General features: G+C 48.6%; 55 protein-coding genes and 1 tRNA gene. 25 read left to right on the forward strand and 31 right to left on the reverse strand.

Going from position 1 to position 57,671, the window contains the following annotated elements; translation table 11 throughout:
- The first annotated feature begins 256 nt into the window (after positions 1-256).
- Positions 257-745, forward strand: coding sequence for an RNA recognition motif domain-containing protein (locus ACYVIC_RS13705; protein WP_460860809.1), 489 nt, complete (start codon positions 257-259; stop codon positions 743-745).
- A 132-nt stretch (positions 746-877) separates the two neighbouring features.
- A complete protein-coding gene (trmA, locus tag ACYVIC_RS13710; protein WP_460860810.1) occupies positions 878-1,972 on the forward strand; it encodes a tRNA (uridine(54)-C5)-methyltransferase TrmA in 1,095 nt (364 codons plus the stop codon).
- Positions 1,973-1,978: 6 nt separating this feature from the next.
- Here trmA and fabR read toward each other — a convergent pair whose 3' ends face one another.
- Positions 1,979-2,587 carry an HTH-type transcriptional repressor FabR gene (fabR, locus tag ACYVIC_RS13715; RefSeq protein ID WP_460860812.1) on the reverse strand — a complete coding sequence of 203 codons (609 nt, stop codon included), beginning with the start codon at positions 2,585-2,587 and terminating at the stop codon, positions 1,979-1,981.
- A 98-nt stretch (positions 2,588-2,685) separates the two neighbouring features.
- Between fabR and ACYVIC_RS13720 the strand changes: the two genes are divergently transcribed.
- The 3 genes from ACYVIC_RS13720 (at position 2,686) to ACYVIC_RS13730 (ending at position 6,797) form a co-directional block, all read left to right on the forward strand.
- The gene (locus ACYVIC_RS13720) at positions 2,686-3,804 is read left to right on the forward strand and encodes an acyl-CoA desaturase (protein WP_460860814.1); all 1,119 of its coding nucleotides are present in this window, start codon (positions 2,686-2,688) and stop codon (positions 3,802-3,804) included.
- Positions 3,805-3,888: 84 nt separating this feature from the next.
- The gene (sthA, locus tag ACYVIC_RS13725) at positions 3,889-5,310 is read left to right on the forward strand and encodes a Si-specific NAD(P)(+) transhydrogenase (RefSeq protein WP_460860815.1); all 1,422 of its coding nucleotides are present in this window, start codon (positions 3,889-3,891) and stop codon (positions 5,308-5,310) included.
- A gap of 128 nt (positions 5,311-5,438) precedes the next feature.
- Positions 5,439-6,797 carry an energy transducer TonB gene (locus ACYVIC_RS13730; RefSeq protein WP_460860817.1) on the forward strand — a complete coding sequence of 453 codons (1,359 nt, stop codon included), beginning with the start codon at positions 5,439-5,441 and terminating at the stop codon, positions 6,795-6,797.
- 57 nt (positions 6,798-6,854) lie between these two features.
- On the opposite strand, the gene hemE is transcribed toward ACYVIC_RS13730, so the two are convergent.
- Both hemE and nudC read right to left on the reverse strand, forming a co-directional pair.
- Positions 6,855-7,937, reverse strand: coding sequence for a uroporphyrinogen decarboxylase (gene hemE, locus ACYVIC_RS13735; RefSeq protein ID WP_460861297.1), 1,083 nt, complete (start codon positions 7,935-7,937; stop codon positions 6,855-6,857).
- 217 nt (positions 7,938-8,154) lie between these two features.
- Positions 8,155-8,949: an NAD(+) diphosphatase gene (gene nudC, locus ACYVIC_RS13740; protein ID WP_460860819.1), complete on the reverse strand. Its 795-nt coding sequence runs from the start codon at positions 8,947-8,949 to the stop codon at positions 8,155-8,157.
- A gap of 146 nt (positions 8,950-9,095) precedes the next feature.
- On the opposite strand from nudC, the gene rsd reads away from it, so the two are divergent.
- Positions 9,096-9,581 carry a sigma D regulator gene (rsd, locus tag ACYVIC_RS13745; RefSeq protein ID WP_460860821.1) on the forward strand — a complete coding sequence of 162 codons (486 nt, stop codon included), beginning with the start codon at positions 9,096-9,098 and terminating at the stop codon, positions 9,579-9,581.
- A gap of 57 nt (positions 9,582-9,638) precedes the next feature.
- Here the strand turns inward: rsd and fkpA are convergent, their stop codons facing one another.
- Complete coding sequence (fkpA, locus tag ACYVIC_RS13750) at positions 9,639-10,379, reverse strand: FKBP-type peptidyl-prolyl cis-trans isomerase (RefSeq protein WP_460860822.1); 741 nt, start codon at positions 10,377-10,379, stop codon at positions 9,639-9,641.
- Positions 10,380-10,466: 87 nt separating this feature from the next.
- Here fkpA and ACYVIC_RS13755 point away from each other — a divergent pair, with 87 nt between their 5' ends.
- Both ACYVIC_RS13755 and ACYVIC_RS13760 read left to right on the forward strand, forming a co-directional pair.
- Positions 10,467-11,465 carry a WD40 repeat domain-containing protein gene (locus tag ACYVIC_RS13755; RefSeq protein ID WP_460860824.1) on the forward strand — a complete coding sequence of 333 codons (999 nt, stop codon included), beginning with the start codon at positions 10,467-10,469 and terminating at the stop codon, positions 11,463-11,465.
- Positions 11,452-11,679 carry a SlyX family protein gene (locus tag ACYVIC_RS13760; protein ID WP_460860826.1) on the forward strand — a complete coding sequence of 76 codons (228 nt, stop codon included), beginning with the start codon at positions 11,452-11,454 and terminating at the stop codon, positions 11,677-11,679. The genes ACYVIC_RS13755 and ACYVIC_RS13760 overlap by 14 nt, the downstream gene beginning before the upstream one ends.
- A gap of 2 nt (positions 11,680-11,681) precedes the next feature.
- Here the strand turns inward: ACYVIC_RS13760 and ACYVIC_RS13765 are convergent, their stop codons facing one another.
- Positions 11,682-11,888 (reverse strand): YheV family putative zinc ribbon protein, encoded by a 207-nt coding sequence (locus ACYVIC_RS13765; RefSeq protein ID WP_460860827.1) that lies wholly within the window; start codon positions 11,886-11,888, stop codon positions 11,682-11,684.
- A 104-nt stretch (positions 11,889-11,992) separates the two neighbouring features.
- On the opposite strand from ACYVIC_RS13765, the gene ACYVIC_RS13770 reads away from it, so the two are divergent.
- From ACYVIC_RS13770 to ACYVIC_RS13780, 3 genes are read left to right on the forward strand one after another with little or no spacing between them, the layout of a single operon-like run.
- Positions 11,993-13,900 carry an ATP-binding cassette domain-containing protein gene (locus ACYVIC_RS13770; protein ID WP_460860829.1) on the forward strand — a complete coding sequence of 636 codons (1,908 nt, stop codon included), beginning with the start codon at positions 11,993-11,995 and terminating at the stop codon, positions 13,898-13,900.
- Positions 13,893-14,402, forward strand: a complete 510-nt coding sequence (locus tag ACYVIC_RS13775) for a TIGR02444 family protein (protein ID WP_460860831.1) — start codon at positions 13,893-13,895, stop codon at positions 14,400-14,402. Before ACYVIC_RS13770 ends, ACYVIC_RS13775 begins: the two co-directional genes overlap by 8 nt.
- A 28-nt stretch (positions 14,403-14,430) precedes the next feature.
- The gene (locus ACYVIC_RS13780) at positions 14,431-14,619 is read left to right on the forward strand and encodes a DUF3149 domain-containing protein (protein ID WP_460860833.1); all 189 of its coding nucleotides are present in this window, start codon (positions 14,431-14,433) and stop codon (positions 14,617-14,619) included.
- An 8-nt stretch (positions 14,620-14,627) separates the two neighbouring features.
- Here ACYVIC_RS13780 and fdxA read toward each other — a convergent pair whose 3' ends face one another.
- Positions 14,628-14,954, reverse strand: a complete 327-nt coding sequence (fdxA, locus tag ACYVIC_RS13785; protein ID WP_460860835.1) for a ferredoxin FdxA — start codon at positions 14,952-14,954, stop codon at positions 14,628-14,630.
- Positions 14,955-15,128: 174 nt separating this feature from the next.
- Here fdxA and ACYVIC_RS13790 point away from each other — a divergent pair, with 174 nt between their 5' ends.
- The gene (locus ACYVIC_RS13790) at positions 15,129-16,664 is read left to right on the forward strand and encodes a leucyl aminopeptidase family protein (RefSeq protein WP_460860836.1); all 1,536 of its coding nucleotides are present in this window, start codon (positions 15,129-15,131) and stop codon (positions 16,662-16,664) included.
- A gap of 122 nt (positions 16,665-16,786) precedes the next feature.
- A complete protein-coding gene (locus tag ACYVIC_RS13795) occupies positions 16,787-18,409 on the forward strand; it encodes an NAD(P)/FAD-dependent oxidoreductase (RefSeq protein ID WP_460860838.1) in 1,623 nt (540 codons plus the stop codon).
- Here ACYVIC_RS13795 and ACYVIC_RS13800 read toward each other — a convergent pair.
- From ACYVIC_RS13800 to ACYVIC_RS13810, 3 genes are all read right to left on the reverse strand, one after another.
- Complete coding sequence (locus ACYVIC_RS13800; protein WP_460860840.1) at positions 18,406-19,785, reverse strand: sensor domain-containing protein; 1,380 nt, start codon at positions 19,783-19,785, stop codon at positions 18,406-18,408. The two genes, ACYVIC_RS13795 and ACYVIC_RS13800, sit on opposite strands and share 4 nt — an antisense overlap.
- A gap of 150 nt (positions 19,786-19,935) precedes the next feature.
- Complete coding sequence (locus ACYVIC_RS13805; protein ID WP_460860842.1) at positions 19,936-21,489, reverse strand: GMC family oxidoreductase N-terminal domain-containing protein; 1,554 nt, start codon at positions 21,487-21,489, stop codon at positions 19,936-19,938.
- 157 nt (positions 21,490-21,646) lie between these two features.
- Positions 21,647-22,150, reverse strand: coding sequence for a hypothetical protein (locus tag ACYVIC_RS13810; protein WP_460860843.1), 504 nt, complete (start codon positions 22,148-22,150; stop codon positions 21,647-21,649).
- Positions 22,151-22,202: 52 nt separating this feature from the next.
- On the opposite strand from ACYVIC_RS13810, the gene ACYVIC_RS13815 reads away from it, so the two are divergent.
- The 4 genes from ACYVIC_RS13815 (at position 22,203) to ACYVIC_RS13830 (ending at position 26,504) form a co-directional block, all read left to right on the forward strand.
- The gene (locus ACYVIC_RS13815) at positions 22,203-23,204 is read left to right on the forward strand and encodes a hydrolase (protein ID WP_460860845.1); all 1,002 of its coding nucleotides are present in this window, start codon (positions 22,203-22,205) and stop codon (positions 23,202-23,204) included.
- A complete protein-coding gene (locus ACYVIC_RS13820) occupies positions 23,201-23,446 on the forward strand; it encodes a YheU family protein (protein WP_460860846.1) in 246 nt (81 codons plus the stop codon). The genes ACYVIC_RS13815 and ACYVIC_RS13820 overlap by 4 nt, the downstream gene beginning before the upstream one ends.
- Before the next feature lie 84 nt (positions 23,447-23,530).
- Positions 23,531-25,381, forward strand: a complete 1,851-nt coding sequence (locus ACYVIC_RS13825) for a choice-of-anchor I family protein (protein ID WP_460860849.1) — start codon at positions 23,531-23,533, stop codon at positions 25,379-25,381.
- A 100-nt stretch (positions 25,382-25,481) separates the two neighbouring features.
- A complete protein-coding gene (locus ACYVIC_RS13830) occupies positions 25,482-26,504 on the forward strand; it encodes a CNNM domain-containing protein (RefSeq protein WP_460860850.1) in 1,023 nt (340 codons plus the stop codon).
- 68 nt (positions 26,505-26,572) lie between these two features.
- Here the strand turns inward: ACYVIC_RS13830 and ACYVIC_RS13835 are convergent, their stop codons facing one another.
- The 4 genes from ACYVIC_RS13835 to nudE form a co-directional block, all read right to left on the reverse strand.
- On the reverse strand, positions 26,573-28,192 hold the full coding sequence (locus ACYVIC_RS13835) for a methyl-accepting chemotaxis protein (RefSeq protein WP_460860852.1): 1,620 nt from the start codon (positions 28,190-28,192) through the stop codon (positions 26,573-26,575).
- A 203-nt stretch (positions 28,193-28,395) separates the two neighbouring features.
- On the reverse strand, positions 28,396-29,994 hold the full coding sequence (pckA, locus tag ACYVIC_RS13840; RefSeq protein WP_460860854.1) for a phosphoenolpyruvate carboxykinase (ATP): 1,599 nt from the start codon (positions 29,992-29,994) through the stop codon (positions 28,396-28,398).
- 230 nt (positions 29,995-30,224) lie between these two features.
- Positions 30,225-31,055 (reverse strand): 3'(2'),5'-bisphosphate nucleotidase CysQ, encoded by an 831-nt coding sequence (cysQ, locus tag ACYVIC_RS13845; protein WP_460860856.1) that lies wholly within the window; start codon positions 31,053-31,055, stop codon positions 30,225-30,227.
- Entirely contained in the window at positions 31,033-31,632 is a 600-nt protein-coding gene (nudE, locus tag ACYVIC_RS13850) for an ADP compounds hydrolase NudE (protein WP_460860858.1), read from the reverse strand. The genes cysQ and nudE overlap by 23 nt, the downstream gene beginning before the upstream one ends.
- Before the next feature lie 58 nt (positions 31,633-31,690).
- Between nudE and yrfG the strand changes: the two genes are divergently transcribed.
- Positions 31,691-32,362, forward strand: coding sequence for a GMP/IMP nucleotidase (gene yrfG / locus ACYVIC_RS13855; RefSeq protein WP_460860860.1), 672 nt, complete (start codon positions 31,691-31,693; stop codon positions 32,360-32,362).
- 17 nt (positions 32,363-32,379) lie between these two features.
- On the opposite strand, the gene ACYVIC_RS13860 is transcribed toward yrfG, so the two are convergent.
- The 12 genes from ACYVIC_RS13860 to gspC are packed head-to-tail and all read right to left on the reverse strand — an operon-like array spanning position 32,380 to position 43,636.
- Positions 32,380-33,123 (reverse strand): type II secretion system protein N, encoded by a 744-nt coding sequence (locus tag ACYVIC_RS13860; RefSeq protein WP_460860862.1) that lies wholly within the window; start codon positions 33,121-33,123, stop codon positions 32,380-32,382.
- A 9-nt stretch (positions 33,124-33,132) separates the two neighbouring features.
- Positions 33,133-33,609, reverse strand: coding sequence for a type II secretion system protein GspM (gene gspM / locus ACYVIC_RS13865; protein ID WP_460860864.1), 477 nt, complete (start codon positions 33,607-33,609; stop codon positions 33,133-33,135).
- Complete coding sequence (gspL, locus tag ACYVIC_RS13870; protein WP_460860865.1) at positions 33,606-34,790, reverse strand: type II secretion system protein GspL; 1,185 nt, start codon at positions 34,788-34,790, stop codon at positions 33,606-33,608. The genes gspM and gspL overlap by 4 nt, the downstream gene beginning before the upstream one ends.
- Positions 34,787-35,776, reverse strand: a complete 990-nt coding sequence (gene gspK, locus ACYVIC_RS13875) for a type II secretion system minor pseudopilin GspK (RefSeq protein ID WP_460860867.1) — start codon at positions 35,774-35,776, stop codon at positions 34,787-34,789. The genes gspL and gspK overlap by 4 nt, the downstream gene beginning before the upstream one ends.
- Positions 35,776-36,423: a type II secretion system minor pseudopilin GspJ gene (gspJ, locus tag ACYVIC_RS13880; protein ID WP_460860869.1), complete on the reverse strand. Its 648-nt coding sequence runs from the start codon at positions 36,421-36,423 to the stop codon at positions 35,776-35,778. The genes gspK and gspJ overlap by 1 nt, the downstream gene beginning before the upstream one ends.
- Positions 36,416-36,784, reverse strand: a complete 369-nt coding sequence (gspI, locus tag ACYVIC_RS13885; protein ID WP_460860870.1) for a type II secretion system minor pseudopilin GspI — start codon at positions 36,782-36,784, stop codon at positions 36,416-36,418. Before gspI ends, gspJ begins: the two co-directional genes overlap by 8 nt.
- A complete protein-coding gene (gene gspH, locus ACYVIC_RS13890; RefSeq protein WP_460860872.1) occupies positions 36,781-37,374 on the reverse strand; it encodes a type II secretion system minor pseudopilin GspH in 594 nt (197 codons plus the stop codon). Before gspH ends, gspI begins: the two co-directional genes overlap by 4 nt.
- A gap of 5 nt (positions 37,375-37,379) precedes the next feature.
- Positions 37,380-37,811, reverse strand: a complete 432-nt coding sequence (gene gspG, locus ACYVIC_RS13895; protein WP_460860874.1) for a type II secretion system major pseudopilin GspG — start codon at positions 37,809-37,811, stop codon at positions 37,380-37,382.
- Between the two features lies 1 nt (position 37,812).
- Positions 37,813-39,033, reverse strand: coding sequence for a type II secretion system inner membrane protein GspF (gene gspF / locus ACYVIC_RS13900; protein WP_460860876.1), 1,221 nt, complete (start codon positions 39,031-39,033; stop codon positions 37,813-37,815).
- Positions 39,033-40,541 carry a type II secretion system ATPase GspE gene (gene gspE / locus ACYVIC_RS13905; RefSeq protein WP_460860878.1) on the reverse strand — a complete coding sequence of 503 codons (1,509 nt, stop codon included), beginning with the start codon at positions 40,539-40,541 and terminating at the stop codon, positions 39,033-39,035. Before gspE ends, gspF begins: the two co-directional genes overlap by 1 nt.
- On the reverse strand, positions 40,541-42,661 hold the full coding sequence (gspD, locus tag ACYVIC_RS13910; RefSeq protein WP_460860880.1) for a type II secretion system secretin GspD: 2,121 nt from the start codon (positions 42,659-42,661) through the stop codon (positions 40,541-40,543). Before gspD ends, gspE begins: the two co-directional genes overlap by 1 nt.
- A gap of 27 nt (positions 42,662-42,688) precedes the next feature.
- Complete coding sequence (gene gspC / locus ACYVIC_RS13915; protein ID WP_460860882.1) at positions 42,689-43,636, reverse strand: type II secretion system protein GspC; 948 nt, start codon at positions 43,634-43,636, stop codon at positions 42,689-42,691.
- A 167-nt stretch (positions 43,637-43,803) separates the two neighbouring features.
- Between gspC and hslR the strand changes: the two genes are divergently transcribed.
- From hslR to sbcC, 4 genes are all read left to right on the forward strand, one after another.
- Complete coding sequence (gene hslR / locus ACYVIC_RS13920) at positions 43,804-44,217, forward strand: ribosome-associated heat shock protein Hsp15 (protein WP_460860883.1); 414 nt, start codon at positions 43,804-43,806, stop codon at positions 44,215-44,217.
- Positions 44,218-44,229: 12 nt separating this feature from the next.
- A complete protein-coding gene (gene hslO / locus ACYVIC_RS13925) occupies positions 44,230-45,078 on the forward strand; it encodes an Hsp33 family molecular chaperone HslO (protein WP_460860885.1) in 849 nt (282 codons plus the stop codon).
- Positions 45,079-45,173: 95 nt separating this feature from the next.
- On the forward strand, positions 45,174-46,391 hold the full coding sequence (gene sbcD, locus ACYVIC_RS13930; protein WP_460860888.1) for an exonuclease subunit SbcD: 1,218 nt from the start codon (positions 45,174-45,176) through the stop codon (positions 46,389-46,391).
- A complete protein-coding gene (sbcC, locus tag ACYVIC_RS13935) occupies positions 46,388-49,372 on the forward strand; it encodes an exonuclease subunit SbcC (RefSeq protein WP_460860890.1) in 2,985 nt (994 codons plus the stop codon). The genes sbcD and sbcC overlap by 4 nt, the downstream gene beginning before the upstream one ends.
- On the opposite strand, the gene ACYVIC_RS13940 is transcribed toward sbcC, so the two are convergent.
- From ACYVIC_RS13940 to ACYVIC_RS13950, 3 genes are all read right to left on the reverse strand, one after another.
- Entirely contained in the window at positions 49,369-51,669 is a 2,301-nt protein-coding gene (locus ACYVIC_RS13940; protein ID WP_460860892.1) for a putative bifunctional diguanylate cyclase/phosphodiesterase, read from the reverse strand. The two genes, sbcC and ACYVIC_RS13940, sit on opposite strands and share 4 nt — an antisense overlap.
- Before the next feature lie 123 nt (positions 51,670-51,792).
- Complete coding sequence (locus tag ACYVIC_RS13945; RefSeq protein ID WP_460860894.1) at positions 51,793-52,539, reverse strand: DUF481 domain-containing protein; 747 nt, start codon at positions 52,537-52,539, stop codon at positions 51,793-51,795.
- A 2-nt stretch (positions 52,540-52,541) separates the two neighbouring features.
- Positions 52,542-53,366 (reverse strand): mechanosensitive ion channel family protein, encoded by an 825-nt coding sequence (locus tag ACYVIC_RS13950; protein WP_460860896.1) that lies wholly within the window; start codon positions 53,364-53,366, stop codon positions 52,542-52,544.
- Positions 53,367-53,518: 152 nt separating this feature from the next.
- On the opposite strand from ACYVIC_RS13950, the gene ACYVIC_RS13955 reads away from it, so the two are divergent.
- From ACYVIC_RS13955 to ACYVIC_RS13965, 3 genes are all read left to right on the forward strand, one after another.
- A tRNA-His gene (locus tag ACYVIC_RS13955) sits at positions 53,519-53,594 on the forward strand.
- A 65-nt stretch (positions 53,595-53,659) separates the two neighbouring features.
- Positions 53,660-54,199 (forward strand): DUF1285 domain-containing protein, encoded by a 540-nt coding sequence (locus ACYVIC_RS13960; RefSeq protein WP_460860899.1) that lies wholly within the window; start codon positions 53,660-53,662, stop codon positions 54,197-54,199.
- 101 nt (positions 54,200-54,300) lie between these two features.
- On the forward strand, positions 54,301-55,584 hold the full coding sequence (locus tag ACYVIC_RS13965) for a metal-dependent hydrolase family protein (protein WP_460860901.1): 1,284 nt from the start codon (positions 54,301-54,303) through the stop codon (positions 55,582-55,584).
- 30 nt (positions 55,585-55,614) lie between these two features.
- Here the strand turns inward: ACYVIC_RS13965 and ACYVIC_RS13970 are convergent, their stop codons facing one another.
- From ACYVIC_RS13970 to ACYVIC_RS13980, 3 genes are read right to left on the reverse strand one after another with little or no spacing between them, the layout of a single operon-like run.
- Positions 55,615-56,091: a DUF2489 domain-containing protein gene (locus tag ACYVIC_RS13970; RefSeq protein ID WP_460860903.1), complete on the reverse strand. Its 477-nt coding sequence runs from the start codon at positions 56,089-56,091 to the stop codon at positions 55,615-55,617.
- A gap of 15 nt (positions 56,092-56,106) precedes the next feature.
- Positions 56,107-56,658: a Der GTPase-activating protein YihI gene (gene yihI, locus ACYVIC_RS13975; RefSeq protein ID WP_460860905.1), complete on the reverse strand. Its 552-nt coding sequence runs from the start codon at positions 56,656-56,658 to the stop codon at positions 56,107-56,109.
- Between the two features lie 53 nt (positions 56,659-56,711).
- Complete coding sequence (locus tag ACYVIC_RS13980) at positions 56,712-57,359, reverse strand: class I SAM-dependent methyltransferase (protein WP_460860907.1); 648 nt, start codon at positions 57,357-57,359, stop codon at positions 56,712-56,714.
- Positions 57,360-57,671: the final 312 nt, after the last annotated feature.

Here is a 57,671-nt window from a genome sequence, read left to right on the forward strand (position 1 = left end):
GCCTGCGAACCGCAGCACCCCGTGGCATGGCGCGCATTATAGGGCGTTTTTAAACTGGCGCAAGCGTTAAAGTGATAAAAAACGCTTTTAGCGTGTTGTTTGCTTACTAATTCAGCTTTTTGCATGTTTTAACAGCAAACACGGGTAAAACAGGCTACGTTTTATGGTTGCGGTTTATTATCCAACCGCTAAGATAAGGCTGCTTTATGTTGTTAAAGCATTCCGATAAATAGAATTAAGTGCTTAGGATATTATTATGTTACCCACTTTACGTGCTTCTTTGCCGTATACACTGGCGCTGGCAGTGTTGGCTTATCTTGGTTTTACCTTCCTGCCTGTTTTGGGATTTGCTCAGGAAGTTTTCGTGCTAATAGGCATATTATTATCAGGTATTCTGGTTCCTGTACTGATGGACGTTAAGGGCAGTGCTGCAGAAACAATTATCACAGCAACAGCAGCAACTGACTATAAAGGTGAAACTACTACTCTATATGTTGGTAATTTGCCTTACCGTGCTAATGAAGATGCCGTGAAAGAGTTATTCCAGCGTTTTGGGGTGGTTGTTAACGTGAGACTGATGAAAGATCGCCAAACTGGCCGTCGCCGCGGTTTCGGTTTCGTTGAGGTAGCAGCCAAAGATGGCAGTAAAATGATTCAGAAATTGAATGACTTTAATTTTCAGGAGCGCACATTAAAAGTACGCGAAGCTAAAGAGCGTCAGGATAGCGACGATACTGAAGAGTAAGCACTTAGTTTCCGGCGTTCTCAGGGAAGCAATAGCTTCCCTTTTTTGTCTTAGCTTTAGCTACCGATATTCAAGGTTGGCTCAATACGTACTCTGGCTTAAAATAGTCGTTTTGATAAAGTAGAGATAATAATGAGTGTAGGCCAGGTTTTCCCCGAACAGTATGACGCGCAACTTACCGCAAAAGTGGCCGCCGTTCAGCAACTACTGACAGATTTTAATCCACCGTCAGTTGAGGTGTTTAGATCTCCCCCAACACATTACCGTTTACGTGCCGAGTTTCGTATCTGGCACAACGGCGATGATATTTACCACGCGATGTTTGATTCAGAAACCCGTGATAAGGTTCGCATCGATCATTTTCCTGTTGCCTGTCACGGCATCGCAGATTTTATGCCTGTTTTGCTTAAACATATCCAGTTTAACCACGAACTCCGTTATAAGTTGTATCAGGTTGATTATCTGGCCACGCTGTCGGGCGAACTATTGGTTTCTCTTATTTATAAGCGTCCATTGACCAACGGCTGGCTGGAACAAGCTAAACAACTGACAGATACGTTAGCTGGACAATATAAGGTGAAGTTTATTGGCCGCTCCCGCAAGCAAAAACTGCTGCTGAGTACTGACTATGTAACCGAAAAATTTGAGCTGGATGGTCGCACTTTACAATATCAGCAGGTAGAAGGCAGCTTCACCCAACCTAATGGTGCAGTAAACCTCCATATGCTGGGCTGGGCGAAGCAGATTGCACAGCAACTGTCCGGGGATTTATTGGAGCTGTACTGTGGTAACGGGAATTTTTCAGTGGCACTATCGCCCTGCTTTAATAGAGTGGTCGCAACGGAAATTTCCCGAACGTCGATCAAATCAGCACAATATAACATTGCACTGAACAAGCTCGACAACCTAGAGGTGTTGCAAATGTCTGCTGAAGATGTCGCAGCGGCTTTGCAACAAGGCACCACACTTAAACAACTGGATTTGGCCGGTATGCAGCTGAATACGGTGTTAGTTGATCCGCCGCGTGCAGGACTGGACAACGACACAGAGCAATTGGTCAGCCGCTTTAATGATATTATATATATATCCTGCAACCCACAAACACTCGCACAAAACTTACAGACGTTGAGCCAAACGCACGATGTTGTGCAGTTAGCTGTCTTTGATCAGTTCCCATACACTCATCATATTGAAAGCGGCATTTGGTTACGTAAACGTGCAAGCTAAAGCGGTTTATTCTTTAGGTTTGCGGCCATAACTGGCCGCGCCATGCGCCAACCAACGTAACTGAGTTATAGTGCGACTGGTTAAATAGCCATATTGCTCTGGTGGCGCGTCCAAAGCATCTGCGCCGGTGTGAAAAACCAGTATTACCATCGCTTCGGCCTGAGCTCGGGCAAGTTCATCCGGGCAGGTAGTTTCTTTACGCAGATACTCAGCCAGTTCAGCCACAAAATGCTGGATCTCCCGTGCAACTGCACTTCTGAAAGCAGCTGAAGTGCCTGAGCGTTCCCGTAGCAACAGCCTGAAAATGTTGCTATTGCCGGTGACAAACTCCATAAACGTTTCGATAGAGGTGCGAATTACACTACCGTTCTTCTCAATCCGTTGTCTGGCCTGGCGCATCAACTGGCGCAGCATCAAGCCAGCTTCATCTACCAGTGTCAGACCCAGCTCATCCATATCAGAAAAATGGCGGTAAAATGAGGTTGGAGCAATACCCGCCTCACGAGCAACTTCTCGCAAGCTCAAGCTGGCAAAACTTTTATCTGCACTCAACTGCGAAAAAGCGGCATTAATAATAGCGCGTCGGGTGCGCTCTTTTTGTTCTGCTCTGGACACAGATAATCCTATTTTCACCGAAAAACGCTATTCTATACCTTGACCACCGGCTTGTGACCAGTAGAATGAGCGAACAGTTGTAAGCTAAATGGCACTTTATGAAACAAGCCCCACTGATTTGGACTAACGTCCTGCTGTTCTCTATCACGACATTAGTAGCCGCTGTCGGCGTGCCGTGGTACGCGCTAACCGTTGGCTTTGGCTGGACAGAAATTATCGCCACTATTATCTGTTTAGGCTACTGTGGCATGTCTATTACTGCAGGCTACCATAGACTCTGGGCGCATAAAACTTATGATGCTCATCCGATATTGCAATGGCTATATGCTATCGGTGGTGCTTTTGCTTTGCAAAACAGTGCGCTACATTGGTCGGCTGACCACCGGGTACATCATCGTCACGTCGATAACAACGATAAAGACCCCTATTCTGCCGGCCGGGGCTTCTGGTATAGCCATATAGGCTGGATGCTGCGTGATTATCCCGGCGTAGAAAAGCCAGACTATAATAATTGCCGCGATTTGCAAAAAAACCGCATTGTTATGTGGCAACACCGTAACTACCTTTGGCTAACTATCGCAACTAACATTGGAATCCCTCTGGTATTGGGGCTATTCAGCGGCAATATTCTCGGCATGCTATTGTCAGCTGGTGTGCTACGCTTGGTACTAAGCCATCACTTTACGTTTTTTATTAACTCTTTGGCGCATATCTGGGGCAGCCAACCTTACACTGAGCAAAATTCTGCCCGTGATAATGGTATTTTGGCGTTTTTGACGTATGGCGAGGGCTATCATAACTTTCATCATATCTTTGAATCAGATTACCGTAACGGTATTAAATGGTATCAGTTCGACCCAACCAAGTGGTTTATAAAAACAGCTTCCTGGTTCGGTTTAACCTGCAACCTGCGCACAGTGCCTGAAGAGCGAATAGAGCAGGCCAAAGCAAAAATGCAGCTACAGCGCGCTATAGCTAATGTAAAACAACGCCCTAATTCAGAGCAATTATTGCTATTACTCGAACAAGAGTATGAGTTGCTGATTGCTAGAATGCAGGACTACTATCAGATTAAAAAACAGCTACTACTTCAGCATAGACAGCAGCTGGTAGCGCAATATCAAGCAGTAGATTTCAAACATCGTTATCATGAATTCAAACACCACCTGCAACTACAGCAGCAACATTGGCAACGGCTAGTTACCGCTTTTAGCTGATTAAAAAAGAGGCTCCGGTCTCTTTTTTTGTCTCCGATACCTGATATGCTCAATTAATTATTGTGATATCAGAGAGATTTACTTGTGAGTGCAAGAAAAAACACGACAAAACCAAAGTTTGATTTCGACGCAATAGTTATAGGTACCGGCCCAGGTGGTGAAGGCGCCGCCATGTATCTGGCGAAAAGTGGGTTAAAAGTAGCCGCGATAGAACGTTATCAATCAGTTGGCGGTGGTTGCACGCATTGGGGCACCATTCCATCTAAAGCATTGCGGCATTCTGTTAGCCGATTAATAGAATTTAACGAAAACCCTCTGTTTCAATTTGATGAGCAGCACACCAAACTGACTTTTTCGCAAATTTTAAAACATGCTGCCGGAGTGATCCGCAAGCAGGTCCGACTACGCTCTGGTTTTTATGACCGCAATCAAGTAAAAATATATCAAGGCGAAGCCCGTTTTATTGACCCGCATCGTTTAAGTATTCACAGCTCTGATGGCAGCAGTTTCGAGCTTAGCGCCAAAACATTTGTCATCGCTACAGGCTCAAGGCCATATCGCCCAGCCAACGTCGATTTTAACCACAGCAGGATCTATGATTCAGATACCATTTTATCGCTGCAACATGATCCAAAGCACATCATTATTTACGGTGCAGGTGTTATAGGCTGCGAGTATGCTTCAATCTTTCGTGGCCTGGGTGTGCGGGTAGATTTGGTCAATACCCGTGACCGCTTGCTTTCATTTATGGATGCTGAGATTTCTGACTCCCTTAGCTATCATTTCTGGAACTCAGGCATGACTATCCGTCATGGCGAAGAATTTGACTGCATAGAAGGTACGGCTGACGGTGTAGTCTTACATTTAAAATCTGGCAAAAGAATGAAAGCAGACTGCTTTTTGTTTGCAAATGGTCGCACCGGTAATACTGAAATGCTCGATTTGCAAGCTGTAGGGCTTGAAGCAGATGGTCGCGGCCTGCTAAAAGTAAATAAAAACTATCAAACCAGCTGTGAAAATGTATATGCCGTTGGCGATGTAATTGGGTACCCTAGCCTCGCCAGCGCAGCCTACGATCAGGGCCGCTTAGCCGGTGAAGCCATTGTAAAAGGCAATTTAGATGCGCATTTGATTACGGATATTCCCGTCGGCATTTATACAATCCCTGAAATGAGCTCTGTTGGTAAAACGGAGCAAGAGCTCACCGCTGCTAAAATCCCTTATGAGGTTGGCCGTGCTCAGTTTAAGCATCTGGCACGGGCACAAATAGCCAATACTAGCGTAGGCAGTTTAAAACTATTGTTTCATCGCGATACATTGGAAATTCTGGGTATTCATTGTTTCGGCGAACGGGCAGCTGAAATAGTACATATAGGACAGGCCATTATGATGCAAAAAAACGGCGGCAATACACTAGAGTATTTTGTACATACCACCTTTAATTATCCAACCATGGCGGAAGCATACCGCGTAGCGGCATTAAACGGACTGAATCGGCTGTTTTAGAATGCAAGCAATTGATATATATCACAATATTAAAAGCTGGAATCTGGCGGGATTTATTTTTGTTTTGGCTGATAATTCGTTGTAAACTCAATTACATAATAATTAAATAAACTGTTGTTGGAGCTATTATGGTAAAGCTAAAGTACGGGTTTGCGCTACTGATGCTTGCCCTGTCATTTAAGGCGTTGGCGGATTACCCTACCGCCCGAAGCCTGTTTGAAAAACAGGAATATGCATTAGCGAAACCGCAATTGGAAACATTGGCCGAGCTTGGCCATCTTGAAGCACAATTTTTATTATCACGGATGTATGCAGAAGGCTTGGGGGTGGATAAAGATATTAACCTAGCTTACGCCTGGACGTTAATAGCCAGAGAACGCAATCATCCACAAGCTGACCAACAATATCGTGGCCTTAGAAGTAAACTCTCATCCCGCTTACAGGGTAAAGAAGTCTACACAACATTAAGCAGCCAGTTTGGTAAACAAGCGCTGGAAAGTAATCTTTATCCTACAGCTAACCGTTATGCGTCTTCCGATGTCAGGGTAAAACCTTTGAGCCAACCAGAGCCAGAGTACCCCAGTTATTTTGCAAGATCAGGTATTGCTGCTTGGGCAATAGTCCACTATGACATTAATGAAGATGGCCGCACTGAAAAGCCTCATGTAGTTGCATCTTTTCCTGTCGACGCTATATCAGAATATGTGTTACCGGCAGTTGCCAACTGGCGGTTTGAACCGCCCAGAGATCTGTACGGTGATCCGATACGCCTTGAAATGCAGTCTTATACCTTTAAGGTTAAAACGCCAAGCAGTTCAAGAACACGAAAGTTTGAGCGTGAAAATCAGGAATATATGGACGCTATTCTGGCAGCAGCCAAAACTGAAGCCGCTAGATATCAGTATCTTTATGCATTACTGGCAGAGAACCGTATCGTGTCTAACGCAGATGCTATGAGCTGGTATTTGCAAGCTGCAATTAACGGTTACCCTGCAGCCCAATATCGTTTAGCGCAATGCCTGGTAACAGGTAACGGCTGCGACCGCGATCCAAGTAAGGCTGTCAATTGGTTAACTATTTCAGCAGATGGCGGCGACGCCAAAGCTGCTTATTTACTGGCGCAAGAATTGCTGGATAGCAACAATGTTAACTATGACCCTCATAAGGCTGCTTTTTATCTGGAGATTGCCGCTCTAACGGAGTATATGCCGGCAATTACAGAATATGCCGCTTTGTTGGCGATGTCGGACAATCCTACGCTGCGCGACCCGCAAAAAGCTATCAGGTTGGCAGAGCAAGGACGGACTATCGATGCAAACAATCCAAATTTGCTGTCAACTCTGGGTGTGGCTTTTATCGAACTTGGCCAACAAAGCCGGGGCGAATCCATGCTGCGTCAGGCACTCGCTGAAGCGAAAAAACGAAACTGGACAGTTCAGGGCTTCGAAGACTTAATTGCCGATTATCAGACTATAGCAACCAATTGAGTTAAATCTTAGCAGAGCAACCCGACAACGCCGGGTTGTCTCTTAGTAAGTTAATGGTTATTCAACGATCTCATTATTCATGTGATAAGTACGGCTAAATGCATGTACCGCATCGATAAACACGCTAACCCGCTCAGGATCAACATCAGGTGTGATGCCATGGCCCAGGTTAAATACGTGGCCGGGCCCCTGACCAAAACCATCCAGTATCATTTGAACTTCCTGTCGGATACGTTCCGGAGAACCAAGCAGAATGGACGGGTCCATATTGCCTTGCAATGCGACTTTATGGCCAACACGTTTTTTTGCATCGGCAATATTAATAGTCCAATCTAAGCCCAACGCATCACAGCCAGTATTAGCAATCGACTCCAGCCACATACCACCGTTTTTGGTAAACAGCGTCACCGGCACCTTACGGCCGTCGGCCTCGCGGGTTAGACCATTTACAATCTGTTGCATATAACCGAGTGAGAACTCCTGATAATCGCGTGGCGTTAGCACCCCACCCCAGGTATCGAAAATCATCACCGATTGCGCCCCGGCGGCAATTTGCGCATTTAAATACAGAATTACACTTTGTGCCAGTTTATCCAGTAACAGGTGTAGCGCTTCTGGTTCACTGAACATCATTTTCTTAATAGTACCAAAGGTCTTACTACTGCCACCCTCTACCATATAAGTTGCCAGTGTCCACGGACTACCAGAGAAACCAATTAAAGGTACGCTGCCACTTAGTTCGCGACGAATAGTACGCACAGCATCCATAACATAACGTAGCTCTTGCTCGGGATCTGGGGTGGGCAAGTTAACTATATCCATAAAGTCACGAACCGGCCGCTGAAACTTTGGCCCTTCTCCCTCACCAAAATACAGGCCAAGCCCCATCGCATCGGGGATAGTTAAGATATCGCTGAACAAAATAGCGGCATCTAAAGCATAGCGTCGCAATGGCTGCAATGTTACCTCACAAGCCAGTTCAGGGTTTTTACACAGCGACATAAAATCACCGGCCTGCGCGCGGGTAGCACGATATTCTGGTAAATAACGTCCTGCCTGACGCATCATCCATACAGGTGTACGGTCCACCGGTTGCTTTAACAAAGCTCTGAGGTAGCGATCATTTTTAAGCTGCATAATAAACCCATCATCAATCAAATTGACGTTATTTTAGCATCAAGCCTGCGCGGCGCCTATTGTTTCGCGGTAAAGCTTCTATTCAGGTTTTTTCTGTATAGCCCTTGTCATACTAAAATTGATCTGCTATAACATTGCTGCGCTAGTGAAGAATAACAAGTAAGAAGCTCGGTAAAACGAGACCTCGCAAAATTTAGTTAAGCCACATTATGTGGCTTTTTTATTTGCCTGCAATTTTCTGCAACTGCCGAATAATCTGTCCGGACAAGGTTTCTACTGGTGGCACCTCTGGCAAAGCGCTGAAATCAAACCAAGCCGCTTCTTCTATCTCTTTTGGCTGACAGACAATCTCGCCACCTGCGTAGTCAGCAACAAATCCAGTCATCAGTGAATGCGGAAATGGCCAAGGCTGGCTGCCGACGTAGCGCAAGTTGGTAATATCTACACCAACTTCTTCTTTTACTTCACGAATTGCAGCCTGCTCCAGCGTTTCAGCAGACTCAACAAAACCGGCCAAAATAGAAAAAAAACCTTGCCGGTGCCTACTGGAACGCGCTAGTAAAATTTTACCCTGATGAGCAACGCCAACTAACACACAAGGTGCTATCCGCGGATAACAGCGATGACCGCATTTATTGCATAACATCGCCAACTCCCAGTTCACCAACAGCATTGCTGTTCCACATTGGCCACAGAAACGATGCGTTTGTAAAAATAACGCCACCTGCACTGCGCGTGCAGCCAACTCAAACACAGCCTCACCATGGCTTAGTAGCTCCCGAGGCGATACCCAATGTTGCTCATGCTCTATGTGGTCATGATTAACAACCAGGTACGCATCCTGCCCCTCTATCTGCCCCAGCCAGCATATTTGTTCTGGCTCTGCCGACAGCGGTAACTCGGCGTAACGGCAAAGCGGTAACTGCTGCAGTGCATTCAACCAAAGCCGGCCACGGTTTAACACCAACCAAAGCCCTTGCTGAGATTGAATCGGGCTGATACTGTGTTTAATCATCTGATGTTCCTGCTACTGACGTGATACAGACAGTATCATAGGTGCTATTGACTGCCCCGACCAATAAAAAAACGGTTGATCTTTAGCGTAAAATTCATTTAATTAGAACTTACTGCAGCAAGGCTGCTGCACTTAAGGAGAAAGCAATGTACACCCGTGTGCAGAAAGCGCAACAAAAATGGGGGGGCTCTCTTGGCGCCATTGATACTTGGCTTGAAGAACGTCAGCAGCTAATTGTCAGTTACTGCAAACTGGCTGCCTTGCCGCCCTTTGACCACAAGAGAACCACTATGCCCTCACAGGATGTAGTGCAAGAGTTCTGTCAGTTGCTCGTTGACTATTTGTCCGCCGGACATTTTGAAGTATACGAGCGTATTGTCTCAGAATGCGCTGTAAATGGTACAGATAGCCGTAAACTAGCTGACAGCCTGTACCCGAAAATTTCAGTCTCTACCGATCTGGCCTTGAATTTTAATGACAACTACGCCGAGCATCTGAGCACACGCCACAGCGGAGCTTTTGATCGGGAGTTGTCAGAACTGGGGCAGGCACTGGAAGAGCGCTTTGAATATGAAGATGAACTTATAAATACTTTGCACGAAAAACATAGCGACAGCAGCATTTCTGCATAGCGCTACGCGCAGTACCACAAAAAAGCGGCATTAGCCGCTTTTTTGAGTTGTATATAGTTACTGAGCTGCAGATTCAGCTGCAATAATTTCCAACAGCTCTACTTCAAATACCAGTACGCTGTTTGGTTTAATCACGCCCATATCACGCTCACCGTAAGCCAGCTCTGACGGGATAGTAAACTTAAACTTAGAGCCAACATTCATCAGCTGCACGCCTTCGGTCCAGCCCGCAATTACGCGGTTTAACGGGAACTGAGCAGGTTCGCCACGGTCGACAGAACTGTCAAACTTAGTACCGTCTACCAAGGTGCCTGTATAATGCACTTTAACCGTATCGGTAGCGGCAGGTTTGGCCCCTTCTGAAGCCTGCAACACTTCATACTGCAGGCCAGATTCGGTAACGGTAACGCCTTCTTTTTTTGCATTTTCTTCAAGATAGGTCTTACCGACAGCAATCGCCTGGGCAGCTTCTGCTTCTGCAATAGCGCCTTGTTTTTCACGGAACTGCTCTTCCAGTGCTGTCATCATCGCTTGAACTTCTTCTTCTGACAATTGCGCTTTTTCAGCAATAGCATCTTGTACACCGCGTAAAATTAACGCGCTGTCCAGTGATAAACCCATTTTGCTGTATTCATCCAGCGTGCCATCCAGGTAACGGCCAACAGACACACCCAGGCTGTAAGATTGTTTGGCCGCATCAGTGTCCAGTACTACTGGTTTTTGTTCAGCTTCTTTCTGACAAGCCGTAAGGGAAAAAACAGCCACTGCAATCAGTGACATTTTGCTAACTAAGCGCATCCGGTTCTCCAATATTTACGCAGCCAGGCTGCAAAAGTATGTTTTAATAGTGTCCAATGAACTGACCTATACTAACGGTTTGCGAGGATGAGGTTAACACCCGAGATGAAATATCCGCTATTTTTTCTGCCGTTTCTGCTCAGTGGCTGTGAAAAAATGATCGCAGTAGCACCAATACAGCAGTTTTCGCATGTAGCGCAGGGCAGTTATGCCGCTGCAATATCGGCAGATGGTCGCTATGCTGCCGTATCGTCAATTCAAGATGGTGTAGCACTATGGGATCTGAACAACAATGCTTTAACCTATCAATGGCGGCATCAGGATGGCAGCGACAATCTGGTGTTTAGCCTGGCGATAAGTAGCAATAACAGCCATGTACTAACCGCAGATGCACATACCTATGCATTGTGGCGCATTAGCAATGGGGAGAATCAGGGTTACTGGCAGCTTGATACCGCGACAGTGCGGGACGTTGCAGTGTCAGACGATGGCAAACACTTACTTATTGGCAAGAGTGATGGCGGTGTTCAGCATATTACCTTACAAAGCGGGCGACGACTGGAGTTTTTGGGCCATACCGAACGGGTTAACAGTGTAGCTATGTCGCCGAACGGCCGTTACGCCTTGACAGGTGGTAACGATTACAAAGCCCATTTATGGGATACACAAAGTGCTCAAATTATCTATAGCTTCAGCCACCCCAGCCGCGTAACTAAAGTCGCATTGGACCTTCAGGGCCGCTACGCCTTTACCGCAGACAGCCAGGATTTAGCCCAAATCTGGGATATTCAAACCGGCCAGTTAGTTAGCAAATTGCAGTTTATTGCGCGCCAGCAGGTGTTCAGCGCGGTGCAGTTTAGTGCTGATGGTAAGTACCTCGCCACCGGCGCACCAACCCGCAAGCTGGCACTGTGGGATGTGGCTAGCGGCAAAGAGCTACAGCACTGGCAAGTATCAGTGCGGCCAGATAGCCGCCCGCCCAGCGCAGTAGTGCATGCAGTAGGTTTCTTAGGCGACAACAAAATAATCAGCGAAAGTTCCAGTGGCATAGCCGAAGTATGGGAGATAAAACATGACACCAAGTGAACAGGAATTACAGCTGCATATTGTCGAGCTGGAGAGCAAACTGGCATTTCAGGAAGATACTGTTAACAGCCTGAGCAATGAGCTGTTAGCACATCAGAAACGCATTGATAAGCTGACACAACAGGTAATGTTACTGGCCGAAAAACTGCGTAACCTACCCGATGATCAAGGTATATTGCGGCCGGAAGAAGAGCCACCACCGCCGCATTATTAATATTACTCGGGCTTAAACACCCCGATAACTTGTTCAGCAGCGCGGCTGGCTTTGGCTATCTGCGCTTGCGGCTGCACCATCTGGTGGCCACACTCTACGCATTCAACTTTTTCGACATTGTTTTCCAAAAACAACATCATGGTATCTACAGCCTTACACTTCGGACAGCTGGCACCGGCAATAAAACGTTTCTTTTTGCGTGTTGTCATCCTCTGCCTCATCTGGCTGGCATGGCAATTTTATCGGCCAAGCCTTGGTTTGTTGCGGTTATACGGGTAAATTAGCAGCCCAATTCAGTTACACAGGAAAAAACATGATCCAGCTGCAACAGGTTGAACTGCGACGTGGTATTCAGTGTTTGTTTCAAGGTGCCGATCTTACCGTATTTCCGGGGCAAAAGGTGGGAATTGTCGGTGCCAACGGCTGTGGTAAATCCAGCTTATTTGCCTTGTTGCAAAATAAACTCCACGCCGACGCCGGCAATATCGCAATTCCGGCCAGCTGGCGTATTTCTACCGTAGCACAGGAGACCCCAGCACTGGATTGCAGCGCTATGGATTATGTACTGCAAGGCGACGAACAGTTATTTCCTCTGCTATTAAAAGTCCGTTCAGAGTGCAGTGAAAGTGATCTGGCCAGCATTCATTTGCAAATTGAAGCGCTAGATGGTTACCGCGCAGAGGCCAAAGCCGGCATTTTGCTGGATGGTCTCGGTTTTAGCGGTGAAGCCCAGCAACAGGCGGTAAAATCGTTCTCCGGTGGCTGGCGCATGCGATTGAACCTCGCCCGTGCGTTAATGCAGCGCGCCGAGTTGCTACTGCTGGATGAGCCTACCAACCACCTCGATTTGGACGCCGTACTGTGGCTGGAAAAATACCTCGCCAACTATCAGGGTACCTTACTGCTGATCAGCCACGACCGTGATTTTCTGGATGCTGTTACCGACAACATTGTGCACATCGAACGCCAGACGCTAACATTGTACAAAGGCAACTACAGCCAGTTTGAGCGCCAGCGCGCCGAACAATTGTCGCAGCATCAAGCTAATTTTGATAAACAGCAGCGTCAGGTAGCGCACCTGCAAAAATTTATCGACCGCTTTAAAGCCCAGGCAACTAAAGCACGTCAGGCACAAAGCCGGATTAAAGCGCTGGAGCGCATGACGATACTGGCGCCGGCCCATGTAGACTCGCCATTTAGTTTTAGCTTTCGCGAGCCTAAAGCCCTGCCTAACCCGCTGCTAAAAATCGACAATGTGCAGGCCGGTTATGCTGACAAGATCATTTTAAGCCAAATTAAATTTCAGCTGCTACCTGGCAGCCGTATTGGTTTACTTGGTCGCAACGGCGCCGGTAAATCGACACTTATTAAATTGCTGTCTGGCAGCATGACACCGCAAAGTGGCGACGTATGGTACGCCAACGGCGTAAGTTTGGGTTACTTTGCCCAACATCAGTTGGAAACGCTGCGACCACAAGACTCACCATTGCAGCATTTGGTGCGGCTAGACCCATTGGTACCCGAGCAAAAGCTGCGTGATTTCCTAGGTGGTTTTGGCTTTCACGGCGACAAAGCCCTCGAGGCCTGTGCACCGTTTTCCGGCGGCGAAAAAGCCCGGCTGGTGCTAGCGCTAATTGTTTACCAACGGCCTAACTTATTGCTACTGGATGAACCGACTAACCACCTTGATTTAGATATGCGCGAAGCCATCGTTATGGCACTGCAAGAATTCGAAGGCGCTATCGTTATCGTCTCGCACGACCGGCATTTGCTCAGCAGCTGCACCGACGAATTTTACCTGGTTGCCCATGGCAGGGTGGCACCGTTCGATGGCGACTTAACCGATTACTACCAGTGGCTGCAGCAGGACGCACGTCAAAGCACCAGTGCCGCTCAGGCGGACACGCCAGCTAGCAGCAATGTGGTGCGTAAAGATCAGAAGCGGCTGGAGGCCGATTTACGTAACCTACTACGGCCGGCAAAACAAAAAATAGAAAAGTTAGAGCAACAACAAGAAAAGCTGACGAAAGAACTGGCGGTTATTGAGGAAAAAATGGCCGACCCGGACATTTACGACACCAAACGTAAAGCCGAGCTGACTGAATTACTGGCGAAACAAGCCAACGCCAGCAGCAGCCTGGCAAGTATTGAAGAAGACTGGTTTATGGCACAGGACGAGCTGGAGCAAAAAACCGCCCAGTTCTGGCAGAACAATGCTTAACAGCGGCAACAAAATAGCTGATCAGATAACTGCTGAACAGCTATGGCAGTTTAGCCTGGCATTGTACCCCGGGGTAAAAAGCCTCTGCCTGCAGTGGCAGAATGAACTGGGAGTCAACGTTAATCTGCTGCTCTTGCTGTGTTATTTAGAACAGCAGCAGCGTAGTTTAGACGCCGCTGAGCTGCAACAACTGACAGCAAAACTGAATGACTTCAGCACTCAATTTACAAAACCACTGCGTGCGCTGCGGCACAACACCACCTCAGCGCCACTATCCCAAATACAACAGCAAACGTTAAAGCAGGCTTTACTGCAGGCAGAACTGACACTGGAGCAGCTAGAGCAGCAACTGCTGCTGCAACACTGCCCGCCGCAGGTTGCCCAAGCCGCACCATTACTCGAACTGTATTTAGGCCAACTTACTACCGATATCGACGCCTTAACCGCGCAAATACTTGATCTGCGTCAAGCTTACCAACGCCTTAGTCATCACAACGGCTGAACTTTGATCTGTATCAGGTAGACTGTCTATGGCTTTGCCTAAACTTGCGCCAACAACACAGCAAGAGGACAAGGCGATGAACCTGTGGCAAGAATTTATTAATGATCCGGTAATCTTTATCTCATTTACCGGCTTGGCGATTGTTATCGGCTTATGTATATTTTATGCGGTGTACTTTATTTACAAAGTAGAGCATGAGCAGCCCGACGGTAAGTAACCGTAAAACTAGTCTATTTCCAGATACGGCAATTTATCTGGCACACCATTCCAGGCATCGGCATCTGCCGGTGCTGGTTTTACTTCGCGGATATTCGGCCACACTTCTGCCAGCTCAGCATTTAACGCGATAAAGCCGTGCTGTTCAGTTGGTACTTTATCTTCCTGTACTATGGCATTGGCTGGGCACTCAGGCTCACACAACCCGCAATCAATACAAATGGTTGGGCTAATCGCCAGAAAATTTGGCCCTTCAAAAAACGCATCGACCGGACATACCGCCACGCAGTCAGTGTATTTGCACTTAATGCAGTTATCTAATACCACAAAGGCCATAGTATCTTGCTTCCCGTTGTTTCAGGCTGGCGATCATACTGTAGTAGCATAAAAAAACAAACCTGTGTCAGCTGCGCAATCTTGGTTTGATTTTGATAATGTAGTGCCTGTTTGATCGATAAAAACATCGCTGACGTAGTGTTCAACGTTTTTAATCAACATGGAAACAATAAAATGAAAAATCTGCTCCTATTACTGCTGCCGCTGGTGTTTAGCGCATACAGTGCGGCAATGCCAAAGGTGGAATTCTCTGAGCTCAACCTAAAAAGCCAACAACAACTGGCGTTGTTTGTTACTGACGTTACGCAATTAAGCGGTAGTGCAGCACAAGTTGATAAGTTAACCGAGGGCCGTTTGAGTGCAGCGGTAAAAGCCTCTGGCCTAAAAAACACGTTTGGCCAAAGCAAAATCTTTTATGGCTTAAGCCCATTTAACCAAATTACGGTTGTGGTAAGTGCAGATAAAGCGTTATCTCAGGCGCAATTGCAGCAGCTTGGGGGCTATGCTGTCTCGACTTTCCCGGCAAATGGCGAACAACCTATCGCAATGTTTAGTGATGATGTAAAAACCGATGTGACAGCACCTGAGGCGTATATTGCAATGGGCGCCAGCATGCGGGATTATCACTTTGATATCTATAAAAAGGCTGACGCAAAAACGTCCCCGCGCCGGTTAACATTCCATACCACTAATAACGCTTCCGCGGCATTGTATCAAAATGATTTGCAATATGTTGTTGCAGGGATCTATTTAGCCAGAGATTTAGCATCAGAGCCTGGCAAAAGCATCTACCCGCAAACTTTTGTTGAGCGGGTAACGGCTAAATTTTCAGGTATAAAAAATACAAAAATCACCGTACTTAACCTAAAAGATATGCAAAAGCACAATATGGGAGCCCTGATCGGTGTGGGTCTTGGCTCGGTGCATGAACCCAAATTACTGGTTATTGAGTACAAAGGTACCAGTAAAAGCAGTGCGCCTACAGCTTTAGTGGGTAAAGGCATTACATTTGACACCGGTGGAATTAGTATCAAGCCTAACGATGGTATGTGGGCCATGAAATCCGATTTGTCAGGTGCAGCAGCTGTTGCGGGCACCATGCTGGCGGTCGCATCTCGTGGAGAAAAAATAAACCTGATCGGTATTATGCCACTAGCCGAAAATATGCCCGCAGGCAATGCCATTCGTCCGGGCGATGTGTTAACCACAATGCAAGGCACCACTATCGAAATTATCTCTACCGATGCAGAAGGCAGGCTGATTTTGGCTGATGCTGTGCGTTATGCACAACAGGAATACAAACCTGGCATGTTGCTTAATATTGCCACCTTAACCGGTTCAGCCGCTCGGGCACTAAGTGACGAATACGCCGCTCTTGTTACTCGTGACTGGGATCTGAGTGTAGAAATGATGGCGGTAGGTAAACGTAGTGGCGAGGAAGTATGGCCATTACCGCTACACCCCAATCATTTTAAACAGATAAAATCTGAGATCGCAGATATCAAAAACTCTGGCGCAGGCGATCCGGGAGCCAGTATTGGCGCAGCGGTCGTTGCCACCTTTGTCGATGAGCAGCTTCCATGGGTGCATCTGGATATAGCGGGTGTAGATTGGCTAAATGAGGCCACGCCTGTCGCCCCTAAAGGGTCTCAGGGCTGGGGTGTGCGTTTTATGGATCAACTGGTTCGTCAGCAGGCAGAAAAACCATAAGCCATTTCTACCACTGAGCAACATAAAGGGTTACCCCTTACCACAGCATTAACGTAAAATAGTTCTATCTTGTGAGCTGCCAGGAATTAACCTGGCAGCAATGACACCGATACGGAACTCTTATGCTGCGCCTCACCGAAATTAAACTGCCGCTAGACCATGATGAAAATGCGATCAACACCGCTATTCTGCAAAAACTTGAACTAAAACCCGAACAGCTACACAACGTTACGGTATTTAAACGCGGTTTCGACGCGCGAAAAAAAACCGCTATCCAGCTTATATACACGCTGGACATCGAAGTAGATAACGAAGCAGCGTTGCTAAAAAAGTTCGCTAAAGATCAGCATGTTAAACCAACACCTGACACCAGCTATAAGTTTGTTGCTCAAGCACCGGAACAATTAACAGAGCGCCCTATTGTGATTGGTCTTGGCCCCTGCGGTTTATTTGCTGGCTTACTGTTGGCACAAATGGGCTTTAAGCCAATTATCCTCGAGCGCGGTAAAGAAGTGCGGGAGCGAACCAAAGACACCTTTGGTTTTTGGCGTGGTAAAGAACTTAACCCCGAATCAAACGTGCAGTACGGTGAAGGTGGCGCAGGTACCTTTTCTGATGGCAAGCTGTACAGTCAGGTAAAAGATCCGAAGCACTATGGCCGAAAAGTAATGAGTGAATTTGTTGCCGCCGGCGCGCCAGAGGAGATTATGTACGTTAGTAAGCCACATATCGGCACCTTTAAACTGGTAGCGATGGTAGAAAAAATGCGGGCAAAAATTATTGAGCTCGGGGGTGAGATTCGCTTTAGTAGCAGGGTCGATGACTTGCATATCGATAACGGCCAGATCAGCGGATTAACGCTTTCGACCGGCGAGCAGCTGTTTAGCAAGCACGTCGTGTTGGCTGTAGGCCATAGTGCTCGTGATACCTTTCACATGTTGTACGATAAAGGGGTTTATGTTGAAGCTAAGCCGTTCTCGATTGGCTTTCGTATCGAACATGAACAATCGATGATTGACGAATGTCGCTTCGGCCCCAATGCAGGCAACCCAATTTTGGGCGCCGCCGACTACAAACTGGTACACCATTGTAGCAATGGCCGCAGTGTATACAGCTTTTGTATGTGTCCTGGCGGTACCGTAGTAGCTGCTGCCTCTGAAACCGGCGGTGTAGTTACCAACGGTATGAGCCAGTATTCACGCCACGAACGTAACGCCAACAGTGCCATAGTGGTCGGCATAGACCCAGAGCGCGATTACCCCGGCCACCCACTGGCCGGCATTGCCTTACAACGCCAACTGGAGCAACTTGCCTTTAAAGTGGGTGGAGAGAACTACCATGCGCCAGCGCAGCGAATTGGCGATTTTCTGGCAGGTATACCATCGACCGAGCTGGGCGAAGTTAAACCCTCATATACACCCAATATCAGGCTAACCGATTTAGCACAGGTTCTGCCAGAGTTTGCCATTGCCGCCATTCGCGAAGCGATACCTGCCTTTGACAACCAGATTAAAGGTTTTGCCAAAGCTGATGGCTTGCTAACCGGCGTAGAAACCCGCACCTCTTCGCCTATTTGCATTAAACGCGGTGCTGATTATCAAAGCGTCAATATCAAAGGGCTGTATCCTGCAGGGGAAGGAGCTGGCTATGCTGGTGGTATTTTATCGGCCGGTATTGATGGTATTAAGGTAGCCGAGGCAGTGGCATTGTCGATATTGACAAGCAATGTTAGCCTGACACACTAAGCTGTATTTTTCTGCTGCGCAGACTGGTTTAACAACACCCGGTTACCACCCTGTCTTTTTGCGTGGTACATAGCGCTGTCGGCTAAAAGCAGCAGCGCTTTAACATCGGCACCATGTACTGGGTACAAGGCAACACCAATGCTGGGTGATATCTGTAGCAATTGGCCTGCCAATGCAAAGGGTTTATCCAGCGCCAGCCTTACCTTTTCGGATAACAATAAGGCGCTGGCAGCGCTGTCTACCTGCTCAAGCAGAATAACAAACTCATCACCGCCAAACCGCGCTACCGTATCACTGTGGCGCAAACTGGCTACTATACGCTGCGCGGTATGCTGTAATAGTTCATCACCAACATGATGACCATGCTGATCATTAATCTGCTTAAATTTATCCAAATCCAGATATAGCAAGGCAAACTGACCTTGCTCACGATCGGCCCGCGCCAGCGCCAGTTGCAAACGATCGTAGAATAACTCCCGGTTCGGCAGCGCTGTAAGTTGATCGTACAATGCATTGCGCTGCAACCGTTGCAACATCTGCTTACGCTCTATGGCTACCGCTACCTGTACTGATACAAACTCCAGTAATTCAACCTCACTGCTACTGTAAGCACTCGCGGTGACAGTGTTCTGCACCATTAGCGCACCGATAACCTCAGTTTGAGATTTAAGTGGCACACCGAGCCAGTTTATCGCCTGCCCGCCGACCAATTGCTGTAGCTTGGGTGCAAACTCAGCCTGATTGCCGCTGGTAAGTAGTATTGTTTCCGAGCGGCGCATTACTTCGGCACACAGCGCCAGCACATCACAGTGGTTAATGGTTTCCAGCATGACCGGCAATTGCGTATCGTGCGCATAACTTAAGCTGCCATCAGCGGATCCAGGTAACACTATGGCAAATCGGCTCATCGGCATCAGGTCTGCAATAATGCGCTGAATACACTGGTAAAGTGCAGTTAAATTATCACAGGCAAAAGCGGCCTCTGAAATGGCATATAAAGCCGCCTGGCGTGCCTCAATTTTTTTACTGCGGGAGATATCACGCGCTACCGCGACCCGGCGCTTATCGCTGGCCGACCAGCGTGCCGACCACAGCAAATGCACTATTTGGCCATCTTTGCGGATATAACGGTTTTCAAAATCAATTTTCACTGCACCGCCGTTAATCTCTTCAGCTGCTTTTAGCGTACGCTCACGATCATCCGGATGTACCAGCTCAATCATCGGCCGCCCCAGCATTTCAGGCCGCGTATAACCAAAAATACGTTCGGCACCGGCGCTGACAAATTCAAAGCGGCCGAACTTATCTACCACGCAAATGGCATCCAATAGCAGATCAATATAGTTACTTAGCGCTTTATAGCTATCTGTTGTCATGTGCCGGCGCAACATTACGCAAAATTTTTATCAACCTTAGCACGGCTTTGGCCGGTTAGCAGGCAGTATGTGCTGATTTTCAGCAAAAAATCAGTCCGTTTTGAGCTAAGCTGCATTGAAAAACAACGCCGCAAAAAATGACATCCAAAGTTATATGCTGCTGAGTTCAGCTGCAAGCTGTTGGCAATTACGCCATACCAGCGCATAAATAGTTAATTGCGGGTTAGCGCCCAGGCTGGTCGGTAATATCGAGCCGTCAAACACAGATAGATTACGCAGTTGATGGTGGCGACCGTTTTGGTTGACCACGCCTTTGGTTGGGCTGGCACTCATATTGCAACCACCCATAACATGGGCTGACACCACAGTTTGACGCAGTTTATGCATCGATAACTGCTTTATTGCCGCTTCAGCCTCTGGCCAGCTGCTATACAATTTGGCATCGTGGTGAATTGGCAATACCTGCTTAGCACCTGCGGCAAACTGCAACTGCGCCATCGCCAACAGCGCCTGGCGCATGCCCTGCCATAAATAATCTGTAATCGGGTAATCCAGCACCGGTTGGCCGGCATCATCCAGTTGCACTGTGCCGCCCTGACTGTGCGGATGAAAACCATCGCGCAGCAGCGCGATAGTCACCTGCAACTTGTTAAATTGCTGCATTAAGGCAGCATGCTGCCCGCCGGTGCCGGTTAGCTTTGTGGCCATTAACACCGGGTGCAGTGGCGGCACTTCCAGTTTAAAACCCGGTTGCATGCCTGCAGGCCAGACAAACTGATCGGAATAAATTGACTGCGGCGCGCCACTGTGGCCGTTGATAGCCTCATCGAATATGGCGCCAGAAATCACTGTTGGGTGTAAATAGGTATGTTTACCCAAGCGTCCAGACGGGTTAGGCACTTTTGAGCGCAGCAGCAATGCCGGTGAACCAATAGCGCCAGCGGCGACAATATAGTGTTTTGCTGTAATACGGATACGAATATCGCTACGTGGCTGAAAGTGCTGATCAACCGGCACGGCCGTGATGCTGGAAATACTATCGTCCTGCCAATGCAGCTGGCGCACCGAAATCCGCGAAATTAACGTGGCGCCCAATACCATCGCCGCCGGTATAGTACTTACCAGCATCGACTGCTTGGCGTTAATCGGGCAGCCCATACCGCAGTAGCCTAAATTGGCGCAACCATTAACGTTTCGGTTAATTACCGTGTACTGCCAGCCCAGTTTTTCACAGCCCTGCTGCAACTTAGCATTATTGGCATTGGGCGGTATTGGCCACTGATGAATATGCAGCTGCTGTTCGGCGTTAACAAAATAAGGCGTTAAGTCGTTATCGCCGCTAAAGTTGAGGCCAAACTCTTGCTGCCAGTAATCCAGCGTTGGTTTGGGCGTACGGATAGAGGTAGTCCAGTTTACTGTGGTCGAGCCGCCGACGGTACGGCCCTGGAGAATGCCAATCGCCTGATCGCGGGTCTTACGCGCGGCACCTTCCTGATATAGCTGCGGGTAAGCCCAACGCTCTTGCATAACAAAATCATCGCGGGTGTAGTAAGCACCTTCTTCCAGCAGCATTACATTAAAGCCCACCTGCGCCAATTGCTCAGCAGCGATACCACCACCGGCACCCGAGCCGATAATCACGATATCGGTGTCAAACTGCATATCTTGCGTAAATTGGCTGGCATCTAAATGGTTAGCTGGCATGTTGTAATCTCTTTATCTGCGATAACTGAAACGGCCCATCCGCGACGGTACAAGGTGTCCGCACGCAGCAGCGGCAGGGATGCCGCGCAGGCTGAGACAGCACAGGGACGTGCTGTCGAAGGCGGCGAAGTGTGGATTTCCTTGTACCTGAGCCATATCAGCGAAACCTCGGCGCGGTATAAGCCAGCGCTTGCCAGTGCTCGCTTTGACCATAATAGGCGCCATATAACAGCTCGCGCAGGCCATGGTAGGCTTGTTGCAATAGCGCCAGGTAACTGTCGCGCCACTGGCTTAGCAATTGCAGCCGCTGAGCAATACTAAGCTCCGGTAGGCTGCTAAGATGACCGCTCAGGCCAAGCAGGCTGATCCGGTTAGCCAGCAGATTAAACAACTGGTGTAGTTCCTGCTGCTGGCGCAGTGGTAAAAACGGCATAAAATCGCTGATGGCGGTTTTCGTGCGCTCAAGCCCGGCTGCAGCCATGGTCGCATCTTGTGGTAAAGCACCGTACAATAGCGCCGGTAACAACGCCGATAACACCAGATCGCGATTGCTGCTATCGGGCGCCAGGCTGTGCTGCCAGCCCCAGATAGCTAAACCACTACCCAGGCTTGCTGCTGCACCTAAGCTAATGCCGGTTAAGATAAATTTGCGCCGATCCATAGTGCCGCACCTGCTGTAAAAGTGAACTCATTGTTTATCAGGATAAACTAATTTGCAAGCCCAGATCAGACCAGTAAGCCAAAGCCCATTTCAGCCTGCCTGGTGGTTAAAGCACGCCCATCTTCAAACCATTTTTGCCAAATATTTAAGCCCGAAACAGCAGGTTAGCACCCTGTCTGAAATGTTTAGCTTACCCGACGGCGATGAAATCCAGCTTAATTGGTTAACCATCGCAGCCACCGACGATAACGCCCCGTTGCTGATTTTACTGCATGGTTTGGCCGGTGATATTAACAGCCACTATATTCAGGCCATGTTGGCACAGTGCCACACACTTAAGTGGCCGGCCGTACTGATGCACTTTCGTGGTTGCAACGGCGCGCCGAATAAATTACCGCGCGCTTATCACAGTGGCGATACCGCAGATGCCGCGTTGGTGATAAGCGAAGTAAAACAGCGTTACCCCAACCGGCCATTAGTGGCAGTGGGTTATTCGCTGGGTGGTAATGTATTGCTGAAATACTGTGGCGAACAGGCCTTACACAATCCGCTGGCTGCTGCAGTCGCAGTATGCCCACCATTATCCTTGGCGGCCTGCGCCAAACGTATTAACAGCGGCGCCAGCAAACTGTATCAGCGTTACTTACTCGACCGGTTAAAACGCAGCACCCTGGCGAAACTGCAGCAATTTAGCGATTTTCCGTTGCCGTTAACGCCACAGCAGGTGCAGGGTTTTAGCAGCATCGAGCAGTTTGACGAGCATTACACCGCGCCGGTGCATGGCTTTGCAAATGCACAGGACTATTACAGCAAAGCAAGCAGTAAAGCATTTTTGCGCCATATCCATATACCTACGTTGATCATCCATGCCAAAGATGACCCATTTTTATCTGACGAAGTGATCCCCAAACCTGATGAACTCAGTCCACATATTCACTATGAGCTGACCAGCGGCGGCGGCCATGTCGGCTTTGTTTATGGTAGTGTGCTAAAACCAAAGTTCTGGCTTAACCAGCGTATTCCACAGTTTATTATTGAGCAGTTAATTAAATGATTATTCCTTATACCGATATCGCAGAAGACACGCTAAACAACCTGATCGAATACTATGTGCTGCGCGAAGGCACAGATTATGGCGAACAGGAAATGGCGATGGCAGAAAAAGTGGCGATGGTACAGCGCCAGTTAAAAAGCGGCGAGGTGGTAATAGTGTATTCAGAGTTGCATGAAAGCATTAACCTGATGCCCAAGCAGCTGTTTTTACAACAACAAGCCGAATCACCTGGCGTGTCATAAAAACATCATTCTGTTTACATTAAAATGTCATGCCAAATGCTGAAACTGGTTTATTAATCTCATAATAAACTCTGGATGTTCAGCATGTTAAAACGCTCACTGCTCGCTTTAAGTATTATTACAGTACTGTCTGGTTGCTCGCTGGACGGTGATGACGGCGCCGTCGGTGCTACTGGCCCAGCCGGGCCAACCGGTAACAGCGGCCAAACTGGTCAACCGGGTAAAAATTTACCACGCGAACTTAATATTGAAGTAGTAGGCCGTTTTAACACCGGCATTTATGGCAAATCTGCCGCCGAAATTGTGCAGTTTCATAAAGCATCAAATTCTGCCTTTGCTGTTAATGCCGCAGAAAACCGTATTGAGGTGATATCGTTAGCCAATCTGCCCATCGCTGCTGTCGGTAACGGTATTACCGACGATAGCTTAAGCTCGGTGCCTTTTACTTTTCCTGACAGCGTAACGCTGAAAAACAGCGATGGTACTGATGTAACTATCGCCCTGGGTGAAGCCAATTCAATTGCCATATTCAACGATATGCTGGCGATAGCAGTAGCCGCGCCGCTGAAAACCAATAATGGCGCAGTGTTGTTTTATAACCTGAATGCTACTGGTGGTGGCAGCTTTGTTAAAGCAGTCGCTGCCGGTGCCTTACCCGACATGGTCACTTTTACCCCAGACGGCAGCATGGTGCTGGTGGCCAACGAAGGTGAACCAGATACCGATTACACCACTGACCCAGAGGGCAGCATTTCGGTGATAAGCCTAACGAACGGCGTACCGGCAGACGTGGCAAAAACGATAAATCTGACCACCGATATCGTGTTTAGCTCTGACTTACTCTCTGCCAGCGACTACAACACTGACGCCAAACGGCGAGCATTGTTGCAAACAGCCGGTGTAAAATTTGCCGGCCCGGTAGGCACTACAGTGGCACAAGATTTAGAGCCGGAGTACATCACTGTCGCCGCAGATAGCAAAAAAGCCTGGGTGTCGCTGCAAGAAGCCAATGCCATTGGCATTATCGATTTAACGGATATGACCATTGAAGTTAAAGCACTGGGGATGAAAGACTGGGGACAGTACCTGATTGATTACACCAACAAAGACGAAGTGGCGTCATTTCGCAAACTGCCGAACGTCTACGGCATGTACCAGCCGGATTCAATTGCCTCTTATCAATGGAATGGCGCGACCTTTATTGTCTCGGCTAATGAAGGCGACTCGCGCGATTGGGATGCTTACTCGGAAGATATCCGCGCTGCCGATATTATCGACCCGGACGAACTTAACAAAACCTTCAGTACAGAATTACAGGCGTTGTACGACGCAACCGGCGGCGATGATGGCTTAGGTCGGTTAAAAGTCACTGCAGCACTGGTCGACCCAGATAACGATGGTGTAGTAGAAAAGCTTTATGCCTATGGTGCGCGCTCGTTTTCAATCTGGGACCAGAACGTCAACATGGTATACGATTCAGGTGATGATTTTGGCCGTATCTCAGCCGCCATTTTGGGTAATAACTTTAACAGCGCTCATACCGAAAACAAAGGTGATAACCGTTCTGACGACAAAGGTGGCGAACCGGAAGCTATTGATGTCGGCACTATCGAAGGCCGCACCTATGCCTTTATTGCTCAGGAGCGTAGCGGTGATCTATTTGTTTATGATGTCACAAACCCATTCCAGGCAACGTTTGTAAGCCATTACATTAACCGCGACTTTGACGTGAATTTCGAGCTAGACGACGACTTAGCCGAGCCGTGCGATACCACTGAAGGTATGGACTGTACCGAGGTGCCTATGGCAGGCGATTTAGGCCCGGAGAGCATTAAGTTTGTGCCGGCCAGCGACAGCCCGAATGGCAACTCATTACTGATTATTGGTAACGAAGTCAGCGGTAACGTAACGGTGTATCAGGTCACTGAGCAGTAATACATCGGTGGCGGGCCGGTTGTATATCGGCTCGCATTCTTGATCCACTCTCAGTATACTGCTGTAGTGTTAGTAAAACGGAGTGTTGTAACCAACCTATATGAGCCTTTTAATTGCCTTTGCTGTTTTGTCAATTGCGGTATCTTTTGTTTGTTCTATTCTCGAAGCTGCCCTGCTATCGATTACCCCTAGTTATATTGCCCAGCAAAAGCTGACCAGGCCTAAGCTGTATGAACAGCTCAAAGTGTTAAAAGATAAGATTGACCAACCTCTGGCGGCCATTCTTACGCTAAACACGGTTGCGCATACTGTAGGTGCAACCGGCGTTGGTGCTCAGGTGACAATCGTATTTGGCAACGGCTATTTGGGTATTACTTCAGCGATCATGACCATTCTTATTCTGGTGCTGTCTGAAATTATGCCGAAAACCATTGGAGCGCGTTACTGGCCAAAACTGGCACCGGTGCTACCTTCGGTGCTTAACGCTATGATCACAATGCTAAAGCCGTTTATCTGGTTATCAGATCAAATTATGAAGCTGTTCGGCGGCGGCCAGCATGAACACGATTTACGCCAGGAAATTAAAGCCCTGACGGTATTAGGCCGCGAGCTAAATAAACTGGATGAAGACGAACAGCGCGTTATTGCCAATATTCTTGATCTGCACGACATTAAAGTGCGCGATATTATGACACCGCGTACCGTATGCGAAACCGCCTCGCCAGAAGAACCATTGGACGCTTTTGCTGAACGGGTCAAAGTAGGCCAGTTCTCGCGCTATCCGGTATTGGATAAAGATGAAGCGCCGCTGGGTATCGCCTTTCGCTACGACATGCTGGATATTACCGACCAGAAAACCGTCGCCGATTTAATGAAACCGGTAAAAGTGATTTCTGACAAGATTAGCGCCGAGCAGCTGATGACGCAGTTGATGCACGAGCGCCAGCATATGTGTTTAGTATACGACGAATACGGCAGCTGGCTGGGCTTAGTGACGATGGAAGACGTGATAGAAACCATTATCGGCCAGCCAATTATGGACGAAACCGATGATATCCCTAATATGCGCCGTTTTGCCAAGCGCCGCTGGGAACATAAACTAAAGCATATGTCTGACGACTGAGTTGCATCACCAAAACAAAACAGGCCGCAATCGCGGCCTGTTCTGTTTTAAGTAAGCAACAGAAAGCGTTACACTTTAAACTTACTGACCAGCGAATTCAGTTCAATTGCCAGGCGGGTTAGTTCACTGGCACTGGCGGTGGTTTGGCTGGAGCCGTCAGCTGTTTGAGCGGCTAAGTCACTGATGGTAACAATATTCCGGTCTATCTCACGTGCTACTTTTGACTGCTCTTCCGCAGCACCGGCAATTACATGGTTCTGATCACTAATCGCCATAATATTCTCGGCTATCAGTTCCAGCGCATCAGCCGCTGACTTCGCCACACTTTGCGCATTGTCAGCATTACCACTAATTAATTGCATGGCATTTACCGCTTCTTTTGCGGAATTTTGCACCTGCTGAATCATCTGCTCAATTTCACCTGTAGACGTTTGCGTACGGTGCGCCAAACTACGTACTTCATCAGCTACCACCGCAAAACCACGGCCGGCTTCACCAGCTCTGGCCGCTTCAATCGCAGCATTTAACGCTAACAAATTGGTTTGATCAGCAACACTGCGGATCACTTCGAGTACCTGATTAATTGATGCTACTTTTTCTGCCAGCGTATTGATAACGTTGGTGCTCTGCCGTACATCCGCATTCATTTTTTCGATTACGCTGCTGGTCTGGGCCACTTTTTGCGTGCCATCTTTGGCCAAATTTGCCGACTGCGATGACGCCTCCGACGTTTGCAATGCAGTACCTGCTACTTCATCTACCGCAGAACTCATTTCGGTAATCGCTGTTGCTGCTTGTTGCACTTCATCGTTCTGCAATTGCAGTGCTTTAGCTGATTCATCGGTGATCACGTTTAATTGCTCTGCCGCCGATGCCAGCTGGCTGGAAGAGCTGGCAATGTGGCCAATAGCATCACGCAACTTTTGCTGCATTTGTTTCAGCGCCTGCGCCAACTCAGTTAATTCATCACGGCCTTCAACTGTTAACGGTTGGGTGAGATCGCCATCTGCGATATAACGTGCTGACTCCACTGCCTGTGCTAAGGGCGAATTAATACTACGAGATATAAGTAACGCAACCAAAATCGCAATAACAACCGAGACAACTATTAAAACAGAAACTGCCCACTTTGCATTATTATATGTTGCTAAAGAATCATTACGTGCCTTTTCGGCTGCATCCGTATTTACTCTTGTCAGATCTTTCAACAAATCGCTAATTTTATCCGCGAGTGGGTTCATCTGATCAAGCAGATCCTGTGCCGCACCAAGCTCCTCTTTCCTTAAAAATTCAAGCGATTTCTGCTGCAAATCGACATACTCAGCATCTACAGATTTAAATTCTTCAAACAACGTTCTTTCTTCAGGCAAAGATATATAAAGAGCATTTTGATTAACGGCTTCAACTTTTCGCTTTGTCAATTCTTCAATTTTTTGAAAAGTTGCTGATTCCTGACTAAGGTCAATTGCCAGCAGCAACCGCAATGTCATCGCTCTAGCTTCAGCTGACAATCCCCTTACTCGGCCAAGAGAATTTATAGATGGCAACAGATTCGTCTCGACAATGTCAGCCTGTGCTCTAACTTTAGTCAAGCTTTGCACACTGAACAAGCCAGTAATGGCCAGTAACAATGCCAGTACGCCAAAAGCGGCCAGTAAACGTTTTTGTATGGTTATAGTTCTTAGCATTAGTTCCTCTGCTGCTGGTTATGACCCTGATAGCTCCGGACAAGTGGCCGCAAGCGGCCAAGCCGGGCAAAACTTGTTTAACTTTAGCCTGTTGCAGACAAGGCTGCCAGCACTGTTTTAATTTTTTACAACAGCATCAATGCGAATTAATTCACAGCAATAAAAAAGGCCGCAGAAGCGACCTTTTTGCCAATAAATATGACTTACAACTGCGGCCCTGCTGCCACCAACGCTTTACCTTCATCGTTATCGGTAAACTTAACAAAGTTATCGACAAAGCGCTTGGCCAGATCTTTGGCTTTAACATCCCAGTCTGCCGTGTTTGCATAGGTGGCACGCGGGTCTAGAATGCCGTCTTCGACATCATGCAAATGCGTCGGAATTGCCAGGTTAAAGTAGGGTAACTGGACGAACTCTGCGTTTTCAATACTGCCATCCAAAATAGCGTCGATAATAGCGCGGGTAGCTTTAATTGAAATACGCTTGCCTGTGCCATTCCAACCAGTATTAACCAAGTAAGCTTCGGCACCGGAATCAGCCATACGCTTGCCCAGCACTTCTGCATACTTAGTTGGGTGCAGGCTTAAAAACGCTGCGCCAAAACAACTGGAGAAGGTGGGCGTTGGCTCAGTAATGCCACGCTCAGTACCTGCCAGCTTAGCGGTAAAGCCAGACAGGAAGTGATACTTGGCTTGCTCTTTAGTTAGCTTAGATACGGGCGGCAATACACCAAAAGCATCAGCAGTTAAAAAGATAACTTTCTTCGCATGGCCAGCTTTTGATATAGGCGTAACAATATTATCGATATGATAAATAGGGTATGACACCCTGGTATTTTCAGTCTTTGAGCCGTCGTTAAAATCGATTTCGCCATCAGGGTGCACAGTGACGTTTTCCAGCAGCGCATCGCGGCGAATAGCATTGTAAATATCCGGTTCGTTCTCTTTTGATAGGCTAATGGTTTTGGCGTAACAACCACCTTCAAAGTTAAACACGCCATCATCGTCCCAACCATGTTCATCGTCACCAATCAGCTGGCGTTTAGGATCGGTAGATAAGGTAGTTTTGCCGGTACCAGACAAGCCAAAGAATACGGCAACATCACCGTCTTTGCCCACGTTAGCCGAACAATGCATTGAAGCAATACCTTGTAATGGCAAAAAGTAGTTCATCATAGAGAACATACCTTTTTTCATTTCACCGCCGTACCAGGTACCGCCAATCAGCTGAATACGCTCGGTCAGGTTAAATGCAACAAAGTTTTCAGAATTAAGACCATGCTTTTGCCAGTCAGGGTTTGTGCATTTGGCGCCATTCATTACGATGAAATCAGGCTTATAGCTTTCCAGCTCGGCATCAGTTGGACGAATAAACATGTTTTTTACAAAGTGTGCCTGCCAGGCCACTTCAGTGATAAACCGCACCGCTAAACGGGTATCAGCATTGGCACCACAGTAGGTGTCTACTACAAACAAGCGTTTGCCAGATAGCTGTGTGGTTACCAGCGCTTTCAAGTCGGCCCAGACAGCTGGCGTAATGGCTTTATTGTCGTTTTTACCTTGATCTGACCACCATACAGTGTCACGGGTGGTGTCGTCACGAACGATATATTTGTCTTTTGGCGAGCGGCCAGTAAAGATACCGGTATCGACTGAAACCGCGCCCAGTTTAGTCAGTTTGCCTTGTTCATAACCATGCAAATCTGCGCGGGTTTCTTCCGCAAACAACAGATCATACGAAGGATTATAAACGATTTCCGTGACATCTGTGATGCCGTATTGGCCCAGATCCAGTTCGGACATGATGTAACTCCTAAGGGTACTGTAGGTAAGGGTGCAGTCTCTGGCGGACTTATCTTTCTGGTGTTTTTGTCACAGTTTCATGTTTTTCGTGCAAAAACCCAGCGCCATAATAGCGTTTTTCCCTGCTAAAAGATAGTTAACAGTGAGTCAGATTTGGCCAAAAACCGCGCCAGCACTGGCATCGGGCAAAGCTATGCAGTTTTTGTAACTAGTTATGAAAGTTTTCAGCTTTAACTGATCAGCTGTCGTTCGGTGCGGCGTGCTTTAATCAACTCAGACCAGGGAACTGTAGTCTGGCCTATCACCATAAAGTCCGGATTTGCCAAAGTATCTCGCTGATTATAGCTAAGCGGCATAAATTCGCTGTCGAGAATTTTACCGCCAGCTTCTTCTACTATTACATGCACGGCACCGGTATCCCACTCTCCTGTTGGCCCCAGCCGTAAATAGCAGTCGGCTTTTCCCTCTGCCACTAAACAGCTTTTCAACGAACAGCTACCCAGTGCGATATAGTCTGCTACGTCGTCAGATTGCAACAGGTCTTGTATTGGCTGCAATGGCTGGCGCCGGCTAATGGCAATTTTTAACCGGCTACCCGGCTGATGCTGGTTTACCTGAATACGATTGATTAGATTGCGCTGTTGCTTAAATGCACCATGGCCTCGGGTGGCGTAATATAATACATCCTCCTTCGGCCAATAAATCACACCTAAAGCCGGCCAACCTCGCTCTACTAATGCAATACTGACAGCAAAATCACCACTTCGGGCAACAAACTCCTGAGTACCATCCATAGGGTCAATCAGCCAGTATCGCGGCCAATCTTGTCTCTGCGCCAACGGCACTAAGTAAGACTCTTCCGAAATCACCGGAATATCCGGCGTAAGTTCAGACAAACAATTGAGGATAATCCGGTTGGCGGCGAGGTCGGCTGAGGTTACCGGGCTTTGATCGGCTTTTTGCTGCTGCTGGAAGTCACCGCTTTGGTACATTTGCCATAAGGTTGCTCCGGCTTCACGCGCCGCCGCTTTGACAGGTTCAAGCAGTTTGCTCAAAAACATCCGGGTTCGCTTCCAAATATTGCTGTGCCAGTAATAATGCCGCCACACTGCGTGCTTCGGTAAAATCTGCCTGCTGCAGTAACGCCGCGCTGTGTTGCCGCGACCAACGAACCAGCTCCAGCGGCTCAGGTTCGTCGCCTTCCAGCCTTTGTTGATATAAATCAAAGGCCAACACTATATGCATTGTAGCATTAAAATAGCCGGGAGCTAATGCCAGTGACTTAAGCTGTACAAAGCGCCCGGCGCCAAAACCGATTTCTTCTTTTAACTCGCGGTTAGCCGCGGTAATAATGTCTTCGCCCGGATCAATTAAACCTTTAGGAAAACCCAACTGGTAATCATGGGTACCGGCGCAGTACTCGCGTACCAGGTAAAAATGCTCCGCATCAGGACAGGCAATAATCATTACCGCGCCGCGGCCACTGCCACGCATGCGCTCGTAAGTACGTAGTTCACCATTGCTAAACCGCAGCTCGAGTTGCTCTATTTTAAACAAACGGCTTTGTGCGACAATGTCACTACTTAGGATCTGTGGCTTTTGTTTATCGGGTTGTTCGTCATCGTGCCGCTGCGTCATGCTGCTACCTCTGGTACAATCCAAGGCCTTACTATAAAACGATTAGCGGGAAAAACCTATGCTGAACTGGGCACAAATTGATACCGTGTTGCTGGATATGGACGGCACCCTGCTCGACCTGCATTTTGATAATTATTTCTGGCTTCAACATTTACCGATGCGCTGGGCCCAGATCAGCGGCATCAGTATCAGCGAAGCCGAGGCACAGTTAAAAGCCGAGTATGCTGAGCTAACCGGCAAACTGGAATGGTATTGTCTGGATTATTGGGGCAAAAGGTTACAACTGCCAATTACTGAGCTAAAACGCGAAGTAATGCATAAAATTGCCATGCGTGCCGATGTGCCGGAATTTCTTACCGCCCTCAAACATAGCGGTCGGCAGATAGCTTTAGTAACCAATGCCCATCCCGATAGCCTATCGTTGAAAATTGAACGCACTGAACTGGCAAACTATATTGATACGCTGATCTCGACGCATGAATTTGGCGTGACCAAAGAAAATTCGGCGCTCTGGCAAAAGTTGCAGCAGCGTCTCGGTTTTAACCCGGAACGTACCTTATTTGTGGATGATAGCCTGCCAATTTTAACAGCAGCACAGGACTACGGCATTAAACACTTATTGGCGGTAGCAAACCCGGATAGCCAGCAATTAAGCAGGCAAATCACAGAGTTTCCGGCTATTACTGATTACAGTGTGCTATTGGATGATATCCGTAACTATCGCAACTAAGTTGGTCAACGTCGAGTTTATAACCGAATAGGATAGCGCCCTTGTACATCGGGCTTGCCTAGGAATTGCATGGCTTGATGCACTTCCTGCGGCATACTGGCATCAGGTTTTAGTGTGCCATTGACCAACAGCTGTTCTGCATTTATCACCGCTTTTACATCAAGCCCCAGCAGGTTATTACTGTCAGTCGTCAGCACCAAAGTACCTTTGTCACAACTGAGCTGACCAAACAAACTTTGCAGCTCCAACCAGGTACCTGTGGGTGTTTGCAACCGGGCATCCTGCCAGCTGGCATTGCCGGTTAAAGTGTCGCAAAGCGGCACTCCTTGTTGATAGACATTAATATCCAGCACCAGCGCGCCAGTGCCATCTACCGGCATTGGCAATGGTAACAAGGGCATCAACTGAGCCACCGGTATGGCCAGCATAGTGTCATTTACAGCTGCACCACTGAAGCCATAGCTGACGACACCTTTAATATAAGGTAATGCCGGGTTTTGCAAACTACCGCTGTGCAGTGCCAATTGCACCTTGCCGGCGAACAGCGCCCAACCACTTAGTGTCCAGCGCAGCCGGTCAAAACGCAATGAGTCATATTGGCCACCACTGACTTCACCCTGCCACAAGGTGCCAGATACCCTGCCCAATTTTAGCTCTGCCGGTATTGGCAACAACTTAACCAGCCAGCTGGCAGGCATCAGTATCAGACTGAACAGCAAATAGCTGGCAATACCAATAAAAATAAGTTTACGTTTCGTCATACTGCCTGCTTACTCCACAACCATACGGCGCACCCGCACCAGACCGGGCGCATCCGCTATCGCCAGGTCTAAATTCACTAACTTTACCCCATGTTGAAATTGCAGTGCATGCAACCAGGTAAGTAAGGCGTCAAAGCTCACATCTTCCAGCACCAGTGTTAACTGGTTATTTTGTGGCTGCATTCTGCTTACCCGAATACTGTTGCTGCGCGCGCTGTTAGTGATGATTTGAGCCACACTACCATCACTGCGGCTAACTTTAGCGTTTTGCGTTAGCTGCGGAGCCAAACGCTGCAGTTGTTCCAGTTGACGTTCTGCCGCCAGGAGCCGTTGTTGCTGCTCGTCCTTGCCCTGATGTAACGGCTGCCACAGCAGCCAGTAAAACGCACCAATCAGTAATACAACCACGGCGGCCACTACCAGCCGTTGCTCACGTTGTTGCAAGCCCAGCCACCAGTTTATAACGTGTTGCTGTAGTTGCTTCATGCTTTACCCCGCATTGCGACACTTCCCTGTACCTTGCCACCATCATTACTCAGCGCGCCTTGTTCTACACTGAAACCTGCTCGCTCAAGTGCGGATTTTAGTTTCTCAAAACTCTGAAAATTATCGCCCTTGGCCTGAAAGCGCAATTCATTGCGCTTTCCATCAAAGCGCAGATTTTCCAGCTTGATATCTGGCACCGCGGCTAACTGCTGCTGCAAGCTATGTAGTAAAGTTAGAAAACCCTGCTCAGCTTCACCGCCGCTTATCGCCAGTTTTTGCTGCAACTGACGATTAAGATTTACCACACGCTCACCGGGGAACATTTGCTGGTACAAGGCCTGAGTTTGCTGTTGTATGGCCTGAACTTCACGTTGTAACTGCCAGTTAGTCAGCGCTATAGACAACAAATACACCAGCAGCGTACAAGACAACAGCAGTGCGCTGGTACGCCATTTATCAAATTTACCAGAGCGTTGCCGCTTAGGTTTATATTCACCCTGCAATAGGTTAAAGCTGGTTTTATCCAATTGGCTGGCTAACAGCGCCAGTGGCAGTTCTGGCTGTGCCAGCTGATGCGGCTGTTGTAATTCAGCTGGCCAGGGGCTGTAACTGTGCAGTACAGGCAAGGCTGCCAATTGCAGATAGTCGCCCCACCAACTTAGATCTACTGCAGCGACCTGCCAACGGCTTTGCTTTAGCAACCACTGTTCATGCAGCTGAATACACGCTGGCAGTTGCTGCTCGGGCAGTAACAGGGCGTCGGGCAGCATGCGGCTGACACTAAAACCAGCCTGCTGCAGCGCATCAAGCCATTGTTGCAGCTTGTCACGCTGGCAAACGGCTACCTGCTGACTGTACTGACCGTCATGTTGCTCAGTAGCACCAATAGCCAAAAACAATTGTTCAATATCTTCAGCCTGCTCTTCTTCTAACATATAGGGCAGTGCCTGCATTAACTGGCGGTTCGGTTTTGCCGGCAGCGCAACTTGTTTTAACTGCACATCTGACGCTGGCACCAAAGCGATTACCGGGCGCTGCCCCAGCCGTTGCGCTAACTTTGGCAGCTCATCAGCGCTGGCCAGCTCGCCGCTGGCGATCACGTCCTGTTGTGCCGACCATACCAACCAGCTAATACTTTGCTGTGGCAGACTGCCCAACCGGATAACTAACTGTTCACTCACCCCTGGCCTCCAAATCGCCGGGCCAATACCCTGACTTGATTATTCTCGTTTATTTTCAGTATTGAGGTTAAAACAAAACCACTGTCCAGATAACCTGCTGTTGCAACCAGCTGAAAACTGTCTGATTTTACTGTAAGCATTGTTTTTGCCTCATCCGGTACTGGTATCGTACTTAGCTGTGTGCTGGCGAATAACTCATCTAAGTTAGCAAACCCTTGCTCGGGCCGATCAGCAATCAGGTCGACAGCAGCCTGTGCGGTTAACTCCGGGATCAGTGCAGCCAGCAATACCGCGTTATCCGCTGTCAGTGTATTAACGTTCAACAGCAAGCGGTTGTCTTCCGGCACTACGCATACGTAAGGCAGCAGCGCCTGATAATCAGCCGGTGATACATCCAGTATAACCCTAAGCTCAGACACACTGGCCATTAGGCTATTAGCGCTGTAATACGGAAAACGTAACGCCGCGTAGTCATCATCTTCAGCACTGCCTGCCGTGTTGAGTAAGCTGTCTTCATCCAGCCAATCTGCTATCCGTGCCGTCAGATACTCTGCAGGCAATGATAACTCAACGGCGGTTAATTCCAACAAGCGGGTAAACGCCTTTTGTGCTGCAGTTTGTTCAACCCGGCCGCCACCTGCCGGTGTAACATTTTGCAATGCGTTTAAATTAAAGCAGCTGCGTAAATCGGTAATTTCGCCAGCTATATCGCCATTATCAACCGGAAAACTGGCCCCCTGCTGCGCCCAATCCTGCGATAGATTTACCGTTTCCTGGCCAGCCAGAGTGCGGGCTAACAACGCCCGGCTAAACTGCTCACCGGCCATGGCATACCAAAAAGCTTGCTGTTGTTGCTGCAGGTTTTGCTGACGCTGCAACTGCAGTTGTAAGCGGCCTGTCATGTCTACCGCGATAACCACCACAATAGAAATGATCATCAATACGGCGAGCAATGCCACACCGCGCTGTGAACCGGCATTGCGCATCAGTTACGACCTCCGCTTGCAGCTTCAGCCGTTACTGCATCAGGCAAAAGCAGTATGCGTTCCAACTTTCCCAGCTGTTCATCAGTCAGCGTTATGCGCACAGCCGCGGGGAAATTTGAATCCTGCCAACGTTCCAACCACTCTTCACCTTGCAGGTAGTGCAGCTCGAACCCACTTAAGCCGTCTAACAACAACTGCACTTTTGGTTCGGTGCCGGTTACCGCATCGGGGTAAAGGGTGAACAAGCGCTGCAAAGTGCCATCCTGCAACCGATAAGCCACAGTCTGAATTTCGCTACGCGGTAAAATCATGCCAGGATTGCGCCAGCCCTGGCGGCTGAAGCTAACACCATGATCTTCACTTTCAAGTAAAAATTTTTCACCAAATAAACGGTTCTTTTGCGCCGCCTCACCATCCAACCTGACATGGCGCACACTGATTTGCATAAAATCGCGCTCTAACATCAGCATGCTGTGCTGCAACTGTGTTAAGCGGTGGTTGCTGTCGCGCGACAACTCATCTGTGCGGCTTACCGTTTGCAATACTGCGACTGACGCCAGCCCCACCAAAGCAAAAATAGCCACAGCCATCAGCATCTCAATAAAGGTAAAACCGTGACACTGTCGCATAGCGAGCGCGTTACGCACTGGGTTTCCCCTTGTAACTGTTCAGCTCAAAAATCACCTGCTGTGGCGACTCTGCCAGACTAACGCTAATTTGTACCTGTCTCAGGTCTTCATCCGGTACTTTAATACGCTGTTGCTGCCACAGCCATTTACGATTGGCCATTTCCAGCTCACCTTGCTGCTTATCTTTACCGGGCCAGTCTTTATCCAACATCGCCAGTTGCATCTGGTTATCCGCAATGTAGCGGGCTATGGTCAGCTCATCCAGTTGTGCCAGATTACGAACATGGGCTGAACTTACCTGCATAATAGCAATACCGGCTGTAGCAAAAATGGCCATAGCTACCAACAGTTCCAGCAAGGTAAAACCGCGATTTCTCATGGCTGCTCTGCCGACACTTCACTGCGCTGAAGCGGAATGCTAAAGTCGGTACTAACGGCGCTGTACAGCGCACTCAGTTCTGATTGTTCGGCAAACACCAGTTTAAACGGGCTAATCTCACCGGATGACAAAATAAACACCTGCGGCAATACAGGGATGTCTTGCTGTTCTTCGGTTTGCTGTTCATCGTCGTCAAGCTGCCATTCCAGTTGCGATAACAAGTTGCCCTCGGCAGCTTCCAACCCGTCTAACTCCAGTGTTATGCTGATATCTTGCGCCACCTTGCGCTGACGCAAGCCTTCAGGCTCTTCTGCTTCCAGCCATTTAGCACTGTCATTATCGTAATATAAAAAGCCATAGCGATCGCCCTGCACATACAAACCCCACTCCTGCTGTTTCAACTGAGCCGTTTCGGCAACATACTGCGTGACTTGCTGAAAGCGCTCCGCTTCATTGGTTAGCTTTTCGTGCCGTGATTCACCACTGAAATTCAGTGTTACCATGGTCGCCAACAAACCGATAAGCAGGATCACCAGCATCAGTTCCAAAAGGGTAAAACCTGCGTTTACTGCCGGGCGGGTTTGCATCATCTACCTTAACGGTTATTCTCTTCGCTATCAGCCCAGTTACCGATATCATCGTCGGTACCTTCAGTACGGTCTGGTCCCTTGCTAAACAAATCAATCTTACCCAGCTGCCCCGGGCTTACCATAATGTAATCTTCGCCCCATGGGTCTTTGGGTAAACGCTTAATAAAACCGCCATCCGGAAACACCCGCGGTGTAGGCTGCGATGTTGGCGCTACCACCAGCGCCTGTAAACCCTGCTCGGTAACTGGATAAAAGCCGTTGCGTAGTTTATACATGTCGAGCGCCGCTTCCAGTTGCTGAATATCTACCATGGCTTTTTGCTGATCTGCCGCTTCTTTGTTTTCTAACAAATTAGGCACAACCATGCTGGCAATGATGCCCAGAATAACAATAACCACCATTACTTCTAACAGCGTAAAACCGGCATTTTTTTTCATTTTATCTTCCTATCATATTATTCAGTTGCAAGATTGGCAGCAAAATAGACAGCACAATCAAAAACACTATTATCGCTAAAATAATCACGATCACCGGTTTAAAAATTTCCAGTGATACCGTCATAGTCATTTCAAATTCACGGTCCAGCGTATTGGCAGCACGCTCCAGCATGCCGTCAAGCTGGCCACTCTTCTCACCGCTGGCGATCATATGCAACATCATCGGCGGAAATAACTTGGTTTGCTCTAACGCGGTGCGCAACGACGTACCTTCCCGCACCCGGGCCGCCGCCTCTGCTACGCTTTGCTTCATATGGCTGTTAGACAAGACATCCGCACTGATACGCATAGCTTCCAACAGCGGTACGCCACTGGCATTAAGAATACTTAAGGTTCGGGCAAAGCGCGCAGTGTTTATGCTGGAGACAATACGGCCGATAATACCAAAACGCAGTAAACGCCGGTCGTAGCTCAAGCGCACCGCCGGGCGTTTTAGTAAATGTTGCCACAGTGACACCGCCAGCACTATAGCCAGTACCAGCCATAAACCATAGCTTTGCACAAATTCACTGGCGCCAATCATAAAGCGGGTTAACGCCGGTAGTTGCTGGCCCATATATTCAAACTGCTCGGTGATTTTCGGCACTACAAACGACAGTAAAATACCAATAATAGCCAGTGCCACCACCACCATCACCACCGGATAAATCGACGCCATCAGAATTTGGTTACGCATGTGCTGGCGCTGTTCGGTGTAATCCGCCAGCCGGTTTAATACCTGATCCAGATGACCGGATTTTTCCCCTGCCGCCACCATCGAGCGAAACAAATGATCAAACACATGCGGAAATTCTGCCAGACCTTCAGCCAGGCTGTAGCCTTCAACTACCTTAGAGCGCACTGTCATCATCATGTTTTTCAGTCGCGGCTTGTCGCATTGCTCAGCCACCGCCAATAAAGCGCTTTCTATTGGCAGTGCGGCTTCAACTAAGGTAGCCAGTTGCCGGGTAAGCAACGCCAGCTCGGCGGCAGAAATTTTACGTTTAAACCATTGTTTGCCGCTGGCCAGCAGTTTTTCCTGTTGTGACGCCAGCGTGACACTTACCGGTGCAAGTTTCTGCTCTCGCAACAAGGCGCGGGCATGACGGGCATTGTCGGCTTCCAGTACGCCTTTTGCCGTTTTACCGCGTGCATCCAGTGCCTGGTATTCAAAGGCTGCCATTACACATCCTCACGTGTTACACGCAGCACTTCTTCCAGGGTGGTTTCACCGCTTAGTACCTTACTAAAACCGTCGGCGCGAATACTGGGGCTGTGCTGGCGTACATATTTTTCAATCGCCTGCTCACCCTTACCATTGTGGATAAGCTCACGAATATGTTCGTCTACCAGCAGCAATTCATGAATACCGGTACGGCCACGGTAACCGGTATTATTACAGTGTTCACAGCCGTTGGCCCGGTATATAACCACATCGTCTTTTTTACTGACGCCAAGCAAGTTGCGCTCTTCTTTGTCGGGTTCATGCGCCGCTTTACAATGCGGGCATAAGGTACGCACCAGACGCTGCGCCAACACGCCAAGTAAGCTGGATGACAGCAAAAAGGCTTCTACCCCCATGTCTTCCAGCCGGGTTATCGCGCCTGACGCTGTATTGGTGTGCAGTGTTGATAGCACCAAATGACCGGTTAAACTGGCTTGCACTGCTATTTGTGCAGTTTCCAGATCGCGGATTTCACCCACCATCACCACATCCGGGTCCTGGCGCAAAATGGCACGCAGGCCACGGGCAAACGTCATGTTTACCTTGGTATTAACCTGGGTTTGGCCGATGCCTTCCAGCTCATATTCAATTGGATCTTCTACAGTGAGAATATTACGGTCTTTAGTGTTTATTTCGGTTAAACCGGCATACAGGGTGGTACTTTTACCCGAGCCGGTAGGGCCGGTTACCAGAATAATGCCGTGCGGCTTTAAAATAAGCTGTGAAAATGCCTGCTGTACCGATAACGTCATGCCCAGGTCGGCCAGGTTAAGATGCGAGTTGTTTTTGTCCAGCAAACGCAGCACTACCCGCTCGCCATGGCTCGACGGCATGGTAGATACACGCACATCTACCGCGCGCCCGGCAATGCGCAGGCTGATACGGCCATCTTGCGGTACACGTTTTTCGGCAATATCCAGCTTGGCCATTACCTTAATACGCGACACCAGCAAGCTGGATAAACGCCGGTTTGGCCGTAATACTTCGCGCAAAATACCGTCAACCCTAAACCGCACTATCAGTGCTTTTTCAAAGGTTTCAACATGAATATCTGAGGCGCCAAGCTTAATCGCCTCGCCCAGCATGGCGTTAATCAGCTTGATAATGGGCGCATCATCTTCATTTTCCAGTAAGTCTTCGCTTTCCTGAATATCGTCAGCCAGTGAGGCTAAATTAACCTCGTTGCCAATATCTTCCATCAGTTGCTGCGCTTCACTGGAATCGCGCTGGTAGCAGGCTTCAAGCAGGGCTTCAAACTCCAGCGCCGACAACCTCGTGATCTGAAATGGCTCGGCCAGCATGCGTCGTACTTCCAGTACCGCAGCCGGGGCTGTAGCGGCATGAATATACAATTGCCAGCCTTGTGCTTGCTGCTGCAGCAAAACGCCATGGCGCTTAGCAAAGCCAAACGGCAGGCGAATGCGATGGCTGGCCGGTTTTACCTGTTCGGTTTCCAGCACGTCCATCAGTCCTGCTTCCCTGATTTAGCAGCATCGGCAACCGGTTGCTTATTGATATACTCATCAAAAGTTGGCGGCAGAGTTAAGGAGTCATCCCACTCTGGCATTACCACCTGTTTGGTATTCGGCATTAAGCGAATACCCTCTTCTTCGCGCTTTAACTGTTCGGCGCGGATAAAGTTGTATTTGGTTTTCGATATACCGGAGATAGCCGACCCTTCGCGCACTATGGTCGCTTTGATAAACACCATCAGATTACGCTTGCGTTTAGTTACACTGGTTGATTTAAACAAATGCCCCAGAACAGGAATGTCGCCAAGCAGCGGTACCTTAGACTCGCTTTCCTGCACGTCTTCATCTATAAGGCCGCCCAGCACCACAGTAGCGCCGTCATCGGCCATCACCGTGGTTTTAATTTCGCGCTTGTTAATGGTGATATCCACTGCAGTAGCGCCGCCAATGCTGGATACTTCCTGCTCAATGGTTAATTGCACCGCATCGCCTTCGTTAATTTGCGGTGTCACTTTTAGCTTAATACCCACTTCCTGGCGCTGTACCTGTTGGAACGGGTTGGTATTATTGGCACCGGTAGTAGAGCCGGTAATCACCGGCACTTCCTGGCCCACCAGGAAAAACGCTTCCTGGTTATCCATGGTAGTAATATGCGGCGTGGCAAGCACATTGGAGTTAGTGCTGGTGCGCACGGCTTGTAAAATAGCAGCCCAGTCGCCGCTATAAAAACCCAACATGGCGCCATTTAAGCCTCTTAGCGCAGTAGCTAACAAATCGTAATTCCGATTGCTATCTGGCGTAGTAGTAGTGATAAGCTCTCCGGTTGCCGGATCTCTGGCTGAAGTAGAAGTACCACGAGTTATTTGCGAAGCCACTGCAGCACCAGCGGCTACATCAATAATAGGGATAGAGTTACCCCCGGAGAAATTGGTACCTCCGCCATTTGCATTTAACCATTGCACGCCGAAATCAGTACCATCACCTTCAAATACTTCGACAATAATGGCCTCGACCAACACCTGGGCACGGCGGATATCGAGCTGGCGTAGCACTTCTTCCAGTGAACGCATCATATCCGGCTGAGCGGTGATCACCAGTGAGTTGCTATCGGCGTGCGCTTCAATGCTAATAGCCCGGCCCTGATTGGCAGCACCACGCGCAGCCTGCCCGGTAGCCGCACTCCCCTGCACTTCAGCCACAATAGAATCACTAACTCCCTTTAATACTGGCACCAGCTCTTCGGCTTTAGCGTACTTTAAATAAAACACCCGGGTATTGCCGCTGGTTTGCAGCTCTGAATCTAGCCGCTTTGCCAGTTCAATTGCGCGTTGCCGTGCTTGCAATTCACCGCTGACAATAACGCTGTTAGTGCGCTCGTCAGCAACAATTTTCGGGATCAGAAAATCTGGCTGTTCACCACGGCCCTGGGTTTTATATATGCTTTCTAAAATACGCACGATCTCAGGCGCCGAAGCATATTGCAGCTTAACAATTTCCAGCTCCTGATCGCCGGCTTTGTCTACGCGCTGAATAATATCAACCAGCCGGTTTACTACGGCAGCAGGGCCGGTCATCATAATCACGTTGGACTGGTCATAGTGCACAACATGGCCGCCACCGGCCTGATTACTAAACTGGCGTAACAAAGGTGATAATTCGCGAACCGACACATTACGCACCTGCACTACCCGGGTCACCATTTCATCACCCTGGCCAGGGTTCTCATCGCTGACTACCGGTATGTTGCTGGTTTTAGCATCTTTGTTGCGCACCACTTTTAAAATGCCGTTGTCCATTTCGACTACGGCAAAGCTATACACTTCCAGCACGTTGAGAAAAAACTGATAGTATTGCTCGGCGTTAAGCATCTCGTAGCTGCGCACATTAATGCGACCACGCACCTGCGGATCGACAATAATGGTTTTTTGCAGGTTCATACCAACGATATTAATAAACTCATTAATGTCGGTACCTTTAAAGTTTGGCGAATACATTACCTCTTCCTGTGCTGCAACAGGTGCAACCGGAATAGCAACGCTGACAGTAAGCGCAGCGGCAACCAGTAAACTGGCCAGCGAGCGGCGGGAAAATAAATTAACTTGCCCTGATTTCATTAATATATAACCAATTCGTTGTAATAATTATTGTGACAGCGTAATCAGAATATCCCTGATCTCGCCATCCCGTTCTATTTTAATTGCCGCCTCTTTGGCATCACGCAATTCGTTAATTACGTTCATGGCCTGCTGCATATCATTTAAGGCGATACCATTAATTTCAACCGCCAGATCATTCGGTTGTAACCCAAGTTGGGCAAATAAGCTCGGGTCTTTGCCCGGCATTAGTCGGTAGCCACTTAGCTGGCCGTTGCTACGCTGCGGCGACACCCGAATATAATCAAAAAACTTCATCGGCTCGGCGATTAGCTCGTCACGCCGGGCGTCAAGTTCTTCGCTGGCTTGTAGTGGCCGCATTTCCATTGGTTCAGGTACCGGCGCGGTTTCTGCGTCTATTTCGGCGTCTGGCTGATCAATGCGGCCCAGCCCGGCATTAGCCTGAGCAATTTTCGTGTACTCAATACCATCCAGCATCAGTGTTTCAAACCTTCCGGCTTGCTGGATCAATACCCGATCGGCCAGCACTTGCTTCAGCCTGGCATTAGTTCCGTCGATCTGATCGTCCACCGCATAGGTTGCTTCGCTGCCACGGCTTTCAATAATAGCGCTACCCGCGCCAGGATCGCTTATCAAAGCCACTACCCCGGTCAGTTTGACGTTAAGTGTGGTTTTTGGCGCTTCTGTTACTACCGGCTCAATGGTTTTTACAGCTTGCACATTGGCCGTGCCAAACAGCTTAGGTGCAATTAATGCTGCCAAACTCACCGCTGCTGGCTCAGTTGCGCTGCCAGTGTGGCTAACAACCGCCAACGGGCTATCCGTTTGCGCTGCTGGCAGCAGCTGCCAGGTTACTTTTGCCAGCAACCAGCAAAGGCATAACACTATGGCCAGTTCTATTGCACGTTGCAGCCGGGCAAACGGTATCCGCTGCAGTTGCAATAGCAGCTGAGATGTATCAAGTACTGATTTCATTTGGCACTTCTATGTTCAACATAAAATTATCTTACCCAGTTGCGTAGCAGCCAACAAGCCGGGCATCAAGTTTACAATACATTAACGACAAAAAGCGACGTTACGCAACCAAAACCGCTAGTTTGGCTCTATAATGGCGATCTTAGTTCGCTACTGCAGCAGGAAATATGTCACAAAGTAACTCCGCTACACAGTCTACCAGCCCAACGTTACGATTAGATAAATGGCTATGGGCTTGTCGTTTTTATAAAACCCGCGCAATGGCGAAAGAAATGATCGACGGCGGTAAAGTACATTATAATGGCCAGCGCTGCAAAGCCAGCAAAACGGTTGACGTTGGAGCAACTGTGCGTATCAGCCAAGGCTCAGACGAAAAAATCGTTATCATATTAGGTTTGTCTGACAGGCGGCTGGCGGCGCCATTAGCCCAGAAGTTATATGAAGAAACAGCCGACAGCATTACGCAACGGCTAAAACGCGCTGAATTACGCAAAACCAATAGCCTGTTTGCACCGCATCCGGACACTAAACCTGACAAAAAAGAGCGGCGTAAGTTACTTTTATTAAAAGCGCAACAGTAGCAAGAGAACAGTATGAACACAGATCAGTTATATCGATTTCTATTTCAGCACAGAAGTGTACGCGGCGAACTGGTGCAATTAGCAACCAGCCTTGACCAAATGTTGTTGCAGCATGATTACCCACAGCCAGTAAAGCAATTGCTGGCCGAACTGGTAGCGGCTGCCAGTTTGCTTACCGCTACGTTAAAATTTGACGGCGACATTGCGGTGCAAATTCAGGGCGATGGCCCGGTGCGCTTCGCCGCTGTAAATGGTACTGATCAGCAACAATTCCGTGGCGTAGTGCGCATGCAATCTGAGTTGCAAGGCGACAGCTTTCGCAGCCTTATTGGTGAAGGCCACATGCTGGTAACCATAACGCCAAAACAGGGCGAACGCTATCAGGGCATTATTCCGCTGTCTGGCGATAGTTTAACCAGCACGTTAGAGGCCTACTTCGCCCAATCAGAACAATTGCCTACCCGGTTGTATTTATATACTGACATAACAGAGCAACATAACCGCGCCGCGGGTTTTATGCTACAGGTATTACCGGTAGAACCTGACAAAGCTAAGGCAGATTTTGCTGACCTGGTAATGTTAACCGACACCCTAACCAAGGCTGAAATGTTTGACCTTAGTGCAGAACAACTGCTGTATCGCTTGTTTCATCAGGAAGAGGTTGAGTTGTTTTCGCCACAACCGGTCAGCTTCGTCTGTGGCTGCTCACGTGATAAATGCAGTGCGGCTATTATCAGCCTGGGTAAAGACATCATTAACGAGCATATTGCTGAGGGCAAGCTGGAAATCAGCTGTGAGTACTGTCTGACGAACTATAGCTTTGATGCCGCACAACTGACAGCACTGAGTAATCAGCTTTAAACGCTATGCCGTCAGTTGCGTCAGCACTGACGGCTATTATCAGCTGCCCAATTTCGCTATGCTTAGCCATCCAGTTGTAACCAACATTTAACACTATGCGCATCTTGCACACCTCCGACTGGCATTTGGGCCAGCATTTTATCGGCCGCAGCCGTGCTGACGAGCACAAAGCCTTTCTAAACTGGCTTATTTTGCAGGTTAAAACGCAGCATATTGACGCCATTATTGTTGCCGGCGATATATTTGATACCGCCACACCACCGAGTTATGCCCGCGAGCTATATAACCAGTTTATTGTTGAGTTACAAGGCAGTGCGTGCCAACTGGTGTTGCTGGCAGGAAACCATGACGCTGCCGCAGTGCTTAATGAGAGCAAAAATCTGCTGCAATACTTAAATACCCATGTCATAGCTAACAGCAGCGACCAATTGTCAGAGCAGTTGCTGGTGCTAAAGAATAAACACCAGCAACCAGCCGTATTGCTGTGCGCCGTCCCCTTTATCCGCTCGCGCGATCTTTTGCAAAGTCTAGGCGGCCAAAGTGCACGTGACAAACAACAAAACCTGCAACAGGCGATAACAACACATTATCAGCAACTGTATGCCTTAGCACAGCAATACAACCGTGAACAGCAGTTACAGTTACCCATTATAATGACAGGCCATCTGACTACAGTAGGCGTGAGTGCTTCAGAGTCGGTACGGGATATTTATATTGGTACTTTAGACGCCTTTCCCACCAATGCCTTTCCGGCGGCTGACTATATCGCTCTGGGGCATATTCATCAGAGTCAGAAATTAAAAGCCGACACAGATATACGCTATAGCGGTTCACCAATAGCGCTGAGTTTTGATGAGGCCAGTCAGCAAAAGCAAATTTGGTTGCTTGAGTTTATCGGCACCACTAAGACCGTCAGCTCGCTGCCGGTACCCTGCTTTCAGCCTCTGTGCAGCATAAAAACCAGTTTAGCTGACGTACAGACCAAGCTAAATGAGGCAATAACACAGCTGGCCGCTGGCGAGACCTTGTGGCTGGAGCTGGTGATCAGTGAAACCGATGCTTATCTTACTGACTTACAACAAAGAGTAGAGCAGTTACTACAAGACTTGCCGGTAGTGTTATTGCGTCTACGCCGTCAACGTAGCGTTGCTGCCGCAGGCCTGACAGCCGAAGTACAACAAAGTTTGGCAGAACTGACACCGGCTCAGGTATGGCATAGCAGGTTGGCGACAGAAAGCCTTAGCGATGAACAACTGCATCAATTGAATGCTCTGCACCAGCAGGTGCTGGCGAAAGTGCAGGAGACGACATGAGAATATTGTCGGTAAGGCTGCAAAACCTCAATTCATTGCGTGGCGAGTGGCTGATTGATTTTCGCCAGCCCCCGTTTAGTCAAAGCACCTTGTTTGCCATAACCGGCCCGACCGGCGCCGGTAAAACGACTATTCTGGATGCGATTTGTCTGGCGCTTTACCACCAGACTCCGCGGTTAAAACCGTCGCCGACCAACAACGATCTGATGACGCGCCACACTAGTGAATGTCTGGCCGAGGTAGAATTTGAAGTAGCCGGTGTCGGTTACCGGGCATTTTGGAGCCAGCGCCGGGCCAGAGGCCAGAGTGACGGTAACCTGCAGGCAGCAAAAACCGAGCTGGCCAGGCTTGACGGCACTATTTTAGCGGAGAAGACCAGTGACAAGCTGCGGCTGGTAAGTGAGATTACCGGGCTGGATTTTGGCCGTTTTACTAAATCAATGTTACTGGCGCAGGGCGGGTTTGCTGCTTTCCTAAATGCCGACGCCAACGAACGTGCAGAGCTGTTGGAAGAATTAACCGGTACCGATATTTATGGCCGTATTTCGCAGCAGGTATTTAATGATTGCCGCGAGCAAAAAAGCCAGTTGGAACTGTTGCAGGCCAAAGCCAGTGCGGTAGACCTGCTAAGCACGGAACAGCAACAAAAACTCATTGTAGAGCTGGCTGAAGTTAAAACCACATTGACACAACAGCAACAGGCTGTGGCTACGCAACGTAAACTGTTGCAGTGGCGTGAGCAACTTAATGCTGCCGCACAAGAGCAGCAAAGAGCAAAACAAGAGCTACAACAGGCCGTTGCCGCCACAGCAGCACATCAGCCTGAACTGGCCAGACTGAGCGCCCATCAACCGGCCAGTAAGCTGGCACCACTACACAGCACCATGCAAGCAGTGCAACAGCAAGAGCAGCAGTGCCGGCAGGAACAGCAAAGCCTGACAACACAGCTGTCACAGGCAACCAGGCAGCAAGCTGATATGCTGTGGCAGGGTACGCAGTCATTGCAACAGCTACAGCAAGCTAACCGGCAGCAGTGGCAGCAATTGCAAACTCAACAGCAGCAAGACGTGCAGCAGCAGACAGTGTTAACTGCACAACAGAGCGAGCTTAACGCCACGGCGCAACAACTGGCGACGCAGTTAGATGGTGTAGCCTTTGATCTGTTGCGCCAGCAACAGCAACAACGGCGTGAGCAGCAATACCGCTTGCAACAGGTACAACAGCAGTTGCAACAACAGCATAAATGGCAGCAACAATGTGAGGTGTTAAAGCAGCAACTCAGTAGTGCAGAGCAGGCGCTAAAGCCGGTGCAGACAGAACTGACAGCGTTGCGCCGGCAGTATCAGGTATTACAAGAGCAAATCCGCGACAAAAAGCAGTTACTGCAGCAGCAGCAACTGATCATGCAGTTGTCTGCGCACCGTGACCGCTTGCAGCCACAACAACCTTGCCCGCTTTGCGGCGCAACTGAACACCCGGCAGTGAGTGCTTATCAACAGCTTAGTAGCAGCACAACCGAGCAGGAGTTACGGGCACGGGAGGCAGAGCTGGAGCAAACGCGGTTGCGCGGTGATCACTTAAACAAAACAGACGCCGCATTGCAGACAGAGATGCAGCAGTTGCAGCAGCAAATAACGCAGCGTAGTGCAGATTTGGCCGCTCTGCATACAGACATTGAACGCGCAGCACCGGGTAGCACAGCAGACAGCGTTGCAGAGTCGTTACAGACTCTGGCGACAGAACTCGATAACGCCGGGCAAAAACTTCATCAGTTGGAACAAGCACAACAGCAGCTGTTGCAGGTAAAACAACTAGTGCAGGATACTGAACGGCAGCAGGCTGCACTGCAGCATCGTTTGCAACTGGGGCAACAGCAAAGCCAGCGTTTACAAGAGCAACAAGCAGAACTAAACAACCAATATAGCGATTGGCAACAGCAGTGGCAGGCAATGCAACAACCGGAACCTGCGGCGCTCGCGGAAGCTACAACGCCGGCAGAGCTAACAGCTGGCTTACAGCAGTTACAACAACACGTGCAGCAATGGCAGGGGCAGCATCAGGTATTAGCGCGACAGCAACAACAACTGGCTGCGCAAGTGCACCGGGCAGAGCAACAGTGGCAGCAAGCGTTGGCCGGCAGCAGCTTTGCCAGCGAAACGGACTTTAAAGCGGCCCTGTTAACTGATACCCAGCTGAGCAGCTTGCAGCAGCTGCAGCAACGCTTGCAGCAAGCTGAGGTGGCAGCACAGCGACTACTGACAGATTGGCAGCAACGTCTAGAGCTGTTGGCGCAACAGCAGCACACGCCGCTGACGGCGGCAGAGCTGAGCGAAATATTGCAGCAGCAGGAGCAGGATGTGCAGCGCCTGACAGAGCAACAAGGCCGGCTGCAACAGCAACTCAGCAGTGATGCTGCGCGGCGTGACACACAGCAGCAGTTACTGGCGCAGGTAAGCGCTCAACAACAACAGTATGAATACTGGCAACGGCTAAACAGCCTGATTGGCTCTGCCGATGGCGCTAAATATCGCCGCTTTGCTCAGGGGTTAACACTGCAACAATTAATCGTGCTGGCCAACCGCCAGTTGACGCTGCTACACAACCGTTACCAACTGGCACGACATCTCGATGCCGAACTGGAGCTGGTGGTATTAGATACGTGGCAGGCCGACAGCCAGCGAGATACCAAAACCCTGTCGGGTGGCGAAAGTTTTCTGGTCAGCCTGGCCCTGGCGCTGGCACTGTCTGATCTGGTTAGCAGTAAGACCCGAATTGACTCGTTATTTCTCGATGAAGGCTTTGGCACTCTGGATGCGGACACACTGGACGCCGCGCTCAGTGCACTGGACAACCTGAACGCCAGTGGCAAGATGATTGGCATTATCAGCCATGTTGAGGCATTAAAGCAGCGTATTCCATTGCAGGTAAGAGTAGAAAAACAACAGGGGCTCGGCTATAGCCAAATTAAAATTGTTAACTAGTGATCACTGGCGGTACGCAGCAACAGCGCTGCGAAATCATCTGCTGCCAGCGGCTTGCTAAAATAATACCCCTGATAATAATCGCAGCCTTGTTGTTGTAAAAATTGCAGTTGCTCTGCAGTTTCTACGCCTTCGGCTAGTACTTTAAAGTTCATCGTATGCGCCAGCGCGATAATTGCACTGGCGATTTGTTTGTCATCTTGTTCTGCCGGTATATGCTCAATAAAACGTTTGTCTATTTTCAGTACATCCAGCGGCAAACGCTTCAGATAAGACAATGATGAGTATCCGGTACCAAAATCGTCAATAGCCAGACGAACGCCAAGCGCACGAATTTGATGCATGGTATCAATGACCCTTGCTTCGTCTGTCATTAACGCACTCTCTGTCACTTCCAGTTCCAGTAGTTGCGGCGATAAGCCGCTATCTTGCAGCACCTGCGTTAATTGTTGCAGCATCGTATCTTTGGCAAATTGCTGTGCCGAGACATTCACCGCCAAACGAAACGCAGGCAACCCCGCCTGAAGCCAACGGCTAACCTGCTGGCAGCTAGATTGCAAAACCCAAAACCCCAGCTGGTGAATTAAACCACTGCTTTCTGCCACTGGGATAAACTCTGCCGGCGATACGTTGCCCAATTGCTCATCATGCCAGCGTAACAGCACCTCTGCACCGACAATTTTGCCACTGGTTAAGTCGAGCTGTGGCTGATACACGCAATGCAACTGCCCCAGATTTATCGCACTGCGCAGTCGCGATTCCATTACCACCCGCTGCCTGGCTTGCACGGTTAAACCCGCAGTATAAAATGCCACACTATTGCGGCCCTGACTTTTTACCGAGTACATAGCGGCATCCGCCGCGCGCAGCAAACCTTCGGGATCGGTGGCATGCTCTGGCCATAATGCCACGCCAAGCGAAGCCGCCGGGATCACTTCTACTTTGTTCGACAACATGCAGGGCTGTTGCAATAATTGCATTAGCTGGGCGGTTAGCAGATTCAACTGCGCTAATTCAGTAAACTGAGTTACCAGCACGGCAAATTCATCGCCGCCCAAACGGGCAAGAGTGTGTGCTGGCAAACAAATACGCTGTAAGCGCTGACTTACCAGACGCAATAGCTCATCACCGGCGCTATGGCCAAAACTGTCATTAATATTTTTAAAGTTATCCAGATCTAACAGCAGTACAGCACATTGGCTGTCTGGTATTTTATGCAGTGCTTCAGCTACACGCTGCATAAAAAAATGCCGGTTAGGCAACAAGGTGACAGGGTCGTAATCAGCCAAAAACGCCAGTTCGGCCGCTTGTTGTTTACGCTCAGTTAAATCCAAATCAATACAGAAAATTTGCGGTTCCAAATCCGGTAGCTTGATGACAGCATGGCCGGAATACACTGGCACTATAGAGCCATCTTTGCGCCGCAACGCCAGCTCCTCTGACGGCAAAGCCCGACCGGTAGCTGCCATCTTCGCCATTGCTTGCGCCACGCCATCATGCATATACGAGGGGATGATTAAATCCAGTAAGTTCTGCCCAATCGCTTCCTGCTGGCTGTAACCATATATCTGCTCGCTGGCCTTGTTCCAGTAAAACGTGGTTCCATCAGCTTTGTAACCCTGGATCGCTAATTGCGGTGCGTTATCCAGCAAGGTGCGAAAGCGCAATTCACTTTGGCTGAGTTTTTGCTGAACCTGACGTTGCTCAGAGACATCGTGTACCACCGAGATAAAATATGACACTGGGCCATCCTGCACCATTGCCACCGACAACCTGACCCAGACCACACTGCCATCCTGGCGGAGGTAGCGTTTTTCCAGGGAATATTGTCGCCGTTCACCTTGTAGTAATTGTTGCACAGCCTGCTCATCCGCGGCTAAATCGGCAGGATGTGTGATTTGACGAAACGTCAGCATTTGCAGCTGATGCTCGCTATAACCCAATAACTGGCATAGCTGGGCATTCACACGCAAAAAGCGGCCATCCAGGCCAACATGAGCGATGCCTACTGCGGCATTAGAAAAGGTAGCCGCTAACTGCTGCTCAGTATTGTCTAACGACTGGGCATAATATTGCTTTTGTCGAAGCAGAAACCAAGCGAGCAGCGCTGTCAGGGCAATATAAAAGTAACCTTTATAAGCCTGATATTTTATCAGTGTGTTCAGGTCCTGAATAAGCCATGCCAACAATTGATCGCTGCCGGTTATCCATAGCACGCCAAAAACACCATACAATATGGCGCCAAACCAAGGGCGCTGCATGATTAATCTAAGCTGTTGTTCGCTTTTCTCTGTCATGCCAATACAACACTGTGCAAGTAGTTAAACTAATGCTGCAAGCATAGTCGAAAAAAACAGAGCCTGAACAGACAGATAAGAAAAGTTGGCGCCAGAGTGATGCTTAACCTGGCGCCAGTAAATTTAGAACGAGTAGACCAAGGTAAGTGAAGTTTGTGTATCGGTACTTTTCTTGCCAGCCGTGACATCCGAGTCGTTCTGCACCATGAACGCGGCTTTCATTTGTAATGAGCCGTTAATTTTTGCCAGTAATGCCGTTTCGGCTATGCTTCGGGTATTATCGTCACCGTATTCAACACTCAATGTTTGGCTGAAGCTGGCTGATTCACTGATTGTCCACTTAAAAGCTGCAGCACCGCGCACAATCAGGCCATTTTCTGTTTCGCCGCTGGAACGTTTGCCGCTGAAATAACCCGGACCTATCTCAACATCCAGCGATTTGTCTGCCACATTATACCAACGGGTGCCGTAACCTATTGCTACGGTGGTATATTCGGTATAGGCGCCAAATTCATCATCGGTATAGGAGCCAAAGGCGAATAACTTGTCGAACTCGTTTTCCAACTTATAGGCAGCTTTTGCCGAGATCAAATAACGCTCTGCAGATTTTTCTGTAACATTATTTCCTTCAGCGTCCTTTTTTTCATCTTCTTTAAAAAAAGCGCTGAAAATATACTGGTTGCTCCACTGCTGCAGCTCTTGTTTAGCATCAATTTTACCGGTAACAGAGGTGCCCACGGTATTGCCTGAGGTGGTAATAGCGCCAAGTTCAGCGGACGTTGTCCACACCTTACCACTTGCAGCGGTATCATTAGCCTGCACTGACATACTGACCAACATAGCCAGCGTTAGAATTGAATAACCTTTCATACTTACTCCTGCTTGTCTTGCTTAACATGAACATCCATCTGTGGAAACGGAATAGCTATACCCTGTTCGTCGAAGGTCAGTTTCACTTTTTCCAATGTGTCCCAATACACTCCCCAATAGTCTGCTGAGTTTACCCAGGGTCTAACATTTAAATTAACTGATGAGTCGGCCAGCGCTGCCACGTTCACTGCGGCTGCCGGCTCTTGCAACACCCGACTGTCGTTTTTCAGGATATCTTGCAAAATTTGCTTGGCTTTACGCAGATCAGAGTCATAACTGATGCCGATGACTAAATCAACGCGCCGGATAGCCTCAGCAGAATAATTAGTAATAGCCCCACCGGTAATCTGCGCATTTGGGACAATAACCAGCTTGTTATCCGGGGTTTTCATCATGGTTTGAAAGATTTCTATTTTGTCTACGGTACCGGTAACACCGCCGGCTTCGATAAAATCACCCGATTTAAAGGGGCGGAACAGAATAATCAAAATGCCTGAGGCGAAATTTGCCAATGAGCCCTGCAGTGCGAGGCCTACAGCCAAACCTGCGGCACCTAAAATAGCGATAAAGGATGTAGTTTGTACGCCAACCTGTGACAGCGCCATCAACAAAGTGGCGATCAGAATCAGAGCGTAGACAATACTGGCGATAAAGGACACGACGGCCCTATCAACCGATTTAGTCAGCAAGGCTTTTTCTAAAAAGCGTGACAATGCTTTGGCTGCCATCCGTCCGACATAAAAAATAACGATTGCTGCCACTAATTGCAGTAGCTTGCCTAACAAAACCTCGTGATTGTCATGAAACAACTGAATAATCTGGTCCATTGCGCTCTCCTGTTGGCTGAAAAATGCAAAACGGCCGCAGAATAACATAAAACACACTACAGCCGCAGAATAGACTACAAGCTGTTAACCCCCATTTGCCAGTAAAAAGCTTGGAGTTGTGCAAAAAGTTGGGTAAAATGCCCGCCTCTGCGGTGACTGTAGCTCAGTTGGTAGAGCCCCGGATTGTGATTCCGGTTGTCGTGGGTTCGATCCCCATCAGTCACCCCACTTCCTTTCTTTATGGTCTTCAGTTTTGCTAAACTTAGTATCTGTTTCGTTAGCAGAGTATTCCGTTGGACTTAATCGCATTACAACAACAGTTAGAGCAACCGGCACTGGCGCCAGTTGAGCAATGGGAGCCGCCATTTTGTGGCGACATACCGTTGCATATTGATGCGCAGGGGCAATGGTATTATCAACATAGTCTAATCCAGCGGCCAGCGTTGATTAAGTTATTTGCTTCAGTATTGTTGTGCCAAAACGGTGAGTATTTTCTGCAAACCCCGGTCGAGAAAGTGCGTATAAGTGTTGCCGACGCCCCTTTGCTGATTGTTGACTGGCTATGGACAGACACAGCAGCAGGCCCGGCCCTGCTGCTAACAACCAATCTGGCACACCAACTTATGCTTAGTCCGGCTTACCCAATGATACTTAAACCGGATCCTCAGCAACAATTATTACCCTATGTTCAGTTGTGGCATGGTCTGCAGGCTAAATTAAGCCGAAATGTATACTATGCGCTTGCTGCATTGACTACCCCGGTTTATTGCAACAACCAACAACATTTTCAGTTAAAAAGTGCTGCCTTCCCCTATACTTTTGCTGTTGCTTAACACTGGTCGGCTAAAACCGTCTGCCTGTCTCATGTTAGTTGTTGAATTAACCTACAATGTTGACACTGAAAACCGACCTACCATTAAAAGGCTCTAACAACATGAAGAAAACGCCCATTGCTTTAACGCTAACTTTACTTGGCTGCAGCGCGGTAGCTGATGCCGCAACCTTGATCCATGCCGGTAAACTCATCACCTCTGAAAACAAAAATGTATATTCAAATCAGACCATAGTGATTGAGCAGGACAAAATCATCGCCGTAGAAGCCGGCTTTCGCGCACCCTCAGCTGACGACACCGTTATAGACTTGCGGCAACACACAGTAATGCCAGGCCTGATGGATATGCACACCCATTTTTATACCCAGTTTAGTCCAACAGTATACAGTGAAGGTTTTACCATGAATGAAGCTGACTATGCGCTTAGAGGCGCAACCTTTGCTGAAAAAACCTTATTGTCAGGTTTCACTACGGTGCGTGAGTTGGGTGACAACCACCAAATTAGTAACGCGTTAAAAAAAGCGATTGCCAAAGGCTACATCACCGGGCCGCGTATTTTTGCAGCGGGCAAGTCGATTGCCACCACCGGAGGTCATGCTGATCCGACAAATGGCCTGGCTTATACACTAATGGCCGACCCGGGTCCGAAAGAGGGCGTGATTAATGGCGCCGACGATGCCCGCAAAGCAGTGCGACAGCGCTATAAAGAAGGTTCTGATGTTATCAAAATCACCGCAACCGGCGGCGTACTGAGCGTAGCCAAAAGCGGCAGTAACCCACAATTCACCGACGAAGAGCTGGCTGCAATTGTCAGTACTGCCAACGACTATGGTATGAAAGTCGCTGTGCATGCGCATGGCAAAGAGGGTATGGAGCGCGCAATACGTGCAGGCGTAGCCTCAATTGAACACGGTACTTACATGGACAAGGCCACCATGGCACTGATGCGCAAAAACGGCACATACTATGTGCCGACTATTAGTGCAGGCAAGTGGGCAGCGGATAAAGCCACTATTGCTGGCTTTTTCCCTGAGCTGGTAAGGCCTAAAGCTGCAACTATTGGCAGTAAAATTCAGCAAACCTTTGCCGAAGCTTACAAAGCCGGAGTAAAAATTGCTTTTGGTACTGACGCAGGGGTATTTGAGCATGGTAATAACTGGCGCGAATTTATCTATATGACAGAAGCAGGTATGCCAATCATCGAGGCCATACTCAGCGCCACGATTGATGGTGCCCGTTTATTAGGTGTTGAAAACGAGCTGGGTAGTATTAAAGCAGGCAAAATTGCTGACATAATCGCCGTGCCAGGCGATCCGCTGGCCGACGTGAACCAAATGGGAAAAGTAAGCTTTGTAATGAAAGCCGGTCAGATTTACTTGCAGTAACAACCGAACTACCGGCTTGATACTGCTGTATTAAGCCGGCTTTAAGCGCAATAACAACGCTTTAGCATCGAGCAAGATAAAGTCTTTTAAATCCTGCTCTGCTGCCAGACGCAATTTGTCCTGATTAAATGTCTGCTGTTTGCTTTGGCGTTTACGCGCCTCATGGGTTGGCATGTCTTTTACTACCTGATACATTTGGTGCAATCCCGGGTAAGTGATGACCGGATCTGGCTCACGCTCGGGCGCCAGATGGTCCAGCAAAACCCAAACCCGTAAAGCACCTTCAGACAACTCACATTGTTGCTCGAGCATGGCACGGCAAATCAGTACGATACTCTCTGTCAGGTAGCGACGTTTCTCTTCTTTTTGCTGCAGTATCGTTTGCTGCTGCAATTGTCGTTGTTTCGTTTGCTGCTGTAGTTGCCATAACAACATGCCGGCGTAAAACGCCAACGCAGCGACTATCAGCGCAGCGGCCCCTACGAGTAACAGTGTAGTGTTGTTCAAAGGCTAGCCTCGTTATCAGTCGTCACCAAGTAAATCTTTACGCCAATCTTTACTCTCAAACTCTGCCAGTGGATCAACTTCAGTGTCGTCATCCGCTAGAGTGTCGTCATCCGCCAGACCTAGTTGTTGCAGCAATTGCTCCAGGCGCTTAGTTTTAGCATTAAAATACTTGGCATCTTTACCAGTCAAAATGTCATTTTGTTCAACCCGCTCCAGCAATTGCTGCAAGTAGGTATCGTTTTCAATGAGTGCCAGCTCCTGCTCCGGGCTAAGCGTAGCGGGTTTTACTCTTGCCAGACTGGCTTTAGGTTGCGCAATGTCCATGGTTACAGATGAAACAGGCAGCAGCTCTATCGGCTTTTTACTACCAATCCGCTTGTCTTTATTCGCCGGATTGTCGGAACTGTTCGGTTTTGCTATTGCCACGTTGTTGCGGCTACCGGATTTGAGGCCAGCCCCCTTTTTCTTGGTTTCTTCTTTTGGCTCCCGGCTTTTACGTATTTCCTGGGCGGGTAAGTGCCGCTGGCCATTAGAACCGGCCGAGCGCGTTTTTTTCTGACGAGTCATGTTTGCTACCTGTGAAAAAGGGCGCACATTTTAACCAGTTTTGCTGTTAAACACTAATGGTTTCGTAGCAGTAACACCACATCTTTATCGACAACCTGTAGCCTAAAGCCATCACGGCCGGCCAAATAGGCAAAAGTGTGCTCAGAAAAAAAACTCACATGGGTAGGGTCATTCTTGTAGTGCCAGTTCACGAAAGCTTCGGCGCTGCTATATCGTTTTGTCATGATAGCCAAAATGCCACCCGGCTTCAGTAAACTCAGCCATAATGACCACTCTTGTGCTGGGTTAACAAAATGCTCTATTGCTTCACTACAACAGATAAAATCATATTGCTCTAGCAAAACTGCGTCATCCTTAGCAAAAAACGGATCCCAGACTGCCATATCATGACCTGCTTCTCTTAACATCAGAGCCAATAATGGCCCGGGGCCACAACCAAAATCGAGCCCTTTGCGTTTTTGCGCCGGTAGCGCGCTCAACAATGGCGTGGCAAGGCGTTGCAGAAACCTGCGGTACCCAAGATCTGTTAGTTCATTCTGATGCAACCGGTATTGTGCCAGCTCCTCATTGGCGGTAAGCAATGTCTGTCTGTCGGCAAACACCAACTGACATTGCGGGCACTGAAAGTATTGACGGCGTTTATCCTGACAGAAAATAAGACTTTGCAGGCCATAACATAAAGGACATTCAGTTGCAGACATAAGTTGAAAACCTGAAAAAGAAAAGGGCGATAAGATAAGCTTATCGCCCTGGGTATACTTGTGTCATGTAGACACTACTTTCATTCGCTATCATCTTCCTGATGTCGCTTCAACGCCCTGTTTTATCATGTTCCGTTTATGTTATGTGCCTTCCTGGCAATTTTCTTGTTTATGATCTTCCTGATGCTTTCGTATCCATCCATGAGCGCACTTTAACGCTGTACATCTTTACGATGTAGAATATAAGGGCACCGCGCAATGTTGCACTGGTACTGACACTTCCCTGCCAATAGTCCCTGTTATTATTCGTTA

Source organism: Rheinheimera gaetbuli, from assembly GCF_054781935.1.

Coding starts and splice junctions, on each gene's coding strand:
- gspI (WP_460860870.1), bottom strand. CDS start 36,784: ATGAGAAATCGCGGTTTTACCTTGCTGGAACTGTTGGTAGCTATGGCC.
- ACYVIC_RS13730 (WP_460860817.1), top strand. CDS start 5,439: ATGGTAAAGCTAAAGTACGGGTTTGCGCTACTGATGCTTGCCCTGTCA.
- nudC (WP_460860819.1), bottom strand. CDS start 8,949: ATGATTAAACACAGTATCAGCCCGATTCAATCTCAGCAAGGGCTTTGG.
- ACYVIC_RS13775 (WP_460860831.1), top strand. CDS start 13,893: ATGCTTAACAGCGGCAACAAAATAGCTGATCAGATAACTGCTGAACAG.
- rsd (WP_460860821.1), top strand. CDS start 9,096: ATGTACACCCGTGTGCAGAAAGCGCAACAAAAATGGGGGGGCTCTCTT.
- hslR (WP_460860883.1), top strand. CDS start 43,804: ATGTCACAAAGTAACTCCGCTACACAGTCTACCAGCCCAACGTTACGA.
- ACYVIC_RS13825 (WP_460860849.1), top strand. CDS start 23,531: ATGTTAAAACGCTCACTGCTCGCTTTAAGTATTATTACAGTACTGTCT.
- yihI (WP_460860905.1), bottom strand. CDS start 56,658: ATGACTCGTCAGAAAAAAACGCGCTCGGCCGGTTCTAATGGCCAGCGG.
- ACYVIC_RS13835 (WP_460860852.1), bottom strand. CDS start 28,192: ATGCTAAGAACTATAACCATACAAAAACGTTTACTGGCCGCTTTTGGC.
- ACYVIC_RS13830 (WP_460860850.1), top strand. CDS start 25,482: ATGAGCCTTTTAATTGCCTTTGCTGTTTTGTCAATTGCGGTATCTTTT.
- fdxA (WP_460860835.1), bottom strand. CDS start 14,954: ATGGCCTTTGTGGTATTAGATAACTGCATTAAGTGCAAATACACTGAC.
- gspD (WP_460860880.1), bottom strand. CDS start 42,661: ATGAAATCAGGGCAAGTTAATTTATTTTCCCGCCGCTCGCTGGCCAGT.
- ACYVIC_RS13860 (WP_460860862.1), bottom strand. CDS start 33,123: ATGACGAAACGTAAACTTATTTTTATTGGTATTGCCAGCTATTTGCTG.
- ACYVIC_RS13770 (WP_460860829.1), top strand. CDS start 11,993: ATGATCCAGCTGCAACAGGTTGAACTGCGACGTGGTATTCAGTGTTTG.
- ACYVIC_RS13765 (WP_460860827.1), bottom strand. CDS start 11,888: ATGACAACACGCAAAAAGAAACGTTTTATTGCCGGTGCCAGCTGTCCG.
- gspK (WP_460860867.1), bottom strand. CDS start 35,776: ATGCGCAATGCCGGTTCACAGCGCGGTGTGGCATTGCTCGCCGTATTG.
- pckA (WP_460860854.1), bottom strand. CDS start 29,994: ATGTCCGAACTGGATCTGGGCCAATACGGCATCACAGATGTCACGGAA.
- ACYVIC_RS13780 (WP_460860833.1), top strand. CDS start 14,431: ATGGCTTTGCCTAAACTTGCGCCAACAACACAGCAAGAGGACAAGGCG.
- ACYVIC_RS13795 (WP_460860838.1), top strand. CDS start 16,787: ATGCTGCGCCTCACCGAAATTAAACTGCCGCTAGACCATGATGAAAAT.
- ACYVIC_RS13720 (WP_460860814.1), top strand. CDS start 2,686: ATGAAACAAGCCCCACTGATTTGGACTAACGTCCTGCTGTTCTCTATC.
- gspC (WP_460860882.1), bottom strand. CDS start 43,636: ATGAAATCAGTACTTGATACATCTCAGCTGCTATTGCAACTGCAGCGG.
- gspH (WP_460860872.1), bottom strand. CDS start 37,374: ATGATGCAAACCCGCCCGGCAGTAAACGCAGGTTTTACCCTTTTGGAA.
- ACYVIC_RS13705 (WP_460860809.1), top strand. CDS start 257: ATGTTACCCACTTTACGTGCTTCTTTGCCGTATACACTGGCGCTGGCA.
- ACYVIC_RS13755 (WP_460860824.1), top strand. CDS start 10,467: ATGAGGTTAACACCCGAGATGAAATATCCGCTATTTTTTCTGCCGTTT.
- nudE (WP_460860858.1), bottom strand. CDS start 31,632: ATGACGCAGCGGCACGATGACGAACAACCCGATAAACAAAAGCCACAG.
- hslO (WP_460860885.1), top strand. CDS start 44,230: ATGAACACAGATCAGTTATATCGATTTCTATTTCAGCACAGAAGTGTA.
- ACYVIC_RS13810 (WP_460860843.1), bottom strand. CDS start 22,150: ATGGATCGGCGCAAATTTATCTTAACCGGCATTAGCTTAGGTGCAGCA.
- gspE (WP_460860878.1), bottom strand. CDS start 40,541: ATGGACGTGCTGGAAACCGAACAGGTAAAACCGGCCAGCCATCGCATT.
- ACYVIC_RS13820 (WP_460860846.1), top strand. CDS start 23,201: ATGATTATTCCTTATACCGATATCGCAGAAGACACGCTAAACAACCTG.
- cysQ (WP_460860856.1), bottom strand. CDS start 31,055: ATGTTTTTGAGCAAACTGCTTGAACCTGTCAAAGCGGCGGCGCGTGAA.
- ACYVIC_RS13940 (WP_460860892.1), bottom strand. CDS start 51,669: ATGACAGAGAAAAGCGAACAACAGCTTAGATTAATCATGCAGCGCCCT.
- gspG (WP_460860874.1), bottom strand. CDS start 37,811: ATGAAAAAAAATGCCGGTTTTACGCTGTTAGAAGTAATGGTGGTTATT.
- ACYVIC_RS13950 (WP_460860896.1), bottom strand. CDS start 53,366: ATGGACCAGATTATTCAGTTGTTTCATGACAATCACGAGGTTTTGTTA.
- ACYVIC_RS13980 (WP_460860907.1), bottom strand. CDS start 57,359: ATGTCTGCAACTGAATGTCCTTTATGTTATGGCCTGCAAAGTCTTATT.
- ACYVIC_RS13965 (WP_460860901.1), top strand. CDS start 54,301: ATGAAGAAAACGCCCATTGCTTTAACGCTAACTTTACTTGGCTGCAGC.
- ACYVIC_RS13945 (WP_460860894.1), bottom strand. CDS start 52,539: ATGAAAGGTTATTCAATTCTAACGCTGGCTATGTTGGTCAGTATGTCA.
- ACYVIC_RS13800 (WP_460860840.1), bottom strand. CDS start 19,785: ATGACAACAGATAGCTATAAAGCGCTAAGTAACTATATTGATCTGCTA.
- fkpA (WP_460860822.1), bottom strand. CDS start 10,379: ATGCGCTTAGTTAGCAAAATGTCACTGATTGCAGTGGCTGTTTTTTCC.
- sbcC (WP_460860890.1), top strand. CDS start 46,388: ATGAGAATATTGTCGGTAAGGCTGCAAAACCTCAATTCATTGCGTGGC.
- ACYVIC_RS13760 (WP_460860826.1), top strand. CDS start 11,452: ATGACACCAAGTGAACAGGAATTACAGCTGCATATTGTCGAGCTGGAG.
- sbcD (WP_460860888.1), top strand. CDS start 45,174: ATGCGCATCTTGCACACCTCCGACTGGCATTTGGGCCAGCATTTTATC.
- trmA (WP_460860810.1), top strand. CDS start 878: ATGAGTGTAGGCCAGGTTTTCCCCGAACAGTATGACGCGCAACTTACC.
- yrfG (WP_460860860.1), top strand. CDS start 31,691: ATGCTGAACTGGGCACAAATTGATACCGTGTTGCTGGATATGGACGGC.
- ACYVIC_RS13790 (WP_460860836.1), top strand. CDS start 15,129: ATGAAAAATCTGCTCCTATTACTGCTGCCGCTGGTGTTTAGCGCATAC.
- gspM (WP_460860864.1), bottom strand. CDS start 33,609: ATGAAGCAACTACAGCAACACGTTATAAACTGGTGGCTGGGCTTGCAA.
- ACYVIC_RS13805 (WP_460860842.1), bottom strand. CDS start 21,489: ATGCCAGCTAACCATTTAGATGCCAGCCAATTTACGCAAGATATGCAG.
- gspF (WP_460860876.1), bottom strand. CDS start 39,033: ATGGCAGCCTTTGAATACCAGGCACTGGATGCACGCGGTAAAACGGCA.